This window comes from Bacillus sp. SRB_8 (assembly GCF_003264205.1).
Lineage (GTDB): Bacteria > Bacillota > Bacilli > Bacillales > Bacillaceae_G > Bacillus_A > Bacillus_A mycoides.
Genome location: NZ_NADT01000005.1, coordinates 115,343 through 158,325 on the forward strand (window position 1 = coordinate 115,343; position 42,983 = coordinate 158,325).

41 protein-coding genes and 1 pseudogene (1 of these 42 cut by a window edge) are annotated in these 42,983 nt (G+C 35.8%); 29 read left to right on the top strand and 13 right to left on the bottom strand.

The annotated features are described in order from the left end of the window. A protein-coding gene (locus B5P40_RS04885) for an RNA polymerase sigma factor (protein ID WP_002029825.1) crosses the window boundary here: on the top strand, positions 1-501 show its 3' portion. 57 nt of this gene lie to the left of the window's left edge; only the last 501 of its 558 coding nucleotides appear in the window; the start codon falls outside the window, past its left edge; it ends in the stop codon at positions 499-501. Further along, entirely contained in the window at positions 467-1,903 is a 1,437-nt protein-coding gene (locus tag B5P40_RS04890; protein ID WP_113708931.1) for a DUF4367 domain-containing protein, read from the top strand. Before B5P40_RS04885 ends, B5P40_RS04890 begins: the two co-directional genes overlap by 35 nt. 28 nt (positions 1,904-1,931) lie before the next feature. On the opposite strand, the gene B5P40_RS04895 is transcribed toward B5P40_RS04890, so the two are convergent. Next, on the bottom strand, positions 1,932-2,927 hold the full coding sequence (locus B5P40_RS04895) for a helix-turn-helix transcriptional regulator (protein ID WP_078176717.1): 996 nt from the start codon (positions 2,925-2,927) through the stop codon (positions 1,932-1,934). Positions 2,928-2,992: 65 nt separating this feature from the next. On the opposite strand from B5P40_RS04895, the gene B5P40_RS04900 reads away from it, so the two are divergent. Beyond that, complete coding sequence (locus B5P40_RS04900) at positions 2,993-3,517, top strand: dihydrofolate reductase family protein (RefSeq protein ID WP_002186949.1); 525 nt, start codon at positions 2,993-2,995, stop codon at positions 3,515-3,517. Between the two features lie 38 nt (positions 3,518-3,555). Here B5P40_RS04900 and B5P40_RS04905 read toward each other — a convergent pair whose 3' ends face one another. Both B5P40_RS04905 and B5P40_RS04910 read right to left on the bottom strand, forming a co-directional pair. Continuing rightward, positions 3,556-4,926, bottom strand: coding sequence for a sensor histidine kinase (locus tag B5P40_RS04905; protein WP_002140374.1), 1,371 nt, complete (start codon positions 4,924-4,926; stop codon positions 3,556-3,558). Between the two features lie 11 nt (positions 4,927-4,937). Then, positions 4,938-5,615 (bottom strand): response regulator transcription factor, encoded by a 678-nt coding sequence (locus B5P40_RS04910; protein ID WP_002029819.1) that lies wholly within the window; start codon positions 5,613-5,615, stop codon positions 4,938-4,940. Positions 5,616-5,789: 174 nt separating this feature from the next. Here B5P40_RS04910 and B5P40_RS04915 point away from each other — a divergent pair, with 174 nt between their 5' ends. The 4 genes from B5P40_RS04915 (at position 5,790) to B5P40_RS04930 (ending at position 9,519) form a co-directional block, all read left to right on the top strand. After that, positions 5,790-7,037 carry a cell wall-binding repeat-containing protein gene (locus B5P40_RS04915; protein ID WP_113708932.1) on the top strand — a complete coding sequence of 416 codons (1,248 nt, stop codon included), beginning with the start codon at positions 5,790-5,792 and terminating at the stop codon, positions 7,035-7,037. Positions 7,038-7,193: 156 nt separating this feature from the next. After that, positions 7,194-8,645, top strand: coding sequence for a SulP family inorganic anion transporter (locus B5P40_RS04920; protein WP_002125233.1), 1,452 nt, complete (start codon positions 7,194-7,196; stop codon positions 8,643-8,645). 65 nt (positions 8,646-8,710) lie between these two features. After that, positions 8,711-9,133: a universal stress protein gene (locus B5P40_RS04925; RefSeq protein WP_002010593.1), complete on the top strand. Its 423-nt coding sequence runs from the start codon at positions 8,711-8,713 to the stop codon at positions 9,131-9,133. A 260-nt stretch (positions 9,134-9,393) separates the two neighbouring features. Further along, positions 9,394-9,519, top strand: coding sequence for a DUF4027 family protein (locus B5P40_RS04930; RefSeq protein ID WP_000453509.1), 126 nt, complete (start codon positions 9,394-9,396; stop codon positions 9,517-9,519). Positions 9,520-9,619: 100 nt separating this feature from the next. Here the strand turns inward: B5P40_RS04930 and opp4A are convergent, their stop codons facing one another. From opp4A to glpT, 6 genes are all read right to left on the bottom strand, one after another. Continuing rightward, positions 9,620-11,395: an oligopeptide ABC transporter substrate-binding protein gene (opp4A, locus tag B5P40_RS04935; protein WP_033708792.1), complete on the bottom strand. Its 1,776-nt coding sequence runs from the start codon at positions 11,393-11,395 to the stop codon at positions 9,620-9,622. 12 nt (positions 11,396-11,407) lie between these two features. Next, complete coding sequence (locus B5P40_RS04940; RefSeq protein ID WP_078176720.1) at positions 11,408-12,313, bottom strand: ABC transporter permease; 906 nt, start codon at positions 12,311-12,313, stop codon at positions 11,408-11,410. Between the two features lie 17 nt (positions 12,314-12,330). After that, on the bottom strand, positions 12,331-13,296 hold the full coding sequence (gene opp4B, locus B5P40_RS04945; protein ID WP_033655978.1) for an oligopeptide ABC transporter permease: 966 nt from the start codon (positions 13,294-13,296) through the stop codon (positions 12,331-12,333). Between the two features lie 14 nt (positions 13,297-13,310). Beyond that, positions 13,311-14,237 carry an ABC transporter ATP-binding protein gene (locus B5P40_RS04950; protein ID WP_001196372.1) on the bottom strand — a complete coding sequence of 309 codons (927 nt, stop codon included), beginning with the start codon at positions 14,235-14,237 and terminating at the stop codon, positions 13,311-13,313. Continuing rightward, on the bottom strand, positions 14,224-15,243 hold the full coding sequence (locus tag B5P40_RS04955) for an ABC transporter ATP-binding protein (protein ID WP_078176721.1): 1,020 nt from the start codon (positions 15,241-15,243) through the stop codon (positions 14,224-14,226). The genes B5P40_RS04950 and B5P40_RS04955 overlap by 14 nt, the downstream gene beginning before the upstream one ends. Positions 15,244-15,516: 273 nt before the next feature. Beyond that, on the bottom strand, positions 15,517-16,866 hold the full coding sequence (gene glpT / locus B5P40_RS04960; protein ID WP_113708933.1) for a glycerol-3-phosphate transporter: 1,350 nt from the start codon (positions 16,864-16,866) through the stop codon (positions 15,517-15,519). A 269-nt stretch (positions 16,867-17,135) separates the two neighbouring features. Here glpT and B5P40_RS04965 point away from each other — a divergent pair, with 269 nt between their 5' ends. From B5P40_RS04965 to B5P40_RS05020, 12 genes are all read left to right on the top strand, one after another. Next, positions 17,136-17,603, top strand: a complete 468-nt coding sequence (locus B5P40_RS04965) for a MarR family winged helix-turn-helix transcriptional regulator (RefSeq protein WP_002029807.1) — start codon at positions 17,136-17,138, stop codon at positions 17,601-17,603. Between the two features lie 19 nt (positions 17,604-17,622). Beyond that, positions 17,623-19,236, top strand: a complete 1,614-nt coding sequence (locus B5P40_RS04970) for an MDR family MFS transporter (protein WP_002090931.1) — start codon at positions 17,623-17,625, stop codon at positions 19,234-19,236. Positions 19,237-19,373: 137 nt separating this feature from the next. Continuing rightward, complete coding sequence (rbsR, locus tag B5P40_RS04975) at positions 19,374-20,345, top strand: ribose operon transcriptional repressor RbsR (RefSeq protein ID WP_113708934.1); 972 nt, start codon at positions 19,374-19,376, stop codon at positions 20,343-20,345. A 13-nt stretch (positions 20,346-20,358) separates the two neighbouring features. Next, positions 20,359-21,255, top strand: coding sequence for a ribokinase (gene rbsK / locus B5P40_RS04980; protein ID WP_078176723.1), 897 nt, complete (start codon positions 20,359-20,361; stop codon positions 21,253-21,255). Continuing rightward, positions 21,252-21,647, top strand: a complete 396-nt coding sequence (gene rbsD, locus B5P40_RS04985; protein ID WP_002125248.1) for a D-ribose pyranase — start codon at positions 21,252-21,254, stop codon at positions 21,645-21,647. Before rbsK ends, rbsD begins: the two co-directional genes overlap by 4 nt. 18 nt (positions 21,648-21,665) lie before the next feature. Beyond that, positions 21,666-23,150: a ribose ABC transporter ATP-binding protein RbsA gene (gene rbsA / locus B5P40_RS04990; protein ID WP_113708935.1), complete on the top strand. Its 1,485-nt coding sequence runs from the start codon at positions 21,666-21,668 to the stop codon at positions 23,148-23,150. 3 nt (positions 23,151-23,153) lie between these two features. Continuing rightward, the gene (locus tag B5P40_RS04995) at positions 23,154-24,089 is read left to right on the top strand and encodes an ABC transporter permease subunit (protein ID WP_001074640.1); all 936 of its coding nucleotides are present in this window, start codon (positions 23,154-23,156) and stop codon (positions 24,087-24,089) included. A 14-nt stretch (positions 24,090-24,103) separates the two neighbouring features. Continuing rightward, on the top strand, positions 24,104-25,027 hold the full coding sequence (gene rbsB, locus B5P40_RS05000) for a ribose ABC transporter substrate-binding protein RbsB (protein ID WP_002090926.1): 924 nt from the start codon (positions 24,104-24,106) through the stop codon (positions 25,025-25,027). A gap of 38 nt (positions 25,028-25,065) precedes the next feature. Next, on the top strand, positions 25,066-25,713 hold the full coding sequence (fsa, locus tag B5P40_RS05005; protein ID WP_000667669.1) for a fructose-6-phosphate aldolase: 648 nt from the start codon (positions 25,066-25,068) through the stop codon (positions 25,711-25,713). Between the two features lie 298 nt (positions 25,714-26,011). Continuing rightward, a complete protein-coding gene (inhA2, locus tag B5P40_RS05010) occupies positions 26,012-28,405 on the top strand; it encodes a M6 family metalloprotease immune inhibitor InhA2 (protein ID WP_078176725.1) in 2,394 nt (797 codons plus the stop codon). A 318-nt stretch (positions 28,406-28,723) separates the two neighbouring features. Beyond that, on the top strand, positions 28,724-29,065 hold the full coding sequence (locus tag B5P40_RS05015; protein WP_002125258.1) for a hypothetical protein: 342 nt from the start codon (positions 28,724-28,726) through the stop codon (positions 29,063-29,065). A 16-nt stretch (positions 29,066-29,081) separates the two neighbouring features. Further along, positions 29,082-29,411 (top strand): hypothetical protein, encoded by a 330-nt coding sequence (locus B5P40_RS05020; protein WP_002125259.1) that lies wholly within the window; start codon positions 29,082-29,084, stop codon positions 29,409-29,411. Between the two features lie 18 nt (positions 29,412-29,429). Here B5P40_RS05020 and B5P40_RS05025 read toward each other — a convergent pair whose 3' ends face one another. Then, positions 29,430-30,584 (bottom strand): MFS transporter, encoded by a 1,155-nt coding sequence (locus B5P40_RS05025; protein ID WP_078176726.1) that lies wholly within the window; start codon positions 30,582-30,584, stop codon positions 29,430-29,432. 226 nt (positions 30,585-30,810) lie between these two features. Between B5P40_RS05025 and bdhA the strand changes: the two genes are divergently transcribed. The 6 genes from bdhA to B5P40_RS05055 all read left to right on the top strand — a co-directional run bounded on the left by bdhA (position 30,811) and on the right by B5P40_RS05055 (position 37,100). Then, entirely contained in the window at positions 30,811-31,863 is a 1,053-nt protein-coding gene (bdhA, locus tag B5P40_RS05030) for a (R,R)-butanediol dehydrogenase (protein ID WP_000645832.1), read from the top strand. Positions 31,864-31,981: 118 nt separating this feature from the next. After that, on the top strand, positions 31,982-32,326 hold the full coding sequence (locus B5P40_RS05035; RefSeq protein WP_000948239.1) for a potassium channel family protein: 345 nt from the start codon (positions 31,982-31,984) through the stop codon (positions 32,324-32,326). Positions 32,327-32,590: 264 nt separating this feature from the next. Continuing rightward, complete coding sequence (gene cerA / locus B5P40_RS05040) at positions 32,591-33,442, top strand: phospholipase CerA (RefSeq protein WP_002029789.1); 852 nt, start codon at positions 32,591-32,593, stop codon at positions 33,440-33,442. A gap of 76 nt (positions 33,443-33,518) precedes the next feature. Further along, on the top strand, positions 33,519-34,520 hold the full coding sequence (sph, locus tag B5P40_RS05045; RefSeq protein ID WP_113708936.1) for a sphingomyelin phosphodiesterase: 1,002 nt from the start codon (positions 33,519-33,521) through the stop codon (positions 34,518-34,520). A gap of 106 nt (positions 34,521-34,626) precedes the next feature. Beyond that, positions 34,627-35,799, top strand: coding sequence for an amino acid deaminase/aldolase (locus B5P40_RS05050; protein WP_113708937.1), 1,173 nt, complete (start codon positions 34,627-34,629; stop codon positions 35,797-35,799). Continuing rightward, positions 35,787-37,100: a D-arabinono-1,4-lactone oxidase gene (locus B5P40_RS05055; protein WP_113708938.1), complete on the top strand. Its 1,314-nt coding sequence runs from the start codon at positions 35,787-35,789 to the stop codon at positions 37,098-37,100. The genes B5P40_RS05050 and B5P40_RS05055 overlap by 13 nt, the downstream gene beginning before the upstream one ends. 4 nt (positions 37,101-37,104) lie before the next feature. On the opposite strand, the gene B5P40_RS05060 is transcribed toward B5P40_RS05055, so the two are convergent. Next, a complete protein-coding gene (locus tag B5P40_RS05060) occupies positions 37,105-38,259 on the bottom strand; it encodes a VanZ family protein (protein WP_002169147.1) in 1,155 nt (384 codons plus the stop codon). Positions 38,260-38,430: 171 nt separating this feature from the next. Between B5P40_RS05060 and B5P40_RS05065 the strand changes: the two genes are divergently transcribed. Beyond that, complete coding sequence (locus B5P40_RS05065) at positions 38,431-38,634, top strand: hypothetical protein (RefSeq protein ID WP_016103553.1); 204 nt, start codon at positions 38,431-38,433, stop codon at positions 38,632-38,634. A 129-nt stretch (positions 38,635-38,763) separates the two neighbouring features. Here B5P40_RS05065 and B5P40_RS05075 read toward each other — a convergent pair whose 3' ends face one another. Together B5P40_RS05075 and B5P40_RS34335 are read right to left on the bottom strand one after the other, a co-directional pair. Continuing rightward, a complete protein-coding gene (locus B5P40_RS05075; protein WP_016121464.1) occupies positions 38,764-39,576 on the bottom strand; it encodes an undecaprenyl-diphosphate phosphatase in 813 nt (270 codons plus the stop codon). A 132-nt stretch (positions 39,577-39,708) separates the two neighbouring features. After that, positions 39,709-40,212, bottom strand: a pseudogene (locus tag B5P40_RS34335) (methyl-accepting chemotaxis protein); the annotation flags it as partial. Between the two features lie 661 nt (positions 40,213-40,873). Between B5P40_RS34335 and B5P40_RS05085 the strand changes: the two are divergent. The 3 genes from B5P40_RS05085 to B5P40_RS05095 all read left to right on the top strand — a co-directional run bounded on the left by B5P40_RS05085 (position 40,874) and on the right by B5P40_RS05095 (position 42,942). Continuing rightward, the gene (locus B5P40_RS05085) at positions 40,874-42,145 is read left to right on the top strand and encodes a 3D domain-containing protein (protein WP_113708940.1); all 1,272 of its coding nucleotides are present in this window, start codon (positions 40,874-40,876) and stop codon (positions 42,143-42,145) included. Positions 42,146-42,248: 103 nt separating this feature from the next. Next, positions 42,249-42,476, top strand: a complete 228-nt coding sequence (locus B5P40_RS05090; protein WP_113708941.1) for a helix-turn-helix transcriptional regulator — start codon at positions 42,249-42,251, stop codon at positions 42,474-42,476. Then, positions 42,469-42,942: a DUF2178 domain-containing protein gene (locus B5P40_RS05095; RefSeq protein ID WP_002134421.1), complete on the top strand. Its 474-nt coding sequence runs from the start codon at positions 42,469-42,471 to the stop codon at positions 42,940-42,942. The genes B5P40_RS05090 and B5P40_RS05095 overlap by 8 nt, the downstream gene beginning before the upstream one ends. The last annotated feature ends 41 nt before the right edge of the window (positions 42,943-42,983 follow it).

Sequence of the window (42,983 nt, forward strand, 5' to 3'; positions counted from 1 at the left end):
CAAAAAATTTATTATGTAGCTTATTCTATTTTAAATAATATTCAGCAGGCTGAAGATGCAGTTCAAGAGACGTTTATTACTCTTTATAAAAATTTGAAAAAGCTTCATAGTTTGAACACTGAAGAGCTTAAACGGTATATTTTGAGGATTGCGAAAAACAAAGCGATTGATAGCTACCGGAAAAATAAACGACATGAAACATTTTTAGAAGAATATCAACGAGAATCAACAGACGTAGTAGATGAAAATATTGAAGAGTGGGAAAAACGTCTAATGTCTGAGGTTCAGATTGATACATTGCTAAAAGAGCTAAATGAATCTAACAGACAAGTGTTTAAGTACAAAGTCTTCTATAACTTAACGTATCAAGAAATTTCAAGTGTAATGGGGATAACAGAGGCTAATGTCCGCAAGCAATTTGAGCGCGCTCGAAAACGAGTACAAAGTATTATAGGAGGTATACAAAATGACGAATTCAAAGAACTCCAAAGAAATGTATGACCTTGCTGAAAAAATTGCTTTAGATGATTTTGATAAACTGGATGAACAACATGAATTTTCACATACATATACGCGCAAAAAGAAATTGTTTATGGAGGAAATGAAGCTGAAAGGCGAGCAACCACAGACAAAGCGTAAAAGACATCGTATGTTAATCGCTGCTGCTTGCTTATTGATTGGCATGCCTACAACTGTTTTTGGTGCAGTAAAAGTCTACAATATGATTGTCCAAAAACAAAATTACGAAGTAAATGTTTCGGTAACAAACAAGGGCTCGAAAAAGGCTGATAAGTGGTATAAGTTGAAAATCGATAAATTACCAGAAAATATGGAAGCAATTGATGACTCTGCTATGAAATATTCATTTAAAGATAACGACGCAATGGGTGGATTTTCATTCGCTCTTTGGAGAGTGGGGGGAAATGCGGACTTTCAAACTTTATATTCAAAAAGCTATGAAGAAAAAGAGATAAATGGCAGGAAAGCAGTAATTGTTCATAAAGAAACTGGAAACAACAATGTAATGTTTGATAGGAAGGTCTTTCTCTTTTTTGAGAAAGAAGGGATTATGTTAGAAAGTTTTATTGGATCAGATGTAAATGAAGAACAAATGATGGATGTGTTAGGGAACATTTCACTTGAGCCTACGTCAAAAGAAAAGGCAGCACATATAACAGATTATGATAAAAAGTATTTTAGTGAAGCGGATGAACCTAAAAAAACTAAGGTGATTCCTTTGAAAAAAGATAGTAAACGACTATTTCACATAGGACAAAAGGTTCCAGTAACGATATCTATGGATAACAGCCAAATTGAATATGTGATAGAAAAAGTTGAAGTTTTTGATTCGATTAAAGATTTTAAACAAGAGAACTTTAATGAACTTGGCTTAGGGATATTAAGCAAGAAGAAGGCTTTAGATCAGACGGGAAAATTGCTATCGTACAGACGGGATGTATATAAATTAGGGAATGGTAAAGATTCAATTGATACATTAGTAGATTCGAAATTAGTTAATGTTAAATTTGTCTACCTGACAACAACAGTGAAAAATATAGGTAAACAGGTGACAGAAGAAATCTATATGACTCCATCCATAAAACAGCTTAAATTTGAAGGAAATGCATGGAACTACGCTAAAGAAGAGGGAATGGACGCAACGCGTATTATGACGGGCGAAGTCGATTATTTAGAACCTCATGGAGATGGAAAAAGCTTTTACAATATTGGCAGTATCCGACCTGGCCAAACGATGAAAGTTAACTTGGGTTATTTTGTGGATGAGGATAAACTAGATTCAATTTTCCTTGATGCTTTTCATTACAGAGGGAATGGAAGTACTGAAAATATGAATGCGTCATATCGTTGGTGGATTGATATTCGTCAACAGTCAAAACAATAGGAACAAATACACAAAAAGCTGCTTATATTTAGCAGCTTTTTTCGTCTTCATACATATGTAAAACCTCTTTTGCACGTATACGTAAACCATTTATCAATTCTTTCGGTTCTAAAACTCTTGCATCTTTTCCAAGTCTATAAAATAAAGGAGTAATAAAGTTAATTTCACCTTTATCAATTGTTGAATTTATATATCCTGTCCCATCTTCGTCTACTACAACGAATTCTTCAAGGTAAGGAACGCTTTTGCATTGGCGCACACCCTCTGTCGTTAGTAAAACATGTAACCGAGTAGGAATGTTTATTACGTTAGAGTTAGAGGCGAACCATTCTTCTAAATTCATAAACTTATCTTTATTTTCTTCGGTCGATAATATGGAAAGAATACGATCCACGCGATACAGTAATACTTTGTTTCGACTATAGTCATAGGATGGCAAGTACCATAAACCATCGTGGGCATATACACCGATAGGATGAACATGTTTTGTTTTAATCCCCGATTTAGACTCGTATTGAAAGTGTAAGTTTTTATTTTCAATAGCCGCTGTTAATACTTCGTTTAAAAAAGTTGTCTCAATTGTTCTCTTCGGATTCCAAAAAGCGATATAAGAACGTATTTTATCAACTTTAGCTTTCGCATCATTTTGTAGAGAGCTATACAGTTTATGAGTAACAGAATTGATTTCTGTATTAAAAGGCAAGTTACGATAGTAGCCTAAAGATTGGAAAGCAAAAAAGATGGAGACCGCTTCTTCTTCGGTAAATAAAATGGGGGGAAGCATGCTGCTTGTTAATACTTTATATCCCCCATTACGACCTTGTTCAGCGTAAATGGGTAATCCCATATCACTTAAATCTAAAATATATCTATGGACCGTACGAACGGAAATATTAAATTCATCAGCTATTTCTTGAGCTGTAAATGTTTTTTTCGTAGAAGCAAATATAAGAATGTCTAGTAAACGTTTTGCTTTTGACAAGGATATCACCTTTTTCTTTTTTAACATGACATAAGTTGTCATGTTTTATGGTTAGTATAGTGCTTATAAGATGATTTTATCAAGAGAAGCTGTAAGGAGGAAAAGATATGTCACGTGAAATTGTTTTATTTATTGCAGCGAGCTTAGATGGATTTATCGCGAAAGAAGATGATGATTTAGAGTGGTTAATGGAAACAGAAGGTGAGGGAGACAACGGTTATACAGAAATGTACGAAACAATTGATACGATAATTATGGGAAAGAGAACGTACGATTATGTGGTAGAGCATACGGAAACATTCCCGTACCTAGATAAAAAATGTTATGTTTTTTCTAATTCAGAAAAAGGTTCAAACGAACATGTAGAGTTTGTAAATGAAGATGTATTAGAGTTTACAAAAAGGTTGAAAGAGCAGGAAGGATCTAAAATATGGATGGTCGGTGGCGGGAGTCTACTGAGAGAGTTCTTTAAGAATAATTTAATTGATGAATATGTTGTTACGATTACACCTCACATATTAGGTTCTGGAGTTCCGTTATTTAAAGAAAAGAACCCGGAAATTAATTTAACTTTAACGGATACGAAACGTTTTGGGCAATTCGTAAATTTATATTATAAAGTAAAGTCCTAAAGGATAAGAAAACACGACTATTGATGATAGTCGTGTTTCTATATAGATGGCAATGAAATTGTAAAGCAAGATCCGTGATCAATTTCACTTGTGACAGTAATATTCCCGCCGTGTAGTTCTACGATTTCTTTTACGATGGAGAGCCCTAAACCAGTGCCTCCTGTAGCTCTAGAGCGCGCTTTATCAACACGGTAAAAGCGATCGAAAATGTGAGGGAGGTCTTCAGGCGGAATACCTTCGCCTTCATCTTCAATTGTAATGGAAATACGTTTATGTTCTTCTGTAACAGAAATATTTATATGAGAATGTTCTTTTGAATGTCTATACGCGTTATTTAAAATGTTAGCCATAACTTGTTCAAAGCGTTGCTCATCTAGCTTTACTAAGAGTGAGGAAGGACATGTGAAAACAACTTTAATTTGTTTTTCTCCGTACATCACATTTATTTTTTCAGTGATGCGAGTAAGGAAGGTGTGTAAATGCACTTCCTGTACTTGAATGAAAAAGTTATGCTTTTCCATTTGAGCGAGTGAAAATAAATCTTGGACTAAGTTTGTAATATAATCAGACTCGTCTTTTATAATGGATAAGTATCGTAAACGTTGCTCTGGGGGTGTGTTTTCTTTTGATGCAATGTCAGCATAACCTCTTACGTACGTTAATGGTGTTCGTAATTCGTGAGCAACACTTGCTAGAAATTCACTTCGCTCCGTTTTCATATAATGTAAATCATTTGCGAGAGTTTGGATAGATTGTGCTAGTTCACCAATTTCGTCATTTCGAGTAGTTGTTAATGAAACGGATAAATCGCCCTTACTCATTTTTTCAGTCGCTTGTTTCATGTGTAACAATGGTTTTGTTAACAAACGTGATAATAGAAAAATGGTGATGGCTGTTAATAGGAAAGTAATGACTCCAGCGATAATGAATTGCCGTGTGAGCCCGTTAACCATTTCTTCGATTGATTCCGTCCCGAGAAACATATATACATAGCCTTCCGTTTTTCCTGCCACTACAATTGGGCTAACTGTACATATATAATTAGATGTTTTCCAATGATTCTCTATAATTGCTCCATCATGATCTGTTCGTGTTTGCATTCCTTCAATATGTTTTTTTATAGTAGTATTTATTTCATTGGATTTAGCTAGTATTTCCTTATTTGCATTTGTAATAATAACAGTTGTTTCAGCTTCGGATTCCATTAAAGCAACATGGGAGATTGTTTGCCTGTCAAAATATTTTTCAAGGACATCTCGGTGACTATTTCCACGCTTTAATAAAGCAGTCATTTCTTCATTCACTCTATTGTTTACAAGGCTATAATAGAGCAAGACAAATAGAACACTTTCGATTAAAAGTGTAACAATTAGAAAATAAAATCCGAGTTGAATAGAAATTCGCTTCATCGTTTTGCTCCTTAGTTTTCAATATCAATCCATCGATATCCTACTCCGTAAACAGTTTTTAAATGGTGATCAATGGGGAAATTTACTTTTCGTAATTTATCACGTAAATTACGAATATGTGAATCGACTGTTCTATCTTCTGTATTTGTATTTAATCCCCAAATTCGTTCAATGAGCTGATCACGGCTTAATACGTAGTTCACATGACGTAAAAATAATCCGAGTAAAGAGAATTCGATTGGGGTGAGAAGAAGTTCTTCATTATGGACAGAAATGAAATGCTTGGCCTCATCCCATAAAATGCCGTGATATTGGATTTGTGCATGTTGATTGGTTCGGCGTAAAACAGCTTCAATTCTTGCGAAGAGCTCCTCTTCGTGGAATGGTTTCGTCACGTAATCATCTGCTCCAAGTTTTAACCCTTGAACGACATCTACCGTTTGATCACGAGCAGTTACCATAATGATAGGAACGTTACTAAATGATCGAATTCTTTTGCAAGTTTCCCACCCATCCATCTTTGGCATCATAATATCGAGTAAAACAAATTTGAAGTTTCGATTTTCTATATGTGAAATAGCTTCTTCTCCGGATACTGCACATACGCAGTTATATCCGATTGGAGTAAGATAAAGCGTTAATAATTCAAGCATTCTCGGTTCATCATCTACGAGTAGTATATCGATCATAGAGTACCTCCGCATTTGTAGTTATTACTTAAATTGTAAGTCAAAATCATGAAGAAATGGTGCAGATTATAATGCATCTGCATAATTTCTTCAGAATTGCTTGTTATTGTAAAGTTGAAATTCCATTTTAGGTAATAATATTGGCTCGAAAACGAATAATACGGAGGCGATATAGTGAAAAAGATGACCCGAATTTTGGGGATAACAATAATTGCAGCAGTCGGTCTTGCGGCATGCGGACAAACGAGTACAGATCATAAAAATCATGAATCTACAGGAGAGAAGAAAACAGAGCAAAAGGAAATGAAAATGAATCAGGAGGTAACTGCGCCGAAAAAAATGAATCAAGGTGCATCGAATGATTTATTAACGACAAGTTTAAAAAATGTAACGAGATTAAATACAAATGATCCTCTGCAAATGGCAGTATTAACTTCGCAAACGATATGGCCAGCAACGCATAAAGAGAATCAGCCAGGCGCTATTATTTTAGTGCCAGTAAGCGAGTGGCAATTAGGTATTGCAAGTGCGGATCTTATTCATCACCCGAATAACGGACCGATTTTATTTATAGAAAAAGAAAAGGTACCCGAAATGACGTTAAAAGAAATAAAACGATTAAATCCGCTCGGAACGAAAGATGGAACGCAAATTATGGTGATGGGGGATATAGGGGCATCTAGCCTAGAGCAATTAAAAGAATATAAAGTAAAGCAAATAAAAGAAACGGACCCAGCTAAATTTGCTAAAGATGTTGATAAAGAATATGCCGATATAACAGGAAATTATCCAAATAGCGTTATTATCGGTTCGTCTGAAGAAGAAGGACGTTTATATACAACACCAGCTGTAAATTGGATTTCTCATATGCCAGAACCTCTTCTATATACTGAAAAAAATAAAGTGCCAGAAGCGACAATAGAGGCATTAAAGACGAGAAAAGATAAAGCGAATATATATGTGTTAGGACCAGAAAAAATCGTTTCGAAAGAAGTAGAAAAAGAGTTAAGTAAATACGGGAAAGTAACGCGTATTAGTGGGGAGACTCCAACAGAAAATTCGGTTGCATTTGCGAAATTTAAAGATGAAAAAACGAAATTTGGCTGGGGATTCACAAAACCAGGTCACGGTTTGTCATTTGTTTCAAGCAAAACACCAGACTTAGCAATTGCGGGAGCACCGTTTTCACATATGGGTAAACATGCCCCTGTTGTTTTGCTTGAGGAAGGAAAAGCTTCACAACCAGTTTATGACTTCCTTGCTACTATTCAGCCGAAGTTTAAAGATGATCCAACACTTGGACCATATAACCATGGTTTCCTATTAGGAAGTAGTAGTGATGTTTCATTTGAAACACAAGGTATATTGGATGAGAGGTTAGAAATTGTTCAGGAAAGTGGTCAAGGTCACGGTGGACATTAATGAAATGAGAAAAGACGCTGCTAAGGTAGCGTCTTTTCTTTAGGAAACTTTTACATAGCACAACATCCTTTGCTCGTTATATAATAGCCTTCGTGCAGTCGGCCTTGATTTTCTTATGGAGAAAATCAAATGATAAAAGAGTGGAGGAGTGTTACTTTGTTTCAAACTATAAAAAATGAATGGTTCTCAAATATGAGAGGGGACGTGCTATCGGGGGTTGTTGTTGCTTTAGCATTAATTCCTGAAGCGATAGCTTTTTCTGTTATTGCAGGTGTAGATCCGACGGTTGGATTGTACGCGGCCTTTTGTATTGCGGTTACAATTTCGTTTGTCGGCGGAAGACCAGGGATGATCTCGGCGGCAACGGGTGCGATGGCATTATTAATGGTCACTCTTGTGAAGGATCACGGTTTGCAATATTTATTTGCTGTGACAATAGTAACAGGTATTGTTCAAATTATTTTTGGAGTGTTCAAGCTGAGTTCATTTATGAAGTTTGTTCCTAAATCCGTTATGAGTGGTTTTTTAAATTCACTTGGAATTTTAGTTTTTACAGCGCAATTGCCGCATTTTAAAAATGCAACTTGGCAAATGTATGCACTTGTCGCATTAGGACTTGCAATTATATATTTATTTCCACGTATTACGACGGCTGTTCCGTCTACACTTATTTCAATTATTATTGTGACAAGCATTGCACTTATGAGCGGATTACAGTTAAAAACAGTAGGGGATATGGGAAGCTTACCGAAAGAATTACCGTTCTTTAGTATTCCTGATGTTCCATTTACACTTGAGACATTAGCAATTATTTTACCGTATTCAGTTATGCTAGCGGTTATAGGTTTACTAGAGTCATTATTAACGGCGTCGGTTTTAGACGATATGACACATACGGAAAGTAATAAGCATAAAGAGGCACGTGGACAAGGGATTGCGAACGTTGTTGCTGGTTTCTTCGGAGGAATGGCAGGATGTGCAATGATTGGACAATCTGTTATTAACATTAAATCAGGTGGTCGCGGGAGATTATCGACGTTTGTAGCCGGTGGTTTTTTAATCGTATTGCTATTTGTTTTAGGTGATTACGTTGTTCATATTCCGATGGCAGCTTTAGTTGCAGTTATGATTATGGTTTCGATTGGGACGTTTGATTGGAACTCTGTAGCGACGATTCATAAAGTACCAAAAGGAAACGCATTTGTTATGATCGTAACAGTTGTGATTGTCCTAATTACACATAATTTAGGATTAGGTGTAATTATCGGAACGATAATTAGTGCAGTTTTATTTGCATTCAATATGGCAAAGATTCACGTGAAACATTTGTATATTGAAAATAAGAAAATATACGAAATTCACGGCCAACTATTCTTCGCATCTACGGCAGAGTATATAAATGCTTTTTCATACAATGAAGATGTGAAAGAAATTGAGATGAACTTTACTAACGCACACGTATGGGATGATTCAGCAGTAGCGGCAATTGATAAAGTTATAATGAAGTATGAACAGAACGGTGTGAAAGTAAGGATCACAGGGTTAAATGAACGTAGCTCGAAGCTCGTTGCGAATTTAGCTACTTATAATAAGAGAATTGCTAGTTAGAAGCCTCCTTTTTAGGGGGCTTTATTATATAATACGGGTAGGATAACGAAAAGGGGATTCAGCATATGTACAAACAAATTTTATTAGCATGCGATGGTTCTGAACATGCACTTCGAGCAGCCGAGCATGCAACATATATTGCGAAATTTAACGAAGAAACACATGTTGAAGTTGTGTACGTAGTAGATAATAGAACGGCAAAGTCAGATATTATACAAGGACAAACGGATTTAGAAACAATATCAGCTAGTCGAAAAGATAAATTAAAAGAGATTGAGGGTTTATTAAAGAAAGAGAACATTTCCTACAAAATTACGATTCTACATGGCGATCCAGGAGATACGATTGTTCAATATGTAAATACAGGAGATATAGATCTTATTATTGCTGGGAGTAGAGGGCTAAATACACTGCAAGAGATGGTGCTTGGTAGTGTAAGTCATAAAATAGCAAAGCGTGTGAAATGCCCGGTTATGATTATAAAGTGAAGCTTTAATCAGTGGGGGTCTTACTGCCCGGCGAATAGCAGGATAAAATAAGTTGAGTGAGATATTATGTAGTGTAAGCAGGACCTTGATATAATTCGAGGTCTTTTTTGATGTATAGAGGGGGAGATTATGGAAATACTAGATATAAGTTTAAAGGGAAATCGTTAACTTACAAATTTGTAAGTTTGTTGTCAGAAAAATCGATGTTATGAAATTTTTCCCATTGGTAAAATAAGAGTATCAAAGGGGAGATAGGGAGGATGGAAGTAATGAAATCATTGCAAAATTTATCATATAGTCAAGGGGTAAGCTTAATTTGTTTAGGTGGATTTGCTGCATCTGTTACGTTAGCTATTTTAATAAAGATGGTTCATCAAATCTTTTAATTTTAGAGTAGGGAAGGAATTGGTTGTTATTAATAGCAAGAGAAGTATTATAAATAAAAAATAGCTCCTAGCATGTATCTTAGTGCTAGGAGCTATTTTCTTATTTCTCTGTTTCTGCTTTATCGCTTGTTACGCTAACTTTACCCCACTTGTATTGATCTTCTGGTGTATATTTATAATCTTTTACGCGATTATTTACACCTTTTAAGTCAAATTTATAATGAAGTGGAATTAATGGTACTTCGTCATGAACTAATTTTTGCCATTTATCGTAGACATCTTTACGGTACTTTTCATCAGCAGCTTCTGGAGAAATACCTTGTTTTAATAATTCTGTGTTTTTGTCAGTAGCCCAACGTGGGTAATTGAACGCTGCATCTTTAGCCCAAATACCAGAAGGATCTGGGTCAGATCCAGTTCCCCAAGCTGCCGCGAAAAGATCAACTTTTGGATCATCTTTTTTAATCATATCGTAGAATGAGTTAAATTCATGTAAGCGACCATCAAGAAGCTCTACTTTTAGGCCGATGTCTTTCCAAGATTGAATAAAGAATTTTGCAAGTGGTTCACTTACATCGCTACCACTCATTGATAAGAAATTAGCTTTAAATTCTTTACCATTCGGATCTTCACGGAATCCATCTCCGTTCGTATCTTTATAGCCAGCTTCATCTAATAATTTTTTAGCTTTCTCTATATCTTTATCATAGGCACCAGCTTTATTGTTATGATATTTTGGTAGAGATGGTGGGATTGGTGAGTTAGCCGGATAACGTAGGCCGTGATATAATTTTTCACCAATTTCTTTTCGATCGATAGCATACGCCATTGCTTGACGTACACGAACATCTTTAAATTTCTCCTTATCCATTACTACTTCTTCTTTTTCTTTATCCATATGGCCTAATTTAAAACCGATATAGCTATAGTATAAATCAGTTTTACCGACTAATTGTGCATTTTTTAATGTACTTACATTTGGATACTGATCTGCACTTACTTCAGCAATGTCAATATCACCATTTTTTAAGGACGCGTTAACAACGGAAGGGTTAACAACTTTTAAAACCATACTTTTCAGTTTTGGTTTTCCACCATAATAATCATCAAAACGTTCAAATTCAACAGCTTCACCTGGCGTAATTTTCTTCACTTTAAAAGGTCCGAAACCAATTGGGTTTTTACGGATTTTATCAGATTCTGCTAATTTATCGATTGGTACATCTCCTAAGTATTTCTTATGAAGAGGGTATGTCCAAAGCCCAGTTTTCACTGAAGGATTCGGTTCTTTAAACGTAATCGAAATTGTTTTTGGATCCGTTACCTTTATACCTGAAATTTTTTCGGCTTTTCCATTATGGTAATCTTCCATACCTTCAATCATTTGCATTTGAGTGTCATAGCGAGAACCGGCATATTGTTTGTTACCAATCACTAGATAAGAGTATTCTAAATCCTCAGCAGTAACAGGGTTTCCATCATGCCATTTTACATTATCTTTAATTTTAAGTGTAATTGTCTTTTTATCTTTAGAAATTTCATATGTAGCAGCACCATCATTCGTGTATTCCCAGTTTTCGTCATTTGATAATAAAGATTCATCGAAAATTGTAATGACCTGGTTATCAGGATCTCCTTCATATACAGCGAAGTTCAAAAGTCCTTCAAATGGTGTGTTAGAAACAAGACCATATGTTAATGAACCATCTTTAATTTCCTTTTTATCATTTTTAACAGATGCACTAAATTTATTTGTATCTACTTTTTTTGTGCTGCTCGTTTTTTCACTACCACCACTGCCCCCACATGCTGAAAGTAGTAATGTTGAAACCGCAAGTGTACTTAATACTTTGAAAAATTTTGGCTTATTTGTCATTTCTTCCACCCCTTATCCTTTTCTTTGTCTTGCGTCGGCCGAACGACGTAGCGCTTGACCAATAAAATTTATACACAGCATCAATGCTAAAATCATGATTGATGCGGGTAACCAAATCCACCATTTCTCTTGTAATACATCTGGATTTCTAGCATAACTAACAAGTGTACCAAGGCTTGGTGTACTTTCTGGTAGACCAAATCCTAAGAAAGTTAGACCAGATTCAATACCGATGTTTCCAGCAAGATTTAATGTAACACTAACAATGATAATTGAGCTTAAGTTAGGTAGTACTTGGAAAAGAATGATTTTCCAGTTTGGTGTTCCTAAAGTTTTAGATGCAGAGACATAATCTAGTTCTTTTTCAGTTAATACTTTTGAGCGAATTAATCTGGCCTTTCCTGTCCATAAGAACACGCTCATAATTAAAATGAAAGTAAAGATATTGAATGTAGGAACAAGTGTAATAAATACAATTACAAGCATTAAAAATGGTAAAACCATAACAAAGTCGATAATGCGCATAATGATATTATCAATAGCTCCTCCAAAATACCCGGCAATTAATCCAATTGAAAGACCAATTAAACAAGAAAGAATAGTAATTGCTAATCCAATTGTAAAGGAGTTACGTGTACCAATAATAAGTTGACCGAAAATATCGCGTCCTCCGTAATCTGTTCCTAACCAATGTTCAGCAGAGGGAGGAGCATAAATAGCGAATAAATCAACTCGTACAATATCTTCTTGTTTCATAATAAAAGATGTTGCGTAGACTGCTACTAATAAGATTGCTAGGAAAATAAGTGAAAACATTGCTAATTTATCTTTACGAAGTTCTCGCCACATAATAGAGAAACCAGAAGGGCTTTTTTCGTAATGAATAACTTCAGTTTGTTTTTCAGGGTTTGCTAACATAACGTCATCTCCTTTCTTTAATCAATACGAATACGTGGATCGACGATGCTTAGAATAATATCTGAAAGGAGAGTTCCAAGTAACGTTGCAAATCCAGTAAACATAACGAGTGTAGTTATTACACTAAAATCACGTTGAGAGATAGATTGTATAAATAGTTGTCCAATTCCTGGATAGCTAAAAATACTTTCTAAAAAGATGGCACCGCCAACTAATCCTGTAATTTCATAGCCTAAGAAGGCTGCAATTGGTAAGAATGAATTTCGTAAAATATGTCTAGAATAGATTTTTGATTCTGGAACACCTTTTGCTCTTACTGTACGAACAAAATCTTTATGTTTCGTATCAATAATTTCGCTTCGTAAATATTGAACAGTACCAACTGTTGCGATTAATGCCCCGGATAAAGCTGGTAGTAGCATGTGATTCAATTTGCTTAAATAGTAAGCAAATGTACCTGTTGCAACTTGAGGATCTACGCTACCGCCGGTTGGGAATATTGCAAACTTAAATCCGAATAGGAAGAGCATAACTAGTGCAAATATAAATAGTGGTGTAGCAAAACCTAGATAGTTGTAAAGGGTAATGAGTCGATCAGCCCAGGTATCATTCCAACGCCCACTTATAACTCCGAGTGGTATGGCAATTAAATAAGTAAGAATAAGAATGACAAGTGCTAAAGATACTGTGTTTCCAAGTCGTTCTCCAATTAAATCGGTTACTTTCATTTTATGTGCATAGGAAATACCAAAGTCACCTTGGGCTGCATTTTTAATCCAGCGAACATATTGTGTTGTAACTGGGTCATTTAATCCAAGCTTTTCTCGCTGTTCTTCAATCACTTTTGGATCCGCTTTTGGATTCATTGCTTTGCCAGTTAAGGCATCGCCTGGCATTGCCTTAGCTAGTAGAAAGACAAGTACACTTAACACGAATAATTGCGGGATCATCACTAAAAATCTCCGTAATATAAACTTCCACATGTTTTATCACTCCCTTATGGTAATGCCACCCGGTGCGTTGGCGAGATTGCTTTTAAGTCATAAGCCCGACCGTTTTCATTGAAATAATTTTCGTATGATTTCTCGTATTCAGAGCTTACTTGTTGACGGAGCTTACGCTGTCTCTCTCTGTTTTCAGGACGAATATCAGGAATTGCAGATATTAGGCGCTTCGTATAAATATGTTGCGGATTACTATAAATTTCTGCACTAGTTGCTTCTTCGACAATGCGTCCGCGATACATAACACCGATACGATCACACATATGACGAATTACACCTAAATCATGACTAATGAATAAGTATGTTAGTCCGAGCTCAGCTTGTAAATCTTGCAAGAAGTTTAATACTTGTGCTTGTACAGAGACGTCGAGCGCAGATACTGGCTCATCAGCAATAATAAGCTTCGGTTTTAATGTAAGAGCGCGTGCAATACCAATTCGCTGCCTTTGCCCACCGGAAAATTCATGTGGGTATTTATAAATTGACTCTGGATTTAGACCAACTTTATCAAGATATTCTTGAACTGCTCTACGTTCTTCATCAGGTGAGAGCTTCTCAAAATTTCGAAGAGGCTCAGCAATAATGTCGAGAACACGTTTCTTCGGATTTAATGATGAATACGGATCTTGGAAAATCATTTGAATATCTTTTCGTTGTTCACGTAGCTCCGAGCGACTTAATTTTGTTAAATCTCTATTATTAAAATGAATGCTACCCTCTGTTGCTTTCGTTAAATGCATAATTGCTTTACCCGTTGTTGATTTGCCGCTTCCGGATTCACCAACGATCCCATATGTTTCACCCGGTTGTAATTCAAAACTTACACCATCGACAGCACGCACGTAATCTAATGTGCGGCCGAAGAAGCCACCTTTAATTGGAAAATGTACTTTTAAATCTTCTACTTTAAGCAGTGCCATGAGTTACGTCATCTCCTTTCTTATGTTGGAAGTTGAAATGCTTATAGCAAGTACAACGTACCCAATGGTCTGGTTTTACTTCATGTAAAATTGGATTTTCCTCGTGTTGATCAGGTCTAATCCATGGAATTCGAGCTTGGAAGCGACAACCTGTGCGAGGAAGCTTCGCTAACGAAGGAACCACGCCTTGAATTACATGCAATTTTTCTTTTTCAGCATACGCAGATGGAATTGAGTTTAATAGAGAACGAGTATATGGGTGAAGCGGGTTATTAAAAATCTCTTCTACTGTTCCTGTTTCTACAACTTGTCCTGCATACATAACGACAATACGATCAGCTGTTTCGGCAACAACGCTTAAATCATGTGTAATTAAAATGATGCCCATTTTCGTTTGTTCTTGAATAGATTTTAGTAAGTCTAAAATTTGTGCTTGGATGGTTACGTCAAGAGCCGTTGTTGGCTCATCCGCAATAATGAGTGCTGGGTTACAAGCAATTGCAATTGCGATAACAATTCTTTGTCTCATTCCGCCAGATAATTCGTGTGGGTATTGTTTATATGTAAGTTCTGGTTTTGGAATACCAACTTGATGAAGTAGTTCTAAGGTGCGTTCTTTTTTTTCAACTTTTGAAAGGCTTGTGTGGTAGTCTAAGTTTTCTTCGATTTGTTTTCCAACTGTCATGAGAGGATCGAGTGCTGTAAGAGGTTCTTGGAAAATCATACCGATGTTTGATCCGCGTACTTTATTCATCTCTGCGGCTGACATAGTTAGTAAATCCTTATCTCTATAGTTAAGCTGCCCTTGTAATTTTGTATTTGCTTCATTATGCAATCGCATAATAGAAAGGGCAAGTGCACTTTTTCCGCAACCTGATTCACCAACTATCGCGACAATTTCATTTTCATGGACAGTTAACGAAACGTTATCAACTGCTGCATGATATTGATCTTGTATGCGAAAGGAAGTCTGTAAGTTTTCAATGCGAAGAAGTGGATTCTTCATGGTTATCCCTCCATCTTTTCTGAAAAGACTAAATATTTAGTATGTTGTTGCTATTTTAATATAAAGTGACAATGTTTGACAAGAGTAAATATTCAAAAATCTTTTTATATAGAGATGAGATGCAGTAATATAAGGATAAAAACCCTTTTAAAACGCTCACAATTATGGGTTGGATTGATAAATTATTTGTAATAAAAAAGTACTATATGTAGAAAAAAGAGAGGCGTTCTGGAAAGAACTGTCTCTCTTTTTTTGTAAGTATAATATTAGTGTTTAAGCTTGTGTTTGTTTTGTAGATCCTGTATTTAAAGTAAGAGCAAGGAAGAACATTGCAAGCACACAAGAAGCAAGGAGCAAAATGAATCCGCCGTCCCATCCGAATCCATCTACAATAAAGCCCATAGCTGCGCTAGCAAAAGTAGCTCCCCCTAGGTAACCGAAGAACCCAGTTAACCCAGCGGCAGTTCCAGCAGCTTTCTTTGGTGCTAAGTCAAGAGCGTGTAGGCCAATTAACATAACAGGTCCGTAAATTAAAAATCCAATTGCGACAAGTGCGATGCTATCAACCATTGGATTACCAGGAGGGTTTAGCCAGTAAACAAGAACTGCGATAAATACACCGACCATAAATAAAATACCAGCAGGTGCACGGCGTCCTTTAAATAGTTTATCACTCATCCATCCGCAAAGAAGCGTACCTGGAATACCAGCCCATTCATATAGAGCATAAGCTGTACGTGAGCTACTATGAGTAAAGCTTTTTTCTTCAACTAAATAAGTAGGAGCCCAATCTACAACGCCGTAACGAACGAAATAAACAAAAACGTTAGCGATAGCGATGTACCATAAAAACTTATTGTTTAATACGTATTTAAATAAAATTTCCTTTACCGAAAGTTCGCGTTCACGGTCCGCTACTTTTTCATCTGATGGATATTCCCCAGTATGTTCTTCAATAGAAGGTAATCCGCAAGATTGAGGTGTATCTCTCATCGTAATTAATACATAAATCCCCACTAAAATTGAAAGAATACCTGGGAAGTAAAATATACTTTTCCAGTCATTTGCAAAGAAATATAAGCCTAATGTAATGAGAGAAGGCATAAGCGCGCCGCCGACATTATGAGCGACGTTCCAAATAGACATTTTTGTACCACGTTCACTAACGGAGAACCAGTGAACCATCGTACGACCACAAGGAGGCCATCCCATACCTTGTACCCATCCATTTAAAAACTGAAGTACAAACATAAGTATAATGCTCGTTGTAATGAAAGAAAATGAGCCGAAAATAATATTAATGATACCGGATAAAAATAGCCCAGCTGCTAAAAAGTAGCGAGGATTACAACGATCGGATACGATACCCATAAGAAATTTACTTAATCCGTAAGCGATAGATACTGCTGAAAGGATAACCCCAAGTTCCCCTTTACTAAAGCCTTGTTCGATTAAGTATGGCATTGCGAGTGAAAAGTTTTTTCGAACAAAGTAGTAACCCGCATAACCGATGAAGATGCCTAAGAATACTTGCAAACGCAATTTGCGGTATTCGCTATCAGTGCGATCAGCTGGTAAGCGTTCTGCGTGGGGCGCAGGTTTAAATAATTGTGTGAAAAACATAAAATGAAAATCCTCCCCTAATTAATTGGAAGCGTTTTAAGACAGAGAATACAAAAAGGCTATGAAATATAAAAAAGTTCCCTTTTTTATGATTCATAGCCATATACTCCGATTCTCCGTGACTGTCAATATTAACTTCGACGAAAATTATACAACTTTGTGACAAGAATGTAAACGTTTTTATAAAGAAAGTTGTTGACGTATTTTGTTTGTGGGATTAATATTTAAATACGTTAAATATTTTATTGCTTAAATAAGAGGTGGATAACATGCCAAATGATATGACTCATATTGATAAGATTCAAGCTCTTACATTCGCTATAGGAAAGAAAATGCAAACAGAGCTATTAGAACAAATGCAAGCATCAGGACTTACACCACCGCAGTTTTATATTTTAAAGATTTTAGATCATTACGGAGCTTCAAGAGCGACACAATTGGCGGAGAAAATGTACGTGAAACCGAGTGCGATTACAGTAATGACTGATCGTTTAATTGATCATGGGTTAGTAGAGCGCTATCACGACGATAATGATCGCCGCGTTGTTGTCATTGAGCTAACGAAGAAGGGGAAAGCTACAGTAGAAGAAGCGATGGCGGCTCGTAATGAGCATATTGCAAAATACTTCTCCCACTTAGAATTACAAGAGAGGGAAGATTTGTTGCGCCTCTTTGAAAAGCTAGAAACAATTATTTGCGGGAAACCAGAGAAAAAAGAGAAAAAAGAGAAAAACTAAGAGGAATTGAGGAGATTACATGGAGCAACAAGAAAATCAGAATAGAAAGTTGTTGTTAATCGGTTTAGTAATCGCAATGCTATTTGCTGCATTGGACGGAACAATCGTTGGTACAGCAATGCCGCGTATCGTCGGTGAACTAGGTGGATTAAGTTTAATGACATGGTTAACAACAGCTTACATGTTAACATCAACAACGGTTGTACCGATTGCAGGTAAATTAGCGGATTTACTTGGGCGTCGTAACGTATATATAGCAGGATTAATTATCTTTATGGTTGGTTCAGCGTTATGTGGTATGGCAAACGGTATGACAGAATTAATTATTTTCCGTGGTATTCAAGGTCTTGGTGGCGGTATTATGATGCCAATGGCTATGATTATTATCGGAGATATGTTCACGGGAAAAGAACGTGCTAAATGGCAAGGTATTTTTGGAGCTCTATACGGTCTTGCCTCTGTAATTGGACCACAAGTTGGTGGTTGGATTGTAGACGCAGTGAACTGGAGATGGGTATTCTATATTAACTTACCAGTTGGTATTTTAGCGACAATCTTCATTGCAATGGGATTAAAAGCACATAAACAAACAGGACCAATTAAAATTGATATCGCTGGAATCTTCACGATGATTCTCGGTGTTGTAAGTTTATTACTTGCGTTAACGTTTGGCGGAAAAGATTATGCATGGGGTTCTTGGCAAATTATCGGGTTATTTGCACTAGCTGCCATTGGTATTGTTAGCTTTGTTATCGTTGAAACGAAGGCTGAAGAACCAATTTTACCGATGCACTTCTTTAAAAACCGCACATTTACACTACTGAATGCGATTGGTTTCTTTATGAGTATCGGAATGTTTGGAGCAATTATGTTCGTACCGTTCTTTATGCAAGGAATTGTAGGCGTAAGTGCTGCTGAATCAGGAACGATTATGACACCGATGATGATTACAATGATCGTTATGAGTATTATTGGTGGTCAGCTTGTATTAAAAATTGGTGTGAAACCACAAATTATTACAGGGATGCTTATTATGGCTAGTGGTTTCTGGTTATTAACAACGATGGATATGCACACAACTAAGCTTACTGCTACTTCTTATATGATGGTTATCGGTTTAGGAATGGGTCTTGTTATGCCGATATTAACATTAGCATTACAAGAAAGCTTCCCGAAAAAAGATCTTGGCGTTGTAACATCATCAAGTCAATTCTTCCGTCAAATCGGTGGAACATTCGGTATTACAATTTTAGGATCAATTATGAATAACACTTCAGGTACAACGTTAACAAATAAATTAGTACCTGTATTAGACACATTCCCAAAAGAAGCGGGACAAATGGTAACAAAATTTAAAGATATGATTCATACAGATCCACAAAGTTTATATTCTATGCTATTTAGTCCAGAGGCATTAAAACAAATGCCAGAAGCATTTTCTAATAGCATCGTACCAATTTTGAAAAGCTCTTTAGTGGACTCACTTCATACTGTATTCTTAACAGGATTGGTATTTATCGTAGTAGGTGCTATCTTTACGATTTTCTTACAGAAAATTAAACTGTCTGATCGTAAAAAAGGTGCTGAAGAGCCTGCTGTAGAAGAAAAGGAAAAAACTGTATCATATTCGTAATAAAAAAGCATCGCCTTATGGCGATGCTTTTTTGAGTATAACCTTAAAAGCTTTTTAGTGAGAAATGATTGACGTATTTTTATAAATGCGTTATATTATTTTCTGTAAACGGTTACATGAAATGAGGAGAAAAGAGAATGAGTACGATTAAAGACGTTGCAAAATTAGCAGGGGTATCTGTTGCGACCGTTTCCAGAGTGTTAAATAAAAATGGATATGTTCATGAGGATACATTAAAAAAAGTAGAGCGAGCAATTGAAATGCTAGATTATAAACCTAGTACAGTAGCACGTTCTTTATACAATAAAAAATCTCGTTTAATTGGATTAGTTGTTCCAAATATCGTGAATCCATTCTTTCCAGAAGTTGCACGTGCCGTAGAAGATGTAGCACATAAGCAAGGTTACACAGTTGTACTTTGTAACTCTGATGAAAATTTAGAAAAAGAGAAGCAATACATTGATGTGCTTAGACAAAATAATGTGGACGGATTTATTGTAGCAACGAATCCACAAAATAGTGTTAATTACATGAATTTGTCTATTCCAGTTGTTGCGATTGACCGTATGTTTAATGAGCGCATTCCTACTGTATATGCAGATAACTATGCAGGGAGTCAGGCGGCGACAAAGTTATTAATAGACAAAGGGTGTAAACATATTGCACATATTCGTGGACCGCGTGATGTGAGCACAGCTAATGAACGTTTTGAAGGTTTCGTAGACGTTATTACGCAAAATAATCTTTCTTATATGATTGCAGAGAGTACATTCGATCCAGCTAATAGTGAACGGGTAGCGGTGGAATTATTAGAAGAATATAAGCATATTGATGGAATTGTTGCTGGGAATGATTTAATTGCAATTGGTATTGTAAAGGCTGCACTTCAAAAGGGAATTTCTATTCCAAACGATTTACAAATTATTGGATTCGATGGAATTTCTTTAACTGAAATGATGTATCCATCTATTACGACTGTTGCACAGCCAATTTATGAAATGGGGAAAATTGCAACAGAATTGTTGTTAGAGCAGATGGAAGGAAATCCATTAGAAGAGAAACACTATCGTTTACCGATTGAAATTATAGAACGAAATACAACGAAGTAAGGAGATGAGACAGATGCCAAATATTGCAGTAGTAGGTAGCATTTCAATGGACTTAGTGGCTGTTTCAAAAATACGGCCGAAAGCAGGAGAAACAGTAATTGGTGAAGCGTTTCATACGATACCAGGAGGAAAAGGGGCCAACCAAGCAGTTGCTGCAGCTAGATTAGGAGCAAATGTAGCGATGGTTGGTGCAGTAGGAAATGATGATTACGGAACAGTAGTTAGAAAAAATTTGGAGAACGAACGCATTTTTATCGACTATGTGGTACCGGTTACAGATAGGACGACAGGAATCGCTCATATCGTTTTAGCAGAAGAGGATAACAGTATTGTTGTCGTACAAGGAGCAAATGCTCTTGTAAATGAGTCGGTTGTAGATCGTTCAAAAGACCTTCTTGTAAAAGCAGATATGGTTGTTCTTCAACTAGAGATTCCGCTTGAAACAGTAAAATACGTTCTGGCTATTTGTGAGGAACATAACATTCCAGTTATGTTGAATCCGGCTCCAGCACAAATCTTATCAGAAGATATTTTAGAAAAAGCGACTTATATTACGCCGAATGAACATGAATGTCGCATCGTATTAAATGATTTCACATCACCAATTGAAGAGTTACTTGCGAAATATCCAAATAAGCTATTGATGACGGAAGGGTCTAACGGTGTTCGTTTCCATAACGGAACGGAAGTTGTTCAAGTTCCAAGTATTGCTGTAGACGTAGTGGATACGACTGGAGCTGGTGATACATTTAACGGCGCGCTAGCAGTTGCACTTTCTGAAGGAGAAATACTTCAAAAAGCAATTCGTTTTGCGAACATTGCTGGTGGTCTTTCTGTAACGAAACTTGGGGCACAGGGCGGTATGCCAACGAGAGATAGAGTACGTGAAGTACAGGTGATTGTCGGATGAAAAAACACGGTGTATTAAATAGTGAAATTGCGGCGGTCCTTGCTTCACTTGGACATACAGATACGATTGTAATTGCTGATTGTGGGTTACCTATTCCTGATGGAGTAAAACGAATTGATTTAGCAGTTGAAATCGGAAAGCCTAGCTTTTTAGACGTATTACAAGTAGTTGCTGATGATATGGCAATTGAAAAAGTGATGTTAGCAGAAGAAGTTATTATAAATAATGCAGAGGTAAATAAAGAAGTTGAGATGCGATTAATAGAGCCAGCATTTGAATATGTGTCTCATAAGGAATTTAAAGAGCATACAAAGAGAGCGAAGGCGATTATTCGTACAGGAGAAGCAACGCCTTATGCGAATGTTATTTTACATGCAGGCGTGATTTTTTAATAAAGGGATGTGATGAGAATGCATATTGAAATGAAGAACATTTCAAAAGCGTTCAGTGGTAATCCTGTTCTAAAAAACGCACAGTTTATGATTGAAACAGGAGAAGTCCATGCATTGATGGGGGAAAATGGAGCGGGGAAATCGACGCTCATGAAGATTTTAACAGGTGTATATAAAAAAGACAGTGGAACAGTCATGATTGATGGGAAAGAACGAACTTTTAAAAATGCGAAAGAAGCTGAAGAGTATGGTATTGCATTTATCCATCAAGAGTTGAACATATTACCGAATTTAACGGTAGCTGAAAATATGTTTCTTGGAAAAGAGTTAATGTATGGGAAAACGGGCATTTTACGTACGCGTCAAATGAATGCGATTGCCCAGCAACAATTAGCAGATCTTGGCCTACATGTGAGAGGTGCTATGCTAGCAGGTGAATTATCAGTTGGACAACAGCAAATTATTGAAATTGCTAAAGCATTAATGACAAAGGCGAGCGTTATTATTATGGATGAACCTACAGCAGCATTAACAGATCGCGAAATTGAAACTCTGTTTATTGTTATTAATAAATTGCGTAAAGAGGGCGTTTCATTCGTTTATATTTCACACCGGATGGAAGAAATTTTTTCAATATGTGATGCTATTACGATTTTGCGTGATGGAGAATATGTAGGGAAAAGATTAATTCCAGAAACGTCATTTGATGAAGTAGTTAGCATGATGGTGGGCCGCAGTATTGGTGAACGTTATCCAGAACGAAATAGTCAAATTGGCGAAGTGATTTTTGAAATGCGAAACGGAACGAAAAAGGGGAAATTTGAAAATGTTTCGTTTCAAGTTAGAAAAGGTGAAATCCTTGTTGTTGCGGGCTTGATGGGAGCTGGTCGCACGGATATTATGAAAGCAATATTTGGATATGAACCGCTCGATTCAGGAAAAATTTTCATGAATGGACAAGAAGTAAAAATTGATAGTCCAATTGATGCGATTAGACAACGAATTGCCTTTATTACAGAGGATAGAAAATCTGAAGGGCTTGTGTTAGATTTTTCGATTCGTGAAAATTTAGCTTTACCAAATTTAGAAAGTCTTTCAAAGGGAAGCGTTGTTAATAAAGGTTTAGAACAGCAATTTACAGAGGATATGATGAAGCTTCTTAATGTGAAAGCAGCAAACGGAGAGCAAGCTGTAAAATCTCTTTCTGGTGGAAATCAGCAAAAGATTGTAATTGCAAAATGGTTAGGTATTCATCCGCAGTTACTCATTGTAGATGAACCAACGAGAGGTGTAGATGTTGGGGCTAAAAAAGAAATTTACTCTATTATGAATAAGCTTACCGAGCAAGGAGATGCCGTTATTATGGTATCGTCTGAGCTTCCAGAAGTTTTAGGAATGAGTGATCGAGTTCTCGTCATTCATGAAGGGAAAATCGGTGGTATTTTAGAGAAAGATCAGGCATCGCAAGAGTCTATTATGGCACTAGCTACAGGGGGAGAGTAAGATATGGCTAAGAAGGGGAATGTATTACAACAACTTGGTTCTTTAATTGGATTAGTATTAATTATCGTAGTAATTACAGCTTTAAATCCAGCATTTATTGAAATTCCAAATTTATTTAATATACTGCGCCAAGTATCGATTAATGCACTCATTGCATTTGGAATGACCTTCGTTATTTTAACAGGGGGTATTGACTTATCGGTAGGTTCTATTTTAGCATTATCAAGTGCACTTGTTGCCGGAATGATGGCAAGTGGCATGGATCCGTTCCTTGCAATGGCAGTTGGATTATTAGCAGGTCTTGCAATGGGGATTGTAAACGGTATCATTATTGCGAAGGGAAAAGTAGCTCCGTTTATTGCAACTTTAGCAACAATGACTATTTTTCGCGGGTTGACGCTTGTTTATATGGACGGACGTCCGATCACTGGTCTTGGTGATCATTTAATGTTCCAAATGTTTGGCCGTGGTTATTTCCTTGGTATTCCTGTGCCAGCCGTTACAATGATGATCGCTTTTGCAGTACTGTACTTTATTTTAAAGAAAACAACGTTTGGTCGCCGTACGTTTGCGATTGGTGGAAATGAAGAAGCGGCAGCTTTATCAGGTATTAATGTTACGAGAATTAAAGTAATGATTTACGGTCTTTCCGGAATTTTGGCAGCGCTTGCAGGTATTGTCTTAACATCAAGGTTAGATTCTGCACAGCCGACTGCTGGTACTTCTTACGAATTGGATGCAATTGCTGCAGTTGTGTTAGGAGGAACGAGTCTTTCAGGTGGAAGAGGATGGATTGTTGGTACATTCATCGGTGTGCTTATTATTGGTGTACTAAATAACGGTTTAAATTTATTAGGTGTATCTTCTTTCTTCCAACAAGTTGTAAAAGGACTTGTAATCTTACTAGCTGTACTAATTGATCGTCGAAAAGAAGCGTAATGGAGGGGCAATTCATGAAAAAATGGTTACTGATACTCGTTGCATGCATCATGGTAGTTACTGCTGGTTGTTCAATGGAACCACCAGAATGGGCAAAGGATTCTAGCGATAAAGGTCGAAATAAAACTATTAAAGTTGGATTTTCTGTTTCAACTTTAAATAATCCATTTTTCGTCACGTTGAAAAAAGGTGCAGAAAAGAAAGCAAAAGATAGCGGCATTGAATTAATTGCTGTTGATGCACAAAATGATGCAGCGAAGCAAACAAACGATGTTGAAGATTTAATTCAAAAAGGTGTCGATGTAATTGTTATTAATCCAACCGACTCAGATGCTGTTGCTTCAGCGGTAAGTGCAGCCAATGCAGCCAATGTTCCTGTTATTACAGTAGACAGAGTTGCAAATTCAGGTAAAGTTGTTTCTCACATAGCTTCCAACAATGTAGAAGGTGGTCAAATGGCTAGTGATTACATTCGGGAAGTAGTTGGTGAAGGAACAAATGTCGCTGAGTTAGAAGGAATACCTGGATCGTCTGCTGCTCGTGAGCGTGGGAAAGGATTCCATAACGTAGCTGATAAGTCTTTAAAAGTAGTAGCAAAACAAGCAGCTGATTTCGATCGTGCAAAAGGGTTATCCGTTATGGAAAATATTTTGCAAGCAAATAGCGATATTAAAGCGGTATTTGCTCATAATGATGAAATGGCATTAGGCGCAATTGAGGCATTAAAATCTGCTGGTAAAACGGATGTAGTCGTTGTTGGATTTGATGCAACGGATGATGCTGTAAAAGCGGTTAAAGATGGGCGTATGGCAGCAACAGTCGCTCAAAAACCGGAATTAATCGGAGAGAAGGCGATGGAAACAGCAAAAGAGATAACACAAGGTAAAAAAGTGGACAAATTTATTCCGATTGAATTAGAGCTTATTAAGAAAAAATAAATAAATATAAAACGAAAATTAGGAAGGAAGAATAACAAATGAAATTTTTTATTGATACAGCAAACATTAACGAAATTAAAGAGGCAAATGCATTAGGCGTAGTAGCTGGAGTAACGACAAACCCATCACTTGTAGCAAAAGAAGGCGTAGATTTCCATGAGCGTATTCGTGAAATTTGCAGCTTTATTGAAGGACCTGTAAGCGCAGAAGTAATTAGCTTAGAAGCTGACAAAATGATTGAAGAAGGAAAAGAGTTAGCAAAAATCGCTCCAAATGTTGTTGTAAAAGTTCCAATGACAACAGAAGGCTTAAAAGCAGTAAAAGCATTCTCAGATTTAGGAATTCGTACAAACGTTACATTAGTATTCTCAGCAGTGCAAGCATTACTTGCAGCTCGCGCTGGTGCGACATACGTTTCACCGTTCTTAGGTCGCCTAGATGATATCGGTCATAACGGTATGGACTTAATTCGCCAAATCGCAGAAATCTTTGCAATTCACGGCATTGAAACAGAAATCATTGCAGCATCTGTACGGCATAGTGTTCACGTAACAGAAGCAGCATTAAACGGTTCACATATTGCAACAATCCCAGCAAACGTAATCGCTTCATTAGTGAAGCATCCATTAACAGATCAAGGAATTGAGAAATTCTTAGCTGATTGGGAAAAAACACAAGAGAAATAATACGAAATGGAGAACCCAAGTTTAATTAACTTGGGTTCTTTTTTCGTTTGAAAGAATTTTCATGCAATTGTGCATATTGTCTTTTAAATTTTTAATATAAGCTATTTAATATATACAAATCACTCTTTATTTTTCACATTTCGACATAAAAAGATAGAGGGTCTGACCAGAAAACTGGAGGGCATGATTCTATAACAGAAAGCTTATTTCTTATAGAATCATGTCTTTTATTATACAAGGGAGGATGGATTACATATTTTTATCTGAAGTTTAAGATTGATACAAGGGGATGATTAAAATGAGAAAAAAAGCGCCATTTAAAGTGTTGTCATCATTAACGATCGCAACACTCATCGGATGCTCAGCTGTAATGAGTGCTCCGTTAGCATATGCAGAAACGTCAGCAAAAGAAAGTGTGTCTACAACGCCAATTGATCATAACTTAATTCAAGAAGATCGTTTAGCGGAAGCGCTGAAAGAAAGAGGAACAATTAATCCAGCATCGTCTAAAGAAGAGACAAAAAAGGCCGTAGAGCAATATATTGAAAAGAAACAAGGGGATCAGGCAAATAAAGAAATTCTTCCAGCGGATACTGCTAAAGAGGCATCCGATTTTGTGAAAAAAGTAAAAGAGAAAAAAATGGAAGAAAAGGAGAAGGTAAAGAAACCTGAAAAAAATGTTAGCCCTGAGCAAAAACCGGAACCAAATAAAAATCAATTGAATGGGCAAGTTCCAACTTCTAAAGCAAAGCAAGCGCCATATAATGGACCGGTTCGAAATGATAAAGTATTAGTATTACTCGTTGAATTTAGTGATTATAAACATAATAATATTGATCAAACTCCAGGGTATATGTATTCGAAAGACTTTAGTAGAGAACATTATCAAAAAATGTTATTTGGTAATGAGCCGTACAAGCTATTTGATGGTTCGAAAGTAAAAACGTTTAAACAATATTATGAAGAGCAGTCTGGCGGTAGTTATACGACGGATGGATATGTAACCGAATGGCTAACTGTGCCAGGGAAAGCGTCTGACTACGGTGCTGATGGTAGTAGTGGTCACGATAATAAAGGACCAAAAGGCGCACGTGATTTAGTGAAAGAAGCTTTACATGCAGCTGCTGAGAAAGGGTTAGATTTATCTCAATTTGATCAATTTGATAGATATGATACAAATGGTGATGGAAATCCAAATGAACCTGATGGTGTAATTGATCATTTAATGGTAATCCATGCTGGTGTTGGTCAAGAAGCTGGTGGCGGTAAATTAGGTGATGATGCAATTTGGTCACATCGTTCAAAATTAGCAATAGATCCAGTAGCGATTGAAGGTACAAAATCAAATGTAGATTACTTTGGTGGAAAAGTAGCAGCGCATGATTACACAATTGAACCAGAAGATGGAGCAGTAGGTGTATTTGCGCATGAATTTGGACATGACCTTGGCTTACCGGATGAATATGACACGAAATATACTGGAACTGGTTCACCTGTTGAAGCGTGGTCATTAATGAGTGGAGGTAGCTGGACAGGAAAAATCGCAGGAACAGAGCCAACTAGTTTCTCACCACAAAATAAAGATTTCTTACAAAAAAATATGGGTGGTAACTGGGCAAAAATTTTAGAAGTAGATTACGATAAAATTAAGCGTGGTGTAGGAGTTCCTACATATATTGATCAAAGTGTTACGAAATCCAATCGTCCAGGCGTTGTACGTGTTAACTTACCAGGTAAAAGTGTTGAAACAATTAAACCGGAGTTTGGAAAGCATGCATATTATAGTACAAGAGGAGATGATATGCATACAACATTAGAAACACCATTCTTTGATTTAACAAAAGGAACAAATGCAAAATTCGATTATAAAGCAAATTATGAGTTAGAAGCAGAGTGTGATTTCATCGAAGTACATGCTGTAACAGAAGATGGAACGAAGACGTTAATTGATAGAGTTGGAGAAAAAGTAGTACAAGGAGATAAAGACACGACAGATGGAAAATGGATTGATAAATCATACGATTTAAGTCAATTTAAAGGGAAGAAAGTGAAACTACAATTCGACTATATTACAGATCCAGCTGTAACATATAAAGGTTTCGCGATGGATAATGTAAATGTAACAGTTGATGGACAAGTAGTATTTTCTGATGATGCAGAAGGAACATCTAAAATGCAGTTAAATGGATTCGTTGTTTCTGATGGGACAGAGAAGAAACAACATTATTATTATTTAGAGTGGAGAAACTATGCTGGATCAGATAATGGATTAAAAGCAGGAAAAGGTCCGGTGTATAATACTGGTCTTGTCGTTTGGTATGCAGATGATAGTTTCAAAGATAACTGGGTTGGGGTACATCCAGGTGAAGGCTTCCTTGGTGTTGTAGACTCTCATCCAGAAGCGTTTGTTGGTAATTTAAACGGGAAACCAGCGTATGGTAATACAGGCATGCAAATTGCAGACGCTGCCTTTTCATTTGATCAAACACCCGCATGGAGTGCAAATTCATTAACACGTGGACAGTTTAACTATTCTGGATTACAAGGTGTTACAACTTTTGATGATTCAAAAGTATATAGTAACAAACAAATTGCAGACGCGGGAAGAAAAGTTCCAAACCTTGGACTTAAATTCCAAGTTGTTGGACAGGCAGAGGATAAATCGGCAGGCGCTGTTTGGATTAAACGTTAATAACATAAAAGCACATTCTTCATATGAAGAGTGTGCTTTTTAATTTGTACATTAAGTTATTATTTTAGCTTATGTAATACAATTGTCTGTTCATATGTAGTGTATCAAATTATGTGGGTAAAGGAAATATTTCCGAGGAAATTGTCGAAGTATCGTCGGTATTTATACACTTTCTTTGTAGAAGAAGAAATGTAGTATTGCCTTTACAGTTTAATTTATTTACATTGTTATTTGGCTATACACAAAAGTGATATATTCGGCAATCAAAGAGCTCTATTCGATAGGGCTCTTTTTTATGGATAGAAAGGAGTGAACTAAATGAAAGAAATAATTGAATGTCCACAGTGTGAAGGGAATATTACTGCACAACATATTATTGATCTCCCGCATCCTTTTTCATTCAGGTGTCCACACTGTAAGGTGAAATTAAAAGAAATGAGGATCACACCATGTTTAATATTAGCGGCAATTTGTATAATTCCACTGTTTATTATGATTGGAGAGAGTATTAAGGAATTACTAGTAAAATATTTTTCTATTATAGATGATGTACCAACTGTACTTATTTTCTTCTTATTTTGTTATCCGTTGTATTATCTTTATGAAAAATATAATGCCATATTGTTTATTAAATACGGCTTGTTGAAAGTCAAAAGTTGAATAGGAGCTTATCATTATGTTGTGGAAAGTTTATTTAGTAATTATAGCGATATTAACTATAACTTCGCTAGTAAGAGGCATGTTTCAAACACTAATTCAAAAGTTTGATTTTGTGGTGACTATAATCACGTGGATTGGGCTATTTGGTTTTGTCTTTGATGTAGAGATAGTAACCCCACTCGTTTGGAAATGCATCTTCCTGTTTAGTGTTATTTGGACTTTGAGTGCCGTTTTTGTTTTACGTTTATATGAAGAGAAGGATGACCCGCTACCTTTTATATTCAAATTAATTGGTATTATCCCAACGCTGCCATTATATTACGGATTATATCAATATGCATTTTAAAAAAAGACAATGATGGAATTAACCCATCATTGTCTTTTTTACTTTGCTTCTTACAAAAATCATTCCAGCAAATGTTAACAAGAATGCAGTTCCGATAACGAAGCTGACGCTAGGCGATGCCCCGATTGCTCCGACTGTAAAGGAGCCAGCAACAACTCCTAATGAGAAGAAAGCATAAAACAATCCGAATGCTTTTCCACGCTTATCATCTGTCGTATTTTCAACAAGTAATGCATTTATCGATGGGAAAAGGATAGCGAATCCAATGCCATAAATCATCATAACGATAAAGAGCATACCTTTTGTTGCGAATAATCCAAGTAAAGATAACGCGAATGCCATTACTGCAATCCCAATTAGCATGAGTTTTGAACGATTAAATCGATCGTAAATACGGTTTGTTGGTAGCAAGAAGAAGAGGATAGCGGTAATTCCGAATACACTTAACATCATGCCTGTTGTAGATGCTTTAAGCGCTAATGCCTCAACTTTCACTGGTAACATATAAGTGACAATCCCTTGTGAAAACATTAGTGTGAAAGCACCAATATATGCTTGTAATAACGGTTCTGATTTCAATAGTTCAATCATATCTTCTTTGTTCATCATTTGTGTTCTTGATGTATCTTTTCTTGATACGTTATTTGGTAAGAAGAATAGAGATACGATTGTACCAAGGACCATTAAAATAGAAATAGTAATGAACACCCACTCTATACCAGCTGTTGCTTTCATAATGCCGCTGAAAGCAGGTCCTACGATTGCAGCTGTTCCAACAGCGGCACCAGATAGAGCCATTGCTTTACCTTGCCTTGCTGAATTCGTTTGCTTTGATAAAAACGTAAAGGCAGCAGGAATTAAAAATCCGTCACTAAAACCGTGCATAAAGCGCACAACTAATAGTTGTTCACCACTTTGAACAACGGTGTATAACAAGACTATGAAACTCGTAATTCCCATGCTTATATAAAGGATTTTTTTTGCACCAAATTTATCGACAGCGGCTCCAGCGATAATATTACCGATCATATTAGCGAATGAGTACATACCGATAACTAGCCCGATAACAAGAGGGGTTCCTCCAAGACTTTGAGCGAAAGTACTCATAATAGGTAATTGTGAAAATGTATCTAAAAACGCTACGATAACAATAAAGTAAATAAAATATTTCAAGCAATATTCACCTCTCCTCTGCTATTATGGCATAATGCTAATTTCAACCGCAATGAAATTAGCATTAACAGATGTGGAAAAAAGTACAAAGTGACAAAATATTGAACGTTATTTGTTAAAATTTAGTGGGAATGAGATTGTTTTTTTGAAATATATGGATAGAAGTATTATAATAGATTTGTAAACTTCACCAGGTTAAGTATATACGTAGAGAGGGATGTATAAAATGAAAGCATTACTTTGGCATAATCAACGCGATGTACGAGTAGAAGAAGTACCAGAACCAACTGTAAGACCAGGAGCAGTTAAGATTAAAGTGAAATGGTGTGGTATCTGCGGAACAGACTTGCATGAATATTTAGCAGGACCTATTTTTATTCCAACAGAAGAGCACCCATTAACACACGTAAAAGCACCGGTTATTTTAGGTCATGAGTTTAGTGGTGAGGTAGTTGAAATCGGTGAAGGCGTTACTTCTCATAAAGTGGGAGATCGCGTCGTTGTAGAACCAATTTATTCTTGTGGTAAATGTGAAGCTTGTAAACATGGACATTACAATGTTTGTGAACAACTTGTTTTCCACGGTCTTGGCGGAGACGGCGGCGGTTTCTCTGAATATACAGTAGTACCAGAAGATATGGTCCACCATATTCCTGATGAAATGACGTATGAACAAGGTGCACTTGTAGAACCAGCAGCAGTAGCAGTTCATGCAGTACGTCAAAGTAAATTAAAAGAAGGAGAAGCTGTAGCGGTATTTGGTTGTGGTCCGATTGGACTTCTTGTAATCCAAGCAGCAAAAGCAGCAGGAGCAACTCCTGTTATCGCAGTGGAACTTTCTAAAGAACGTCAAGAGCTAGCTAAATTAGCAGGTGCTGATTACGTATTAAATCCAGCAACTCAAGATGTACTAGCAGAAATTCGTAACTTAACAAATGGTTTAGGTGTAAATGTGAGCTTTGAAGTAACAGGTGTCGAAGTAGTACTTCGTCAAGCGATTGAAAGTACAAGTTTTGAAGGACAAACTGTAATTGTTAGTGTGTGGGAAAAAGATGCGACAATTACGCCAAACAATCTTGTACTAAAAGAAAAAGAAGTTATCGGTATTCTTGGATACCGTCATATCTTCCCAGCTGTTATTAAATTAATTAGCTCTGGCCAAATTCAAGCAGAGAAATTAATTACGAAAAAAATCACAGTAGATCAAGTTGTTGAAGAAGGATTTGAAGCACTTGTAAAAGATAAAACACAAGTGAAAATTCTTGTTTCACCTAAATAATAGAGAATAGTAAAAAGTAGCCCTTTTCTAGAAATAGAAGAGGGCTACTTTTTTTCTATACAGAAAGGTGATAGACTTTCCTTTAACTAAAGGTATTTTGTTTGGAAGGGGAAGTCTAATGCTTTCATTTATGTTGACATTGAAACGGATGTTAAAAGCTTGTTTACGAGCGTGGAAAGATAAAGAATTTCAAGTATTATTCGTATTAACATTTTTAACATTAACATCTGGTACGATTTTTTATAGTACAGTTGAAGGATTACGTCCTCTTGATGCTTTATATTTTAGTGTGGTCACGTTGACGACTGTCGGTGATGGGAATTTTAGTCCGCAAACTGATTTCGGAAAGGTATTTACAATCTTATACATATTTATTGGGATTGGATTAGTGTTTGGATTTATTCATAAGTTGGCAGTTAATGTACAACTGCCAAGTATATTATCGAATAGAAAAAAAGAGTAAAGCATGTGGATGCTTTACTCTTTTTTTACATTAGTTTAGACAATCATTTGTAGTAGCTTAATAATAATTTATTACAATATAAGTGCATTCATTCATTATATTCACTATGTATAAAGTTATAATGATATGAACATTTGTATATTTTAATTTAGTGATAGAAATTTCGTGAAAGGTGGGATATTCTAGTCATAGGTTAACCAGACGACATCATAGGATCCTAACAAAAAGTTTACAATAATTCAATTAAAAAATGGAGGATTTTATATGAAAAAGAAAGTACTTGCTTTAGCAGCAGCTATTACATTAGTAGCTCCGTTACAAAGTGTTGCATTTGCTCATGAAAATGATGGGGGAAGTAGAATAAATATAGTTCACCGCTGGTCTGCTGAAGATAAGCATAAAGAAGGCGTAAACTCTCATTTATGGATTGTAAACCGTGCAATGGATATTATGTCTCGTAATACAACACTTGTAAAACAAGATCAAGTTGCACTATTAAATGAATGGCGTACGGAGTTAGAGAACGGTATTTATGCTGCTGACTATGAAAATCCTTATTATGATAATAGCACATTTGCTTCACACTTCTATGATCCAGACAACGGAAAAACGTATATTCCATTTGCAAAACAGGCAAAGGAAACAGGTGCTAAATATTTCAAACTAGCTGGTGAGTCATACAAAAATAAAGATATGAAACAAGCATTCTTCTATTTAGGATTATCTCTTCATTATTTAGGAGATGTAAATCAACCGATGCATGCGGCAAACTTTACAAATCTTTCGTATCCACAAGGATTCCATTCTAAATATGAAAACTTTGTAGATACGATAAAAGATAATTATAAAGTAACGGATGGAAATGGATATTGGAACTGGAAAGGTACAAATCCAGAAGATTGGATTCATGGAGCGGCAGTAGCTGCGAAACAAGATTACTCTGGCATTGTAAATGATAATACGAAAGATTGGTTCGTGAAAGCAGCTGTATCACAAGAATATGCAGATAAATGGCGCGCTGAAGTTACACCAATGACAGGTACGCGATTAATGGATGCACAACGTGTTACTGCTGGATACATTCAGCTTTGGTTTGATACGTACGGAAATCGTTAAATATTTGAAAAAGGTCAAATCTCAGAATAGAGTATTTGGCCTTTTTATCACTACACAGTACATGGAGGTATGAAACGTGAAAAGTAAATTGCTAAAAGGGGTACTTAGCTTTGGGATTGGTTTAGGAGCTTTATATAGTGGATCTTCGGTTCAAGCAGAAACGTCTACAAATCAAAATAATACTTTAAAAGTGATGACGCATAATGTGTACATGCTATCAACGAGCTTATATCCGAACTGGGGACAAAATGAGCGTGCTGATTTAATTGGGGCAGCGGATTATATGAAAAATCAAGATGTTGTTATATTAAATGAAGTATTTGATAATAACGCTTCAAATCGCTTATTAGGAAATTTGAAGAAAGAATATCCAAATCAAACGGCAGTATTAGGTCGTAGTAACGGAAACGAATGGGATAAAACATTAGGTAACTATTCATCTTCGACCCCTGAAGATGGCGGTGTAGCTATTGTAAGTAAATGGCCAATCATTGAAAAGATTCAATATGTATTTGAAAAAGGATGTGGGCCAGATAACTTATCAAATAAAGGATTTGTATACACAAAAGTTAAGAAAAATGATCGTTTCGTTCATGTAATTGGGACACATTTACAAGCTGAAGATAATATGTGTGGACAAACTTCGCCAGCATCTGTACGTACAAAACAGCTACAAGAAATTCAAGAGTTTATTAAAAATAAAAATATATCAAATAACGAGTATGTGTTAATTGGTGGTGATATGAATGTGAATAAAATAAATGCTGAGAATAATAGTGACTCAGAGTACGCATCCATGTTCAAAACATTGCACGCTTCTATTCCATCTTATACTGGACATACTGCAACTTGGGATGCGACGACAAACAGTATTGCGAAATATAACTTCCCCGATAGCCCGGCCGAGTATTTGGACTATATTATTGCAAGTAAGGATCATGCGAATCCATCATATATAGAGAATAACGTTTTACAACCGAAATCTCCAGAATGGTCTGTTACTTCATGGTTCCAAAAATATACGTATAATGATTACTCCGATCATTATCCAGTAGAGGCGACTATTTCTATGAAGTAGTCAAAAAAGTTTCTTCGTGAAGAAGAAACTTTTTTGATTTGCAAACAGGAAAATCATTTTTTCTTTCCAATATGTATAAGACATATATAGAAGAGGAGAGAAAAATGTGGATAGAGGAATTTTTAAGGAAGTTCCATTACCGTGTGCATTTTTAGATGAAGTGGCTTTAGAGAGAAATATTCAATCGATTATAGAGTTAAGTGGAGATAAGAAGATTCGTATAGCGAGTAAATCATTACGCTCTGTCCCAATTATGAAAAAGATTTTGGCTGCAAATGATCGGTTTCAAGGTATTATGTGTTTTTCTCCTAGAGAAGCTTTGTTTTTAATTGAACAAGGATTTAATGATTTATTGCTCGGATATCCTGCTTATGATGAAAGAGCTTTATATGAAATTAGTTTGCTAACAAAGCAAGGGCTCAGTATAACTTGTATGGTGGATTGTGAAGAACATATTGTTTATCTTGAAAAAATTGCTGAGAAATCTAAAGGTTGTTTTCGCGTTTGTTTGGATATTGATATGAGTAGTCGTTTTTTAAAATTTCATTTTGGTGTAAAAAGATCACCGGTAAAAGATGTGCAGAGTGCTTTAAAAATAGTAGGAAAGGTGAAGGGCTCATCACATTTAATACTAGACGGTGTAATGGGATATGAGGCTCAAATTGCTGGGGTGGGGGATCATATACCGAATCAATGGATGAAAAGTAAAGTGGTTTCGTATTTAAAGAAGAAATCAGTATTAGAGGTTAAAGAAAGAAGGGGACGTATCGTAAAAGAAATACAAAACCTTGGTATTAAACTAAGATTTGTAAATGGGGGAGGAACAGGAAGTATAAAAACAACTGAGCAAGATAACTCAGTTTCAGAGATTACAATAGGTTCTGCTTTTTATTCCCCGAAACTATTTGATTATTATAAAGAAGTACAATTTCAGCCAGCTGTCGGATTTGCTTTACCCGTTGTGCGTAAACCAGCTCCGTTTATTTATACTTGCCTCGGTGGTGGATATATTGCTTCAGGCGCAGTTGGTAAAGATAAAGAGCCTGAGATTTGGAGGCCGGGTGGTGCAAGACTATTAGCGTTAGAAGGTGCTGGTGAAGTGCAAACGCCAATTTTTTATAACGGTGAGGAACGAGTGGATATAGGAGATTCTATCTTGTTTCGCCATAGTAAAGCTGGAGAGTTATGTGAACGCTTTCCTGTTTTGTATCGCGTTAAAAAAGGAGAGATTGCTGGGGAGTATTCAACATATCGGGGGGATGGACGATGCTTTCTATAAAGGGACAAAAATGGAGAAATTGGACAGGGAATGTAGAAGGAACGCCGTATTATACGATGTATCCAAAAAGTATACAAGATGTGGTAGAAGTTGTAGGGCTCGCACGAAAAAAGGGAAAGAAAATTCGTGTTGTCGGTTCAGGGCATTCGTTTACACCTCTTGTGCAAACGGAAGAAATTTTAGTTTCTTTAGATGAATTGAAGGGCATTGTGAATATTGATGCAGAGAAGAAGGTTGCCGAAGTATGGGCGGGAACAAAGCTACATGATTTAGGGAAGTTACTTCAGGAAAAAGGTTATGCGCAAGAAAATTTAGGGGATATTGATTCACAATCTATTGCAGGAGCGATTAGTACGGGGACTCATGGGACGGGTGTTACATTTGGGAGTTTATCAACACAAGTTATAGAGATCACGGCAGTTTTATCAACAGGTGAGAGTATAGTTTGTTCAGAAGCCGAGAACGCTGAATATTGGAAAGCATTTCAGTTGTCGCTTGGAATGCTAGGTATCATTGTAAAGATAAAATTGAAGGTTATCCCAGCGTATTCGCTTGTTTATGAAAGTGAAAAACAATCATTGTCTACTGTAATGAACAAACTAGAAGAATATAAGAAGAATCGTCATTTTGAATTTTTCGTTTTTCCTTATTCAGATGAAGTACAAGTGAAATTTACAAACGAAACAACGAGTAAAGAAAGTGATTTGAAATGGCATAAACTAAAGGTGGAGTTACTTGAAAATAGGATGTTCTCTTTATTATCTAAAGGGTGTAAATGGTTTCCTTCTATAAGTAAAGGAGTAAGCCGATTATCAGCTAAGGCTGTACCGAACACGAAAATAATTGGACCAAGCTATGAAGTGTTCGCTACATCACGTACAGTTCCATTTTATGAAATGGAGTACAGTGTCCCTTCAAAGTATATGAGGGCTGTTGTAGAAGAAATTTCAAATCTTATTGAAAAGAAAAAGTATAAGGTGCACTTCCCGATTGAATGCCGCTACGTGAGAGGTGATGATATATGGCTCAGTCCAGCATATGGAAGAGATTCAGCGTATATAGCTGTTCATATGTATAAAGGTATGAAGTATGCCGCTTATTTTGGTGAAGTGGAGAAAATTTTTCTAAAGTATGAAGGGCGCCCACATTGGGGGAAAATGCATACGTTAACGTACGAAAAATTGCAAAATATATATCCAGAATTGCATTCGTTTCTAAAAGTGAGGAAGTCACTAGATGAAACAGGAGTATTTTTAAGCCCTTATATAGAAAAGTTATTTACGATTATGAAAAAAAGCTGACAAATTAGTATTTGTCAGCTTTTTTAAGTGTAATTGCATTTCTTGTATGACTAATACGCTCGTAAAATAGTAATTTATCACTGCTAAATACATGTAATAAAACATGAATAATAAATAGCCCGTTAATTACAAATTGGAATAACAGTATAACTAGTAATACTAAAGGCTCTGTATGATTTAAAATAGAGCTACTAGAAAGAATGTAATTGATTCCACCTAAAATGAAATAGAATATACCGTAACGAATGAATAATTCTTTTAGTGTAATACGCTCTGCTTGTCCTTTAATGTAAATACGAAGCAACGCTTTCCCTATTGTTCTTCCATTTGTAAAATATGGGATGATAATAAAGTAAATTAAGATTGAACATGTAATGAAAAGGAGTTCGTATACATTTGTATAAGATTGGATGTTAGAAATAAATAGTGAGTTTCCTTTGTTTTTAATGAAAGGTACAACGATAGATAAGAAAATCCAATCAATTTGCATAGCGAGGAGACGACGAACGAATCCGACTGGTTTCGTTTCCAAATCAATATGACTATCTAATTCGCTTGTTTTTGGCAGGAAGTGCGTAAATATTGGTGCAATGATAAAACCGATTACGCCGCCTAGTGTGTTTAAAAACAGATCGTCGATATCGAATAAGCGATATGCACAATTATAAATACCATATAATCCAGTTACTTGTGTTAATTCAAAGAACAGTGAAAGGCAAAAAGAAATGCACACTGTTTGGAAGAAGCTACGTCGGAAATAATAACGTAAGTAAATACCGAATGGAACGGTTAATAGAACGTTAAAAGCAACTTGTAAAAATGCAGACTCTTTTAATAACAAGAAATAAGTAGTAGGTTTCGTTAAAATTGCCGATGTATGATTACTAATCTCTTGTATGAAATAAAATGGTGAGAGTTGCATATGCTGTGTATTAGCGGGTTGTAGGCTACAAGTATCATACGTTTGTGGTAACGGCAAAATAACAAGAAAATAGGCATTTAATAAGTAAAGTAATAATGAGTATAAAATAAATGAGCGCCATTTATTTAAATAACCGTATTTTCGATAATTAAATATTAAAAAAGGAATTAAGAGAAACATTGCTAAAATAGGAAATAAAATAAATGCTGTTTTTACTGGAAATAAATATGCAGTCAAAATGAAGCTCCTTTCAATGAAATTTCGTTTATCATTATAGCGCTTAAAAGAATGTAAAACAAAGTTGAAATAGCTCGAAATAGAAAAAATTACAAATTTTAAATAGATTAATTTATAATAAGTTTAATATAAAGATATTATGATTATACAAGTTGAGAGAGGGTACAAGACATGCGATATGAGCTTTTTTCGGTAAGCGGGGATCATATTACAACTTTTGAAAGCACATGGCGTTTTCAGGAGGGGGAACAGATTTTTGTTCATGATGATAATACAAAACGAAATTTTATTATTATTCGCTTAACACATGATTTATTTCAAAAAAATACACATGTTATTCGCTTGTATTGTCAGGAAAAGAAAGTTTATGCATAAGGAAAACCTCTTACTGTATGGGGCAGTAAGAGGTTTTTTATCCCGCTATTTGTGGGCAGTAAACGCCCGATTGGTGTGGGCTAATAATCAGTGGGGGATGAACAAAACCCCACTGATTAAAGTTTCACTTTATAAGAAAATGATAGTTAGCACACCTACGATAATACAGTAGAAAGAGAAATATTTTAAATTTCCTTTTGCCATAATGTTCATAAACCATTTTAATGAAATATATGTCATGACAAATGTTGCGATGAAAGCAACAATATAAGGTACAAATAATGTATCTAAATTTGGATCGTTTGCAATGTCTGTAATACTTAACAATAAACCCCCTAAGCTAACAGGGATGTATAGTAAGAATGAGAAACGAAGAGCTGTTTCTTGCTTCATGCCAAGTAACATTGCTGCTACGATTGTAGCACCTGATCTGCTTATACCAGGAATTAGTGCGCAAGCTTGTGCTAGGCCAATAATGATTGCATCTTTCATAGAAAGGTCGCCATCATTTTTACGCCCACGCAAGTTTCGAATAATCCAAAGGCCGATAGCAGTAATAAGAAGGGAAATCCCAACCATTTTAACACCTTTTAAATATTGGTCGATATAATCTTTAAATAAAACTCCAATTACACCTGCTGGAATGGTTGCAATAACAAGGTAAATAATAAAAAAGAAATCTGATTTTGCGTCTTCTGCTCTTGTAAATATATAAGATAGACCATTCTTCGTTAGACGAATTAAATCATTTCTATAAATAAGTAATACAGCTAATAATGAAGCTGAATTAACAAGTAGTTCGAAGCTAAACCCTTCTATTTTTAGTCCTAGCAAATGCTGTGCTAAAACGAGGTGACCGCTTGAAGAAATCGGAATTGGCTCTGTTAGCCCTTGGAACAGACCAAGAATTAAATATTTTAAAATGTAGTAAAATTGTTCCATAATAACCTCCTTGTTTATTAGTCGAAAGAAACAACTTTTCCATTATAGCAAAAGAGAGGATGAATATTGAGAAGAAATAAATATTCGAAATATAATAAAAATCCCTTATACCGGTATAAGGGATTTTTATTATTAATGAGAAGCTACTGTTTCTTGAAGACTTTTTGATAATTGAACATCGACTTTTTCAGCATCATGAATGTGATTCATAATAGTAGTATTTAATTTTTGGAACATTTGCTGTGTATTTGCAAATTCTCGTAATATATCATCATTACAAGATTTTTGGTTTTCGATAGCTTTAATAACATTTGTAGCGCCACTTTGTAACGTTTGAATCATTATTAAAATATTTTCAATTCTAGCGTTAGTATCGGCGCTCATTTCTACACCTTCATCAACTAAATGTAAATTATCTTTTGTATTTTCGTACGCTTTTTCAATTTCCTCTTGGATTTTTTTCGTTAAATTGCCAATGTTTTTTGTACTCTCCGCTGTGCTTTCTGCTAGTTTTCTTACTTCATTGGCAACAACAGCGAATCCTTTTCCATGCTCTCCAGCACGTGCAGCTTCAATACTTGCATTCAACGCTAGTAAATTTGTTTGTGCTGCAATGTTTTGAATCACTTCTACAATTTGTTCAATTTCTTTAGAGCGTTCGCTTAAATGATTCATACTATTAGAAGTACGTTGAGATTGTTCACCTAATCTATTAATTACAATGAGTAAGCGATGAACGGATTCTTTTCCTTCATTAGAGCAATCGATAATTTCTTCAATAGATTGAATTAAGTTTTGCTCTTTTTGTAGCATTTCGTTATTTAATTCGTTGGAATGTGTAGTACGCGTAGAAACATTTTCAAAGCATGCGTTCAATTGTTGAATTAAGTTTTGGAGTGTATGATGTTGGCTATTTACAAGTTCGTGCTCTTGCATAACGCTTTTTACACGATTATGGATAGAAGATATAATTTCTTGTTTTTCCACATCTTTTTGTTTTAATTCTGCTTCTAGTTCATGTATATGAGTTTCTAGTTGATCAATTTTATGTTGGAGTGATTTCTTTTGAGTAAACATTTTATTTAATTCAACCGCCTTTAGGATTTTTAATTTCTCTATATTTGGATTTTAGCATCTTTTATAATTTTTAAATATAGGAATTGTTAAATGTTTAAGAATCTATTACATTTTGTTCACAATTCTCTTTTTTTGTCATGAAAAATAAACTGTATTTAATGGTTCTGTAAACAAACTGTAAAATAAATCATGTATAACTGTATAAGAAGGGAGTCGGATTATGAACTATTTTAAGCGAATCAGTAGTCTAGTATTAGCAGGAATTATCGTTCTTTCTAGTACAGTCGCTGTAAAAGCAGAGTCAAACGACGAGAAACTTAACAACATGCAACAGCAATTGCAGCAAAACGATGCAGATATGCAGAAGAAAGAGCAAGAGAAGCAAGCTGTTAGTAAAGAAATTAAAGGTATCGAAAATGAACTACATAATTTAAATAATACAATTGCAAAAAATAAAGAGGATCAAGCTGCTATTCAACGTAAAATCGATGAAACACATAAGCAGATTGAACAAAAAAAGAACGAAATTGTCGTTTTAGAAGATAAAGTCCTTGCTCGTAAGGATATTATGAAAAAACGTATGGTTTCTGTTCAAAATAGCTCAAATACGAGTTTAGTAGTAGAAGTTGTTGTAGAATCAAAAAACTTTGCAGATTTCATACAACGTATGAACGCAGTTACGACTATTCTAGAAGCAGATAAAGAAATTTTACGTCTACAAGAACAAGATCTTCGTCAAATTGAAGAAGATAAAAAAGAGATTGATGAAAAAGAAGCATCTTTAGTAGTAGATAAACAAAAATTAGCAAAAGCACAAGCTGATTTGCAAGATAACTTGAAAAAACGTCAAGATAACTTACAAACAGTTCAAGCTAAATATAATCAGGTTGCAAGCCAACTTAATTTAGCAGCAGAAGAAAAGGCTAAAATTGAATCAAATATGAAGGCAGTACAAGAAACAATCGCTCGTGAACAAGAAGCAGCAAGAATTGCAGCGGAAGAGCGTGCAAAAGCGGAAGCAGCTGCAAAGGCTGAGCAAGAAGCTTTAGCGAAAGCGCAAGCGGAAGTTGCTGAAAAGCAAAAGCAAGAAAAAGCTAATAAACCAGCTGAACCAGTTGCTAATAATAGTTCGAAAGTAGAGCCTGAACAGCCTAAAGTAACTGCTGGCGGAAAAGAAATGTATGTACACGCAACAGCTTATACAGCAGATCCATCTGAAAATGGTTATGCAGCAGGTCAACAAGTATATTCTGCATGGGGACCGGGTGGTAAGCCTTATAACTTAACTGCAAACCCAGGAATGAAATTAATTGCGGTGGATCCATCTGTTATTCCATTAGGATCTACTGTAAATGTTGAAGGCTATGGAATTGCAATTGCAGCAGATACTGGTGGCGCGATTAAAGGTCACAAAATCGATGTTTTAATGCCGGATAAAGCTTCGTCTAGTAATTGGGGCAGAAAAAATGTTAAAGTTACAATTTTAAACTAAAACGTAATCCAACTTTACAAAACGTAAAGTTGGATTTTTTCGTAAAAATAATGTTAAGTTGAGTTTACATTTTGTTAAGGACAGCATACAATGATGGTAAGAGGTGGTAAATTTGACCATTTGTAATAAGGTGAAGGAATTAAGAGCTCGTTTTAATTTTACGCAAAGTGTATTAGCAGAAAAGGTAGGAGTGACGAGACAAACGATCGCTGCAATTGAAAAAGGGGATTACGTTCCTTCATTGTTACTAGCATTGACGATTTGTGATGTATTCGAGTTAAAGATGGAAGATGTATTTGTTTTAAATAAGGAGGGGGAAGAGAATGAATAGAATTGGGGTTTCTTATATCTTAAATGTGCTGAGATTTGTGATAGCTTTTTGGGCGTTTATTGAGCTCTATTATGCTTGGATAGAGCTGGCAAATATTATTGAAACTGAGAAATTACCGTTTGAAGTAACAATCAACATGATGCCATTAGGATTGTTAACAATTGTAGCTATTATAACGACGATTTTTTATAAAGTTCAAAAGAAGAAACATAAAGCTCTTTCTTATTGGATGTACCCGTTATTATTTCCACAAGAAGACGAGCGAGAAAAAGCAATTACACAAAAGGCATGCCGGACAACATTTATTTCATTTTGGTATGGAATAGTTATTGCTATTGGATTTTTAACACTTTCTCCTGTAGCTAATTTATATATTCCTGGATATCCATTATATATTTTATTTTTCATGCTTTTTATTCAAATGACAGTCTTTTACGTATCCCTGTACAGAAATAAATTAGTCTAAAAAAGAAACCTTCTTGCTGTGAACTGTACCCTATAAAATGG

What these genes read in the sequence shown, in the direction of transcription:
- B5P40_RS05035 (WP_000948239.1), top strand. Translation starts at nt 31,982, where the DNA reads ATGCTTTCATTTATGTTGACATTGAAACGGATGTTAAAAGCTTGTTTA.
- B5P40_RS05095 (WP_002134421.1), top strand. Translation starts at nt 42,469, where the DNA reads ATGAATAGAATTGGGGTTTCTTATATCTTAAATGTGCTGAGATTTGTG.
- B5P40_RS04895 (WP_078176717.1), bottom strand. Translation starts at nt 2,927, where the DNA reads ATGACAACTTATGTCATGTTAAAAAAGAAAAAGGTGATATCCTTGTCA.
- B5P40_RS04925 (WP_002010593.1), top strand. Translation starts at nt 8,711, where the DNA reads ATGTACAAACAAATTTTATTAGCATGCGATGGTTCTGAACATGCACTT.
- B5P40_RS04965 (WP_002029807.1), top strand. Translation starts at nt 17,136, where the DNA reads ATGCCAAATGATATGACTCATATTGATAAGATTCAAGCTCTTACATTC.
- opp4B (WP_033655978.1), bottom strand. Translation starts at nt 13,296, where the DNA reads ATGTGGAAGTTTATATTACGGAGATTTTTAGTGATGATCCCGCAATTA.
- cerA (WP_002029789.1), top strand. Translation starts at nt 32,591, where the DNA reads ATGAAAAAGAAAGTACTTGCTTTAGCAGCAGCTATTACATTAGTAGCT.
- B5P40_RS05015 (WP_002125258.1), top strand. Translation starts at nt 28,724, where the DNA reads ATGAAAGAAATAATTGAATGTCCACAGTGTGAAGGGAATATTACTGCA.
- B5P40_RS04930 (WP_000453509.1), top strand. Translation starts at nt 9,394, where the DNA reads ATGGAAGTAATGAAATCATTGCAAAATTTATCATATAGTCAAGGGGTA.
- B5P40_RS04950 (WP_001196372.1), bottom strand. Translation starts at nt 14,237, where the DNA reads ATGGCACTGCTTAAAGTAGAAGATTTAAAAGTACATTTTCCAATTAAA.
- B5P40_RS04910 (WP_002029819.1), bottom strand. Translation starts at nt 5,615, where the DNA reads ATGATCGATATACTACTCGTAGATGATGAACCGAGAATGCTTGAATTA.
- rbsD (WP_002125248.1), top strand. Translation starts at nt 21,252, where the DNA reads ATGAAAAAACACGGTGTATTAAATAGTGAAATTGCGGCGGTCCTTGCT.
- B5P40_RS05075 (WP_016121464.1), bottom strand. Translation starts at nt 39,576, where the DNA reads ATGGAACAATTTTACTACATTTTAAAATATTTAATTCTTGGTCTGTTC.
- B5P40_RS04905 (WP_002140374.1), bottom strand. Translation starts at nt 4,926, where the DNA reads ATGAAGCGAATTTCTATTCAACTCGGATTTTATTTTCTAATTGTTACA.
- fsa (WP_000667669.1), top strand. Translation starts at nt 25,066, where the DNA reads ATGAAATTTTTTATTGATACAGCAAACATTAACGAAATTAAAGAGGCA.
- B5P40_RS04940 (WP_078176720.1), bottom strand. Translation starts at nt 12,313, where the DNA reads ATGTTAGCAAACCCTGAAAAACAAACTGAAGTTATTCATTACGAAAAA.
- bdhA (WP_000645832.1), top strand. Translation starts at nt 30,811, where the DNA reads ATGAAAGCATTACTTTGGCATAATCAACGCGATGTACGAGTAGAAGAA.
- B5P40_RS04900 (WP_002186949.1), top strand. Translation starts at nt 2,993, where the DNA reads ATGTCACGTGAAATTGTTTTATTTATTGCAGCGAGCTTAGATGGATTT.
- B5P40_RS05055 (WP_113708938.1), top strand. Translation starts at nt 35,787, where the DNA reads ATGCTTTCTATAAAGGGACAAAAATGGAGAAATTGGACAGGGAATGTA.
- rbsA (WP_113708935.1), top strand. Translation starts at nt 21,666, where the DNA reads ATGCATATTGAAATGAAGAACATTTCAAAAGCGTTCAGTGGTAATCCT.
- B5P40_RS04890 (WP_113708931.1), top strand. Translation starts at nt 467, where the DNA reads ATGACGAATTCAAAGAACTCCAAAGAAATGTATGACCTTGCTGAAAAA.
- B5P40_RS05065 (WP_016103553.1), top strand. Translation starts at nt 38,431, where the DNA reads ATGCGATATGAGCTTTTTTCGGTAAGCGGGGATCATATTACAACTTTT.
- opp4A (WP_033708792.1), bottom strand. Translation starts at nt 11,395, where the DNA reads ATGACAAATAAGCCAAAATTTTTCAAAGTATTAAGTACACTTGCGGTT.
- rbsK (WP_078176723.1), top strand. Translation starts at nt 20,359, where the DNA reads ATGCCAAATATTGCAGTAGTAGGTAGCATTTCAATGGACTTAGTGGCT.
- rbsR (WP_113708934.1), top strand. Translation starts at nt 19,374, where the DNA reads ATGAGTACGATTAAAGACGTTGCAAAATTAGCAGGGGTATCTGTTGCG.
- glpT (WP_113708933.1), bottom strand. Translation starts at nt 16,866, where the DNA reads ATGTTTTTCACACAATTATTTAAACCTGCGCCCCACGCAGAACGCTTA.
- rbsB (WP_002090926.1), top strand. Translation starts at nt 24,104, where the DNA reads ATGAAAAAATGGTTACTGATACTCGTTGCATGCATCATGGTAGTTACT.
- B5P40_RS05020 (WP_002125259.1), top strand. Translation starts at nt 29,082, where the DNA reads ATGTTGTGGAAAGTTTATTTAGTAATTATAGCGATATTAACTATAACT.
- B5P40_RS04995 (WP_001074640.1), top strand. Translation starts at nt 23,154, where the DNA reads ATGGCTAAGAAGGGGAATGTATTACAACAACTTGGTTCTTTAATTGGA.
- B5P40_RS05085 (WP_113708940.1), top strand. Translation starts at nt 40,874, where the DNA reads ATGAACTATTTTAAGCGAATCAGTAGTCTAGTATTAGCAGGAATTATC.
- B5P40_RS04970 (WP_002090931.1), top strand. Translation starts at nt 17,623, where the DNA reads ATGGAGCAACAAGAAAATCAGAATAGAAAGTTGTTGTTAATCGGTTTA.
- inhA2 (WP_078176725.1), top strand. Translation starts at nt 26,012, where the DNA reads ATGAGAAAAAAAGCGCCATTTAAAGTGTTGTCATCATTAACGATCGCA.
- B5P40_RS04955 (WP_078176721.1), bottom strand. Translation starts at nt 15,243, where the DNA reads ATGAAGAATCCACTTCTTCGCATTGAAAACTTACAGACTTCCTTTCGC.